The 57,671-nt window shown below is 45.2% G+C and carries 42 protein-coding genes, 1 pseudogene and 1 riboswitch (1 of these 44 cut by a window edge); of the genes and pseudogenes, 19 read left to right on the top strand and 24 right to left on the bottom strand.

Annotated features, from left to right (window positions below; all coding sequences use genetic code 11):
• Positions 1–237: 237 nt before the first annotated feature.
• Positions 238–338: riboswitch (cyclic di-GMP riboswitch) on the top strand.
• Between the two features lie 98 nt (positions 339–436).
• Positions 437–1,900, top strand: a pseudogene (gene gbpA, locus R7F64_RS01260) (N-acetylglucosamine-binding protein GbpA).
• 52 nt (positions 1,901–1,952) lie between these two features.
• Here the strand turns inward: gbpA and R7F64_RS01255 are convergent.
• Positions 1,953–2,825 carry a patatin family protein gene (locus R7F64_RS01255; RefSeq protein ID WP_047102402.1) on the bottom strand — a complete coding sequence of 291 codons (873 nt, stop codon included), beginning with the start codon at positions 2,823–2,825 and terminating at the stop codon, positions 1,953–1,955.
• A 190-nt stretch (positions 2,826–3,015) separates the two neighbouring features.
• Positions 3,016–3,657, bottom strand: a complete 642-nt coding sequence (locus R7F64_RS01250) for a MarC family protein (RefSeq protein ID WP_005374889.1) — start codon at positions 3,655–3,657, stop codon at positions 3,016–3,018.
• Between the two features lie 195 nt (positions 3,658–3,852).
• On the opposite strand from R7F64_RS01250, the gene nfsA reads away from it, so the two are divergent.
• On the top strand, positions 3,853–4,575 hold the full coding sequence (gene nfsA, locus R7F64_RS01245) for an oxygen-insensitive NADPH nitroreductase (protein ID WP_170893944.1): 723 nt from the start codon (positions 3,853–3,855) through the stop codon (positions 4,573–4,575).
• A 69-nt stretch (positions 4,576–4,644) separates the two neighbouring features.
• On the opposite strand, the gene R7F64_RS01240 is transcribed toward nfsA, so the two are convergent.
• The gene (locus R7F64_RS01240) at positions 4,645–5,538 is read right to left on the bottom strand and encodes a hypothetical protein (protein WP_047102404.1); all 894 of its coding nucleotides are present in this window, start codon (positions 5,536–5,538) and stop codon (positions 4,645–4,647) included.
• A gap of 459 nt (positions 5,539–5,997) precedes the next feature.
• Between R7F64_RS01240 and R7F64_RS01235 the strand changes: the two genes are divergently transcribed.
• The 3 genes from R7F64_RS01235 to R7F64_RS01225 all read left to right on the top strand — a co-directional run bounded on the left by R7F64_RS01235 (position 5,998) and on the right by R7F64_RS01225 (position 9,906).
• Positions 5,998–7,116: a polysaccharide export protein gene (locus R7F64_RS01235; protein ID WP_017820139.1), complete on the top strand. Its 1,119-nt coding sequence runs from the start codon at positions 5,998–6,000 to the stop codon at positions 7,114–7,116.
• Positions 7,117–7,245: 129 nt separating this feature from the next.
• Positions 7,246–7,686 carry a low molecular weight phosphotyrosine protein phosphatase gene (locus tag R7F64_RS01230; protein WP_262631413.1) on the top strand — a complete coding sequence of 147 codons (441 nt, stop codon included), beginning with the start codon at positions 7,246–7,248 and terminating at the stop codon, positions 7,684–7,686.
• Positions 7,687–7,737: 51 nt separating this feature from the next.
• Complete coding sequence (locus tag R7F64_RS01225) at positions 7,738–9,906, top strand: polysaccharide biosynthesis tyrosine autokinase (protein ID WP_262631412.1); 2,169 nt, start codon at positions 7,738–7,740, stop codon at positions 9,904–9,906.
• A gap of 65 nt (positions 9,907–9,971) precedes the next feature.
• On the opposite strand, the gene R7F64_RS01220 is transcribed toward R7F64_RS01225, so the two are convergent.
• Positions 9,972–10,343 carry a hypothetical protein gene (locus tag R7F64_RS01220; RefSeq protein WP_262631422.1) on the bottom strand — a complete coding sequence of 124 codons (372 nt, stop codon included), beginning with the start codon at positions 10,341–10,343 and terminating at the stop codon, positions 9,972–9,974.
• Positions 10,344–10,350: 7 nt separating this feature from the next.
• Positions 10,351–10,659 (bottom strand): monooxygenase, encoded by a 309-nt coding sequence (locus tag R7F64_RS01215; protein ID WP_130545726.1) that lies wholly within the window; start codon positions 10,657–10,659, stop codon positions 10,351–10,353.
• A gap of 109 nt (positions 10,660–10,768) precedes the next feature.
• Here R7F64_RS01215 and R7F64_RS01210 point away from each other — a divergent pair, with 109 nt between their 5' ends.
• The 3 genes from R7F64_RS01210 (at position 10,769) to R7F64_RS01200 (ending at position 14,899) form a co-directional block, all read left to right on the top strand.
• A complete protein-coding gene (locus R7F64_RS01210) occupies positions 10,769–11,659 on the top strand; it encodes a LysR family transcriptional regulator (RefSeq protein ID WP_017820135.1) in 891 nt (296 codons plus the stop codon).
• 280 nt (positions 11,660–11,939) lie between these two features.
• Positions 11,940–13,205: a DUF1835 domain-containing protein gene (locus R7F64_RS01205; protein ID WP_017820134.1), complete on the top strand. Its 1,266-nt coding sequence runs from the start codon at positions 11,940–11,942 to the stop codon at positions 13,203–13,205.
• Positions 13,206–13,594: 389 nt separating this feature from the next.
• A complete protein-coding gene (locus tag R7F64_RS01200) occupies positions 13,595–14,899 on the top strand; it encodes a dicarboxylate/amino acid:cation symporter (protein ID WP_017820133.1) in 1,305 nt (434 codons plus the stop codon).
• A 103-nt stretch (positions 14,900–15,002) separates the two neighbouring features.
• Here the strand turns inward: R7F64_RS01200 and R7F64_RS01195 are convergent, their stop codons facing one another.
• The 4 genes from R7F64_RS01195 to R7F64_RS01180 form a co-directional block, all read right to left on the bottom strand.
• Positions 15,003–15,377, bottom strand: a complete 375-nt coding sequence (locus R7F64_RS01195; RefSeq protein ID WP_017820132.1) for a YkvA family protein — start codon at positions 15,375–15,377, stop codon at positions 15,003–15,005.
• Positions 15,378–15,614: 237 nt separating this feature from the next.
• Positions 15,615–16,739 (bottom strand): M20 family metallopeptidase, encoded by a 1,125-nt coding sequence (locus tag R7F64_RS01190; protein WP_017820131.1) that lies wholly within the window; start codon positions 16,737–16,739, stop codon positions 15,615–15,617.
• A 9-nt stretch (positions 16,740–16,748) separates the two neighbouring features.
• Complete coding sequence (locus R7F64_RS01185; RefSeq protein ID WP_005458317.1) at positions 16,749–17,216, bottom strand: YjiG family protein; 468 nt, start codon at positions 17,214–17,216, stop codon at positions 16,749–16,751.
• Positions 17,216–17,953, bottom strand: coding sequence for a nucleoside recognition domain-containing protein (locus R7F64_RS01180; RefSeq protein WP_025612621.1), 738 nt, complete (start codon positions 17,951–17,953; stop codon positions 17,216–17,218). Before R7F64_RS01180 ends, R7F64_RS01185 begins: the two co-directional genes overlap by 1 nt.
• 448 nt (positions 17,954–18,401) lie before the next feature.
• On the opposite strand from R7F64_RS01180, the gene R7F64_RS01175 reads away from it, so the two are divergent.
• On the top strand, positions 18,402–18,689 hold the full coding sequence (locus R7F64_RS01175) for a hypothetical protein (protein ID WP_050549672.1): 288 nt from the start codon (positions 18,402–18,404) through the stop codon (positions 18,687–18,689).
• 96 nt (positions 18,690–18,785) lie between these two features.
• Positions 18,786–19,502, top strand: coding sequence for a DsbA family protein (locus R7F64_RS01170; protein ID WP_025768635.1), 717 nt, complete (start codon positions 18,786–18,788; stop codon positions 19,500–19,502).
• A 69-nt stretch (positions 19,503–19,571) separates the two neighbouring features.
• On the opposite strand, the gene R7F64_RS01165 is transcribed toward R7F64_RS01170, so the two are convergent.
• From R7F64_RS01165 to R7F64_RS01145, 5 genes are all read right to left on the bottom strand, one after another.
• Positions 19,572–21,632 carry an alpha-amylase gene (locus tag R7F64_RS01165; RefSeq protein WP_318071385.1) on the bottom strand — a complete coding sequence of 687 codons (2,061 nt, stop codon included), beginning with the start codon at positions 21,630–21,632 and terminating at the stop codon, positions 19,572–19,574.
• 180 nt (positions 21,633–21,812) lie between these two features.
• Positions 21,813–22,487 (bottom strand): monofunctional biosynthetic peptidoglycan transglycosylase, encoded by a 675-nt coding sequence (gene mtgA, locus R7F64_RS01160; protein ID WP_053303908.1) that lies wholly within the window; start codon positions 22,485–22,487, stop codon positions 21,813–21,815.
• Positions 22,488–22,623: 136 nt separating this feature from the next.
• Positions 22,624–24,816, bottom strand: a complete 2,193-nt coding sequence (glgB, locus tag R7F64_RS01155) for a 1,4-alpha-glucan branching protein GlgB (RefSeq protein WP_249371685.1) — start codon at positions 24,814–24,816, stop codon at positions 22,624–22,626.
• 283 nt (positions 24,817–25,099) lie between these two features.
• A complete protein-coding gene (malQ, locus tag R7F64_RS01150) occupies positions 25,100–27,280 on the bottom strand; it encodes a 4-alpha-glucanotransferase (RefSeq protein WP_318071384.1) in 2,181 nt (726 codons plus the stop codon).
• Between the two features lie 117 nt (positions 27,281–27,397).
• The gene (locus tag R7F64_RS01145; protein ID WP_053307964.1) at positions 27,398–29,851 is read right to left on the bottom strand and encodes a glycogen/starch/alpha-glucan phosphorylase; all 2,454 of its coding nucleotides are present in this window, start codon (positions 29,849–29,851) and stop codon (positions 27,398–27,400) included.
• 734 nt (positions 29,852–30,585) lie between these two features.
• On the opposite strand from R7F64_RS01145, the gene malT reads away from it, so the two are divergent.
• From malT to sstT, 7 genes are all read left to right on the top strand, one after another.
• Positions 30,586–33,294, top strand: a complete 2,709-nt coding sequence (malT, locus tag R7F64_RS01140) for an HTH-type transcriptional regulator MalT (protein WP_005374834.1) — start codon at positions 30,586–30,588, stop codon at positions 33,292–33,294.
• A 578-nt stretch (positions 33,295–33,872) separates the two neighbouring features.
• Positions 33,873–34,790 carry a DUF368 domain-containing protein gene (locus tag R7F64_RS01135; RefSeq protein ID WP_025998607.1) on the top strand — a complete coding sequence of 306 codons (918 nt, stop codon included), beginning with the start codon at positions 33,873–33,875 and terminating at the stop codon, positions 34,788–34,790.
• A gap of 244 nt (positions 34,791–35,034) precedes the next feature.
• Positions 35,035–35,460, top strand: coding sequence for a hypothetical protein (locus R7F64_RS01130; protein WP_025768641.1), 426 nt, complete (start codon positions 35,035–35,037; stop codon positions 35,458–35,460).
• Positions 35,461–35,469: 9 nt separating this feature from the next.
• Positions 35,470–36,084, top strand: a complete 615-nt coding sequence (locus R7F64_RS01125) for an SCO family protein (protein WP_042522188.1) — start codon at positions 35,470–35,472, stop codon at positions 36,082–36,084.
• Positions 36,074–36,382, top strand: a complete 309-nt coding sequence (locus tag R7F64_RS01120) for a PTS transporter subunit EIIB (protein WP_005384641.1) — start codon at positions 36,074–36,076, stop codon at positions 36,380–36,382. The genes R7F64_RS01125 and R7F64_RS01120 overlap by 11 nt, the downstream gene beginning before the upstream one ends.
• Positions 36,383–36,657: 275 nt before the next feature.
• Positions 36,658–37,734 (top strand): ribosome small subunit-dependent GTPase A, encoded by a 1,077-nt coding sequence (rsgA, locus tag R7F64_RS01115; RefSeq protein ID WP_053303911.1) that lies wholly within the window; start codon positions 36,658–36,660, stop codon positions 37,732–37,734.
• A gap of 356 nt (positions 37,735–38,090) precedes the next feature.
• A complete protein-coding gene (sstT, locus tag R7F64_RS01110; RefSeq protein WP_005374821.1) occupies positions 38,091–39,308 on the top strand; it encodes a serine/threonine transporter SstT in 1,218 nt (405 codons plus the stop codon).
• A gap of 65 nt (positions 39,309–39,373) precedes the next feature.
• On the opposite strand, the gene pdxY is transcribed toward sstT, so the two are convergent.
• From pdxY to R7F64_RS01095, 3 genes are all read right to left on the bottom strand, one after another.
• A complete protein-coding gene (pdxY, locus tag R7F64_RS01105; RefSeq protein WP_042522192.1) occupies positions 39,374–40,243 on the bottom strand; it encodes a pyridoxal kinase PdxY in 870 nt (289 codons plus the stop codon).
• A gap of 101 nt (positions 40,244–40,344) precedes the next feature.
• Positions 40,345–40,533, bottom strand: a complete 189-nt coding sequence (locus tag R7F64_RS01100; protein ID WP_042522194.1) for an AbrB/MazE/SpoVT family DNA-binding domain-containing protein — start codon at positions 40,531–40,533, stop codon at positions 40,345–40,347.
• Between the two features lie 140 nt (positions 40,534–40,673).
• Positions 40,674–41,870 carry a tetratricopeptide repeat protein gene (locus R7F64_RS01095; protein ID WP_258497934.1) on the bottom strand — a complete coding sequence of 399 codons (1,197 nt, stop codon included), beginning with the start codon at positions 41,868–41,870 and terminating at the stop codon, positions 40,674–40,676.
• Between the two features lie 546 nt (positions 41,871–42,416).
• On the opposite strand from R7F64_RS01095, the gene pulA reads away from it, so the two are divergent.
• A complete protein-coding gene (gene pulA, locus R7F64_RS01090; protein WP_318071383.1) occupies positions 42,417–46,406 on the top strand; it encodes a pullulanase-type alpha-1,6-glucosidase in 3,990 nt (1,329 codons plus the stop codon).
• Between the two features lie 99 nt (positions 46,407–46,505).
• Here the strand turns inward: pulA and R7F64_RS01085 are convergent, their stop codons facing one another.
• The 5 genes from R7F64_RS01085 to R7F64_RS01065 form a co-directional block, all read right to left on the bottom strand.
• Entirely contained in the window at positions 46,506–48,122 is a 1,617-nt protein-coding gene (locus R7F64_RS01085; RefSeq protein ID WP_318071382.1) for an endonuclease, read from the bottom strand.
• A 331-nt stretch (positions 48,123–48,453) separates the two neighbouring features.
• On the bottom strand, positions 48,454–50,067 hold the full coding sequence (locus R7F64_RS01080) for an alpha-amylase family glycosyl hydrolase (protein ID WP_017820115.1): 1,614 nt from the start codon (positions 50,065–50,067) through the stop codon (positions 48,454–48,456).
• A gap of 120 nt (positions 50,068–50,187) precedes the next feature.
• Positions 50,188–50,694 (bottom strand): hypothetical protein, encoded by a 507-nt coding sequence (locus R7F64_RS01075; RefSeq protein WP_017634473.1) that lies wholly within the window; start codon positions 50,692–50,694, stop codon positions 50,188–50,190.
• A 316-nt stretch (positions 50,695–51,010) separates the two neighbouring features.
• A complete protein-coding gene (locus tag R7F64_RS01070) occupies positions 51,011–51,820 on the bottom strand; it encodes a MalM family protein (RefSeq protein WP_005374786.1) in 810 nt (269 codons plus the stop codon).
• A 100-nt stretch (positions 51,821–51,920) separates the two neighbouring features.
• A complete protein-coding gene (locus R7F64_RS01065; RefSeq protein WP_005374784.1) occupies positions 51,921–53,192 on the bottom strand; it encodes a maltoporin in 1,272 nt (423 codons plus the stop codon).
• 446 nt (positions 53,193–53,638) lie between these two features.
• Here R7F64_RS01065 and glgX point away from each other — a divergent pair, with 446 nt between their 5' ends.
• Positions 53,639–55,630: a glycogen debranching protein GlgX gene (gene glgX / locus R7F64_RS01060; protein WP_213966403.1), complete on the top strand. Its 1,992-nt coding sequence runs from the start codon at positions 53,639–53,641 to the stop codon at positions 55,628–55,630.
• 78 nt (positions 55,631–55,708) lie between these two features.
• Here the strand turns inward: glgX and R7F64_RS01055 are convergent, their stop codons facing one another.
• Both R7F64_RS01055 and R7F64_RS01050 read right to left on the bottom strand, forming a co-directional pair.
• Positions 55,709–57,079, bottom strand: coding sequence for an L-serine ammonia-lyase (locus R7F64_RS01055; RefSeq protein ID WP_252043211.1), 1,371 nt, complete (start codon positions 57,077–57,079; stop codon positions 55,709–55,711).
• An 11-nt stretch (positions 57,080–57,090) separates the two neighbouring features.
• Positions 57,091–57,671 carry the 3' end of a sodium:solute symporter gene (locus R7F64_RS01050; protein ID WP_017634478.1) on the bottom strand. The gene runs 961 nt beyond the window's last position, so only the last 581 of its 1,542 coding nucleotides appear in the window; the start codon falls outside the window, past its right edge — the gene reads right to left on this strand; its stop codon occupies positions 57,091–57,093.

The raw sequence follows: 57,671 nt of genomic DNA, 5'->3' as shown, positions 1-57,671 counted from the left end.
CAGAACTTCTTCCACCCTTAGCACGATTCCTCTCCATTTATCCCCAACAAACCTCCACTCATTCTCCATGATTATTAATAAGATAAAAACAAAATTAAAATCAATATCTTGCAATACGATACTGCATAATATTGACGAGGTTAAGATATCGTTATCTTTCAATTTGAGAACAGGATTCCATGTCAGTGACGTTTACTTTTCCACATGTAAATTCTTAAGCTAAATTTTGGCTGCTCAATCACATTTCGGCAAACCATTCGAAAGGGTGGGACGCAAAGCTTCCGGTCTGTCAGCATTTAAAAATCTAAAAGAATGCTCATGATAGCGGGGTTACCATGACTCAGTGTTACAGAAGTCCAATTTCTGTAGCGTTGCTTTATGCTCAGCATGCGCCGGGGTGTGACATTAGTTTGTCAGCCATAACAGAGGACATGTGATGAAATCATTTCCAACCAAATCCGTACTCGCGTTAGCACTTGCAAGCATTAGCTCAGGTGCTGCGGCTCACGGTTATGTATCAGAAACCAATGGTGGTGTCGCTGCAAGTCGCTCGGCACTATGTAAGTATCCATCGCCAGATACTAACGAAAAAAATAATAACTGCGGTGCGATTCAATATGAACCGCAAAGCGTTGAAGGCCCTGATGGCTTTCCCGAAACAGGGCCTCGCGATGGTAAAATAGCGAGTGCCGAAACCGCTTTAGCAGCTGCCCTTGATGAGCAAACTGCCGACCGTTGGGTAAAACGCCCTATTCAAGCAGGTACACAACCTTTTGAATGGACATTTACCGCTAACCACGTGACGCGCGACTGGAAATATTACATCACCAAGCCTGATTGGAACCCAAACGCTTCACTATCACGAGACTCTTTTGATCTAACTCCTTTCTGTGTCGTCGACGGCAATATGGTTCAACCCCCGAAACAGGTAAGCCATCAATGTAATGTGCCTACTCGCGAGGGATACCATGTCATCCTGGCAGTATGAGATGTTGGCGACACTGCAGCCTCATTTTATAACGTGATCGATGTGAAATTTGATGGTGACAGTCCCGTTATTCCAGATTGGAAGCAAGGCGGTCAAATTATTCCTACAATGGATTTAAATATTGGGGATTCGGTTTATACACGCGTATTTGATCAAGCAGGTGAAAACGTGGCGTATAGAACTGAACTAGAAATTACCGATGCAGCAATGGGCCAAGCGAAAAACTGGTCTTACGCACTCGCGACTAAGCTAAACCAAGAACAAGCAAAACTGCAAGCCGGGCAGTATGCAGAGGATAAATTCACTCCTGTTTATGGTACTAATCCGGTGTATCTGCAAGCAAATAGCGGCCTTGAGCGAGTAGAGATCGGCTATAACATTGAAACTCCTGTCCCAGAATACTCACTCACAGTAGATGGCTTAGCAGACGAGTATATCATTGAGTCAACACCGACAACGTTGGATCTGACACTAACTGCTGAAGGCGATTTAAATGCAGAACTCACCGTTTACAATCACCATCGCGAACCACTTGCAAGTTGGGCAAACGAAATGAAAGACGGCTCGGTAGAGGCGATATCGCTCGCTTTAAGTAAATCGGAGCCGGGTCACCATATGCTCGTAACACGTATTAAGGATAAAGATGGCAACTTGGTGGATCAGCAAACACTCGACTTTCACTTAAAAGAAGAGTCAGTTACTCCACCACCATCTGATGAGTACGATTTTGTCTTCCCTGAAGGACTATCTAGCTACACGGCGGGCACAAAAGTGCTTGCCAGCGACGGGGGCATTTATCAATGTAAACCTTTCCCATACTCTGGTTACTGTATGCAGTGGAAAGAAAGCGCAAACCATTACGAGCCTGGAATAGGTTCACACTGGGAGATGGCTTGGGATAAAGTCAACTAAATCACCCTTTGAACGTTATGCAAAAGAGTCTCACTATGAGGCTCTTTTATAATCAAACGCAAAAATGACAATTTTCCCGGTCTAAACCATGAACACCAGATAAACTAGTGAGATGCGCTCGCCCCTCAATCAGCCCCATTTCATACCCTTCTAGTAAAACGGATTGTCGCATTGATAAGCGCTGAACATGAAAATTATCTGGTGGGGCAATTACCCTAACATGTGTTCCTGGTGGAGGGTTACGAATAAACTCTAATGATTGATTATAGTTATCTGCACGTCTTAACATCGCACCCGCCATTTTGGGGTGCTCCGCAAACAGTTTCTTCATCAGCCATGTGGTCTTAACTGGCTTTTTGGCATAATTCAGCGGGTGAGAGAGTACTACGGTTATGTCGCGAGCCCCTCGACGATAAGCCTCACGCACTGGTATAGAGTCAGCGACCCCACCATCGGTATAACAACCGCCAGAAAAACAAGGGGTATGCTTGTAGGCAATCGGTAATGCTGTTGTCGCTTCAATCGCATGGTGAAAATTATCACGTGTCACGCGATAGTAATCTGCCTGCCCTGTATCTACATTTGTTGTCGCTGCGAGAAAAGGAACGCCATTAAACAGTTTATTTTCATCGACGGGATACAAGCGATTAGATTCTTCAAACAACCACTTCACATCGATGAGGTCCCCACCTTTAACGAAGCGAGTCGGGTCAAAAAAGCGTTTACTTGTGGCCAGCTTAGTAATGACGTTAATACTGCGATGCGGGTAGTCGGTCAAATACCCAATCAAATTTGATGCACCAGCAGATACACCGATTGCAAAATCAAACGGTTTATAACTCTGCTCTAAAAACGCATCTAACACTCCGCTTGCGAAGACGCCTCGCATCGCGCCACCTTCTACTACAATTGCTTTTGTTGCCATATTTCCCCCATTCTCCTTGCCAAAAGAGTAATGAAATTCGTGCAATCACAACAATTGAATATTCTTATTATTGAAATAGGTGAAGTCTATTTATTTCTCTCTTAGAAAATGAAAACTAAAGTTCAAAAAATCCGTACCCGTTAGAAATGTAATTGCGGGCTTAACCAAGGTGGCAAGGTCTAAGAGAAATCTAGGAGAAAACCGTTTTATAGGCTTCGCCCGCGCCATCAATGAACATTTGAGTACCAATAACCGCTAGAATTAAGCCCATCATTTTAGTCACAACATTTAGAGCACTTGGTCCAACCGCTTTGACCAATTTGTCTCCAAATAAAAACAGTACATAGGTGATCACACAGAGGACAGCGAAAGAAACGATAGTAATAATGGTTTGATCGAAACCACCCGCTGTCGCAAAGTTCATCGCGGTAGCAATCGTTCCAGGCCCAGCTAATATTGGCATCGCCAGTGGAGACACTGCAATACTCAATGCCGCCCGTTGCTGAGCTGGTGAATACGCCTTCTCTTTGGTTTTCTGATGCGTCGAATCACCTTGAAGCATGTTAAAACCTATCAAAAACACCAAAATACCGCCTGTTATTCGCAATGCATAAAGCGTGATACCAAACAAATCAAAAATTAACTTACCGGCAATAGAAAATATCGCGATGATAATAAATGCAATAAAAACCGAGCGAAGCGCAATGGAACGGATGGTTTCTTTATCTTCATCAGCAGTTAAACTCAAAAAGATGGGAATATTGGCGATAGGGTTCATGATGGCAAAGAAGCCCATAAACACCGTAACTGTATGAACAATGAGTTCTTTCATATTTTCCACTGCATTTAAATTATTGATTCTAAAAACAGTATATACGCTCTCAAACAGAACGAGTGATGTATTCTCGATTCGCCTTCACACTTATGCGCCAAGCATTGTTTTTCTTTTGAGATAGTTTACCGACTCATCAAATGTCGCTAAGGTGAGTCTTCAGCCTTTACACGTAACAGGGGATGTTAAGTCACCATGAACAGCACGATTCAAACAATTCTCAATCACCGCTCAATTCGAAAATTCACCTCACAACCGATTGAGAGCGAACAATTAGATGCCATTCTTCAAGCCGGCCTTGCGGCGTCCTCATCAAGCATGTTGCAAGTCGTTTCAATTATCCGCGTGACCGACAAAGAAAAACGTACGCTATTAGCTCAATATGCCGGAAATCAAGGGTACGTTGAAAGCGCGGCTGAGTTTTTGGTGTTTTGTATTGATTACCAGCGCCACGCCAGTATCAACCCAGATGTTCAAGCTGATTTTACCGAGTTAACGCTAATAGGCGCTGTAGACTCGGGCATCATGGCACAAAATTGCTTGCTTGCGGCGGAGTCGATGGGACTAGGAGGTGTGTATATTGGTGGTTTACGAAACAATGCCCAAAAAGTAGACGAATTATTAGGTTTACCTAAAAATACCGCCATTTTATTTGGTATGTGTCTTGGTCATCCAGATCAAGCCCCTGAAGTAAAACCTCGCCTACCTAAGCATGTCGTGGTGCATGAAAATCAGTATCAAGACCTAAGCTTGGATGATATTCAGACGTATGACCAAACTATGCAAAACTACTATGCAAACCGTTCGAGCAATCAAAAACAGAGTACTTGGTCACAAGAAGTCACCAGTAAACTGGCTGGCGAATCACGTCCGCACATCCTGCCTTACTTAAACAGAAAAGGGCTCACTAAAAGGTGATGACTACAATACGATAGGATCAAAAAAGGCCTCTGAAGAGGCCTTTAGAATTTATCAGCAAAAACTTGCTTAGTTACCGCCTGAACCGCCTGATGGTGGAGCAACCGGATCAACTGGCTTACCAGGCTTCGCATCTGGAACTGGTGGAACGGTAGGTTTGATTTGGTCTACAGGCTTACCTGCAGCAATGTCTTTTTCAACCTGCTCAACAACGTTCTTCGTATCTTCTTCAGAGATTTCTACGTAAATCACTTCTTCAGAATCCGCGCCTGCTTTAGGGTAATGCGGGTATTTCGCAATCACTTCTTCTGCCATTGATTTTGCAGCTACAGCCACGGCTTCAGGTGCAGCTGTTGGGTTCGCTTTAATGATATCAGACACGATATTTGCCGTAGCAACTAGCTTCGTAGCAAGTTCACTATTGCCGCCTTCACTTTGAAGGTTAGCAACTACAGACTCTGTATCACGAAGGATTTCGTCAACTGTTTTACCACTTGCATTGATATCGATACCTAAATTGGCAAATACTTTTTCAGCAGTATCTGATGAGTATACCTCTCCGTCATCTAGAGAGTTAGCTACCAACGTTGTAAATGGAGAACCTGTAACTAAAGAGTCAGCTTGGGCAAGACCTTTAGGAATCTTGTAATCAGACGTAATAGGTTTTCCGTTAGATGCATCTACACTCTTATCAGTATGCTTCAATGTGAAAGTACATTCACCTGGTGCACTCACTACGTCGATATGGCTAATGCGAGCTTTACCAACCATGCCTTCATAGTTTGTTGTTAGCTCATCAGCCTGACCTTTTAAGTCTCCACCACAGTCATAAGATACTTCCATGCCGATAACAGCTGGGTCATAAGCCTGTACTGAGTATGTTTTTACCTCAGGATCGCTGTCACTACCACAACCTGCTAGTAGAACAGCAGCCACACTTGCCGTTAAAAGTTTGATTTTCAAAATTAGCTCCAATATTTGTTGTTATATCCGACCGCAACACGAAGCATAACGGCAGTTGCATAATAGTGTAAATAGGATGCATACAACTTTGGCATGAGTTTTTTCACATTACTGCCTGTTTGCTTGTGCAAAATCATGCATTCATCTCAATAACGCTAAATAGACACAATTTTGTCATGTATTCGTCAGTATTTTTTCGAGTAACTTGTTGCCTTTATTGCAACCAGATGGATAATAGTTGACTATTTTTTGTGGGTCGGATTTTCACACCTTCATTAATAAAACTAAGAGCTCTAAGTCGCTAGCAGCCATTTGGAGTGTTTATTACACAAATAATTCTGAATGGACTCGCTTTCTAAAGGCTTAAAACTGCAGTAAATCGTCAATATTGATGAAACTCAGTTCAATTAGAATGAATCAATTTCAGTCGGCAAACTTTCTTTCGGTAGTTATAAACCAATGAACACATTTAATAAATTTTTGGGGATATCAGTACTTCCAATCCTTCTTACAGGGTGTACTTTGCCTGGTAGCCACCTTTCGGTCAGTGACAAAACAGTCATGAGCACTGAATCGAGTGATATAGAGTCTCAGGTTACCGTTTATCCCTTAACTTTGGAGCGCGTAACGTCTTTAAATTCAGTGGACCCTTTTTCAAAACCAAACCCAGAGTTAGATATTGAAATCGCAAAATATGAATACGAAGTAGGACCTGGCGATATCCTAAATATCACTATTTGGGATCACCCAGAGCTAACGATCCCAGCGGGCTCATACCGAAGCTCAGCCGAAGCGGGTAACTGGGTGCATTCGGATGGCACGATCTTCTACCCTTACATAGGTGTCGTACATGTTGAAGGCAAAAACGTACGTCAGATTCGTGCAGACATTGCAAGCCGCCTTGCAAAATACATTGAGAGCCCACAGGTCGATGTAAGCGTTGCGGCATTTCGCTCTAAAAAGACTTATGTAACTGGCGAAGTTAACAAGCCAGGACAACAACCAATTACAAACATCCCCCTTACACTTCTAGATGCTGTGAATAGAGCTGGCGGACTGGCTGCCGAGGCTGATTGGCGTAATGCGACACTGACACGCAATGGCGTTGTTGAAAACGTCTCTTTGTATGCTCTGATGCAACAAGGCGATTTAACTCAAAACCGCCTTCTAAAGCCTGGTGATATTGTTCATATTCCTCGAAACGATGCGCAAAAAGTATTTGTTATGGGCGAGGTTAACGATCCGAAATTACTCAAAATTGATCGTAGCGGCATGAGCCTTACTGAGGCTCTTAGCAGCGTTGGTGGTATCAGTGAAATCTCCGCAGATGCTACCGGTGTGTTTGTCATCAGACGTTCAAAAGAAGAAGCTAAAATGGCGGACATTTATCAGCTAGATGTTTCTGACGCTTCTGCTTTGGTGATTGGTACTGAGTTTGATCTCAACCCTTACGACATAGTCTATGTGACGGCTGCACCTGTTAGTCGTTGGAATCGTGTGATTGCTCAGCTCGTTCCAACCATTTCCGGCTTTAATGAACTAACTGAAGGTGTACTACGAGTACGCACTTGGCCGTAAAACAACGTGCCGCAAGAAAATTATCTCTTGCGGCACGTAATCGATAGCTACTCAGCTCAATTGCGCAATATAAAGAAGCCAGCAATTTAGTTGAGATCATAAGCATACAACTTAAAGTAGGGTAAGCATTTGTTTTCTAATATTCTTGTCGTCTGTGTCGGTAATATTTGCCGCTCTCCAACAGGAGAGCGGCTTTTGCAGTCTTTACTACCAAACAAACATGTCGCATCAGCAGGAATCGCAGTAGATAAGAGCCGTCTAACGGGAAAAGCAGCTGACGAGATGGCAACCACTATCGCGAACGAACGTGGCGTAAGCTTAGATGGACACGAAGCACGACAATTAACACCTGAGCTTTGCGCTCAATACGATCTGATATTGGTTATGGAAAAAGGTCATTTAGAAGCCTTAACCAAAATCGCTCCTGAGGCACGAGGTAAAACGATGCTGTTTGGACAATGGATAAATGAACAAAACATCCCTGATCCATACAGACAAAGTAGAGAAGCTTTCGAACATGCATATACGCTTATAGAAAAAGCAGCAAAAGCGTGGTCTCAAAAACTATAAGCCGCAAGGCTAAACAAACGCCAATGGCAAGGTATTTAAGAAGTTAAAGTAATGACAACACAAACTATTAAGCAATCACGTCAAACCGACGATGAGATCGATTTGGGAAAGTTATTTGGGATCATTCTCGATGCCAAGTGGCTCATTCTATGTACCGTAGTCCTATTTTCAATTATAGGCGTCGGCGTTGCCATTCTATCAACACCTATCTATAAAGCTGACGCTCTTATCCAAATCGAAAGTAAGAGTTCAGGTGGTATTTCAGCGATGGTTGGTGATATGGGAGAGCTGTTTTCAGCAGAATCATCAGCGACAACAGAAATAGAGATCATCAAATCTCGTATGATCTTGGGCGGTACTGTTGATAAGTTCAACTTAACGACTGTCGTTTCTCCAAACTACATGCCAATTATTGGTAAAGGCCTGGCTCGACTACAAGGTGAGCAAATCAGTCTGAGCGTTTCACGATTTAATGCTCCTTCTTACGCAGTTGGCGTTCCTTTAACTCTTGAAGTTATTGATTCTGAAAAACAGACGTTCAGGCTCTTAGAAGATGACAATAACGTCATTTTAGAAGGTAAAGTTGGTGAACTGCTTGAGAAGAATGGATACCAATTTTTGGCGACTGAACTTGTGGCTCAAACTGGTGACTCATTCACGGTTAGCAAAATCAGTAAATTAGATGCAATTAATAAACTTCAAGAAAACTTATCGATTAGCGAACGTGGTAAGCAAACCGGGATTATATCTTTAAGCTTCTCTGGTGAAGACCGCGCTAAGATTCAAGATATCTTGAACGACATTAGCCAAAACTACTTCTTACAAAACGTTCAAAGAAATTCTGCGGAGGCAGAGCAAAGCCTCGAGTTCTTGAAAGGTCACCTCCCAGACATCAAAACAAAACTGACCGCTTCTGAAGACGTTTTAAATCGATTCCGTCAAGAAAATGAATCTATCGACTTGGGCCTTGAAGCTCAGTCAACGCTGAAAGTAATGGTTGAGTTAGAAGCACAGCTAAATGAGCTTACATTCAAAGAAAGTGAGATCAGCCAACGCTTCACACAGGATCACCCAGCTTATAAGTCGCTACTTGATAAACGTGAAACACTACTAAAAGAGAAAGAACGTCTTAATAAACAAGTTCAAAAGTTACCGAAAACACAGCGTGAAGTTCTACGTATGACACGCGATGTAGAAGTAAACCAACAAATCTACATCCAACTATTGAACAAGGTTCAAGAGCTCAACATTATTAAAGCCGGAACAGTTGGCAACGTTCGAATCTTAGATAACGCTCAATCTTTCTCTAAGCCAATCAAGCCGAAAAAAGCGCTTATTGTTGTGCTAGCAACACTGCTTGGCGGTATGGCAGGCGTGGCTTTCGTATTAATTCGTGCAGCATTCCACCGTGGTGTGGAAACACCAGATCAAATTGAACAGATTGGCATGCCAGTTTACGCAAGCGTTCCAAAATCTATTCAACAACTGGAATTTGCAAACAAGCTTAAGCGCAACAAAGGCAGCAACAATGAGCTAGTCCTTCTAGCGGAAGCTAACCCAGCCGATCTTTCCATTGAGGCTCTACGTAGTCTTCGCACTAGCTTGCACTTTGCAATGATGGAAGCGAAGAATAACGTTCTTATGATTTCAGGTCCTGCACCATCTATCGGCAAAACATTTGTATCGACCAACTTTGCGGCCGTCGCTGCGAAAACCGGTCAGAAAGTGCTGCTTATTGATGCGGATATGCGTAAAGGTTATTTGCAGCAATGCTTCGGTCTACGTTGGGACAACGGTCTTTCTGATTACTTGAGCGGTAAGACATCCCTTAGCAACATCATTAAATCTACATCCATTGATAATTTAGATGTTGTGACTCGCGGCCAAGTACCACCAAATCCGTCAGAACTTCTTATGCACCCTCGCTTCAAGAGCTTTGTTGACGAGATGTCTGCACAATACGATCTAGTCATCATCGATACGCCGCCTGTACTCGCAGTTACCGACCCAAGCATTGTTGGCGCGCTTGCAGGAACAACTCTGATGGTCGCTCGTTTTGATCAAACGACTTTGAAGGAGATTGAAGTCGCGCAAGGTCGCTTCGAGCAATCAGGCGTTGAAGTTAAAGGGGTGATTCTCAATGCAGTTGAGAAAAAAGCATCTAACTCATACGGCTATGGATACGGCTACTATAACTACGCGTACAAAAGCGAATCATAAGTTGAATTTAGATCGCTAATTAAACCAAATATGACAAAGCCCTGCTAGAAACAGCAGGGCTTTTTCTATTGCACTCTTAATTGCTTGTACGTAATCAAACTAAGCAAGACAAAGAATATTGGGTCACTCCAACCGAAACCGACAAATACTCCTGTAATGCCGGCATAGGTAGTAATCACTGCCCCTAACCCATTAGTAATCAATAATGCCTTAAACAGCTGTTTCGCAGTCTTACCAGATTCCACATCACGTAACATCAAACTCACCGCAGCGATTCCACCTAAAAAGATCGACGTATGTTGCGATAAAAACAGCGCGTATTGGTCGTTAATTTGTACGCCATACATCGGCCACATCATGGTTGGTACAAAAAACAACGCAAAAGCGAATACCGTATATATGACACCATGAACGGTTAGAAAAGTGCGGTTGGTCATCATCTCCTTATCCTCCAATAGGCCCTTGATTGATCGTCGTTAACGGCACATTGATATCGAAGATTTGACCTCGTACTTCGACTACGCCCATTTTTCGTAAGCGTGCGGCATGCATTTCGAGATAAGCTTGCGCCGTGGCTTCATCTTCAAAAAGATAGATACCACCACCGAGTTTGTCTTTTTCGCTTTCCGTCCAGATTTTCCAAATCATGCCCGGCTCTTGGTTAATCGACTTAGCTAAGTCGACCAGAGCATTCGACATCTCGTCACCAAACGGACCATGAAATTCAAAATCAACTTGCAATAATTTCGCCATCTTGAGTCTCCTCTTCTTATTGACTCGTTTTCGATGACAAGATTATTACCTTTATAAAACTGACAGAAAAGTTCATAATTTCGCCATTAACTGTCTAAAAAATTGACTCATGAGACTAAAAACGACCTTAGAACAATGGCAAACGCTACAAGCGATTAATCAAGAAGGCAGCATTCAATCCGCAGCTTTACTGCTCAACAAGAGCCATACCACATTGATCTACTCGGTGAGGAAGTTAGAAGACCAACTTGGTATTCAACTTATCGAAGTACGAGGGCGCAAAGCGGGTTTGACAGAGCACGGCAAAACCATACTGCGTCGTGCACAATCCATGCTTGAACAAGCGCGGGAACTAGAAGTCATCAGCGAGCAGTTAAAAAGTGGGGTGGAATCTCAAATCACGGTCGCAATAGATCATCTTTGTGACCCTTGTTGGCTTTATGCACCACTCAGTCAATTTTTGGAGGACAACAACACGACCTCCGTTCAAGTGGTTGAAACGTCACTGAGCAAAACAACCGAAATGGTTGTAAATGAGCTCGCTGACATCGCAATCATCAACTTACCGATAACTAACTACCCTGCCGAAGCATTTGGCGTAACAACCATGCTGCCTGTAATCGCAGCACACCATCCACTCGCTAAAAAGCCGCATGTTTCCATCGACGATTTTGCAACCACCAGCCAAATTGTCATCCGTGACTTAGGTGATTCAGACAAAACGAAAAGAGATGTGGGTTGGTTACGCGCACGTCAGCGTATTACCGTCGATAACTTCGACCACGCTTTTCACGCCGTAGAGCAAGGCGCTGGATTTTGTCGGCTACCAGCGCACTTAGTCGCAGCCCGCAAGAGCGATAAAATTAAAGTATTGGAGATCGAACACTCCCATCAATATCAAGTTGCGCTGCACCTCACTTTACCCAAAGGAGCCAAAAGTGGTCCTGCTACTCAAGCGCTTTATCGTACTTTACTCAAAAGTGTAGAAACTCGAGCCTAGCGACAGTGGTATTGAGTTGAATCGCTAGTGTTATCGCCTATTGATTCTCCCTAAATATAGAGAAACGGCCATTTTGTGACGCTACACTCTCACAAAAGGTTGCACGAAGGATAGCGACCACCTACTATCACTCTGCTCATGCCTAAAGCACCCAACACTCGCGGAAAGAACTCGGTTCACGGCAATATCCTCACCTGCTTGGTTTAGCAGGCAAAATCTGTTTTTACCTTCTTTTTAGCTTCTATTTAGGCGAGTGTGGAAGAAATAAGAAAGGTGAAATATGAACTCTACAAATAGCTTCTCGATCAATATCAATCAGCAAAAATCCATTGCTAAAAAAAGGCTCAAAGCTATCCGCCTATACGATGACGCTACGTTGGAGTTAGTTAAGCGATGTCACTCCAAACCAGAGTCATTGACTCCCAATACAATTCAATTGGCTGACGTTCAACATGCACTCGCAAGAGAACTGGGCTTATCCAGTTGGAGTAAACTAAAAGCTCATGTCGAAGAGCTAGAAGCGCACAAACGAGCCATCAAAGAACAAAAAACGCCCCTAGATGCGAAAGTAAAAACGCTACACGTTCGTTGTGGCCACGACATTCAACAACAACTTAAAGCCAGCGGATTTGAAGGGACATTTTTAGCCCTGATCGATCCGCTTTGTATTGGCCCCATACCAGCAACACCACAGAACTTCCTTGCCATTCGTGCCCAATATGTCGTAGAGACTCTGCTGCCTGTGATGAAGCGTGAAGACTCGGTTCAAGATATAGTCACATTGGAACAATCAAACCTCGATCTGTTGCAAAGTGATGTATTTGAACGAATCGTCTTTTGGGTCGAACATGACAGCTATGATCAATTGATGCTAATTCGTGCTCTAACACTGTTAGAGAATGTAGAGAACAAAGTGATAGAGATCATTGAGTTGAACCAGTTTCCGGGTACTGAGCGATTCATCGGCTTTGGGCAGTTGCCTGAAGAAGCTATTCGTTCTTGTTGGCGATATCGTAAACCCGTATCTGCTAAGTTATTGAGCCAAGCAAAGCAGTGTTGGAAAGCAGTGTCATGTTCCTCACCAAAAGCTATCGTCAGTTTGATAGAGCAACATCAACTGGATTGCTTACCCAATATACTCGACGTGCTTAAACGCCATTTGCAAGAGTTACCTAATTCACAAACTGGATTGAGCTTGACACAACACCTCGCACTAAAGGTTTTGAACTCGCAAAATCGTTCAATTCCCATCAAAGATTGGTTTGAGCAATATCAACAACTAGAACCTCTTCCTTACCTAGGAGACGTGATGTTTTACGCGTTACTCCTCCCTCTAGCACAGTGTCAAACACCTTTGATCACGATTGAGTCACGTGAAAGGCACTGGTGGGAACAAAGCGTCCGTATCACTGAGGCTGGCAAGCAGTGTTTGGAGGGTTTAATACGAGCGAAACAATGCTATTGGGTTGGAGGGATTAAAAATACCAGTCAAAGTTATTGGAGCTGGGATCACCTCCAACTAACTACACTTGCCAACCATCATTGAGTTGACAAATATGAAAGCATAAAAGGTTCGTTGGCTCTGATGAACACTCAATACTAAAGTATCGCTAAAGAAGCGACCGCTAGTCTGAATACAACTTAAATAGTTATGCAGAAATGCATCCACTCAAAGAGAGTATGCACTCTATCTCTTATTAAAATTTATTGTAAATCCTCTTTGTTATCGGTTGTATATTCGATAAAAGTGTTAAAATACAAACTTTTCACCCGGCCAATTCGTTAATATTTGGTTAAAATCCCATTTTTATTAGTGATAAAGTTCACATCTATTAACCATTTAGAGGATTATTCTTTCGTATTTTCTCACTCCGCTGCTAATCTGCTCGCCGCTTTGAAGTGAACTCAAGGTGCATAACTATAAGGAGTGTTCTCATGAATACCAAGAAACCGATGTCGCTTACCAGCCGCGTAATTTTAGGTATGGTTGCGGGTATCTTGACAGGATTTGCAATTCGCACACTTTTTGCCGACAACGGATTTGTCGACGCATACATTGTTAATGGATTATTCGAAGTTGGTGGACAGATCTTCGTTGCCAGCTTAAAAATGCTTGTTGTACCGCTAGTATTTGTTTCGTTAGTTTGTGGTACTAGCTCTCTCAAAGACCTCTCTACACTGGGTCGCATGGGCGGTAAAACCCTCGCTTTCTACGTTACGACAACGGCTATCGCGATTACGCTTGCTCTAACTATGGGTACTCTATTCCAGCCAGGGGCAGGGGCAGATCTAACGGCAGCAAGTTCATTCAAATCAGCCGAAGCGCCATCTTTAGGTCAGGTGATCATCGATATGTTCCCGACCAACCCAATCAGCGCAATGGCAGAAGGTAAAACTCTGCAAGTTATCGTGTTCGCCGTGCTATTCGGTATCGCGATCAGTGCAGCGGGTAAACCAGGCGAACGCATCGCAGCATTCTTCTCTGATCTGAATGAAGTGATCATGAAACTGGTCGCGATTTTGATGAACTTGGCGCCTTATGGAGTGTTCTTCTTAATGGCGAAGCTATTTACTGGTCTTGGTCTGGGCGCGATCGTCAATCTGGCAGAGTACTTCTTAGTACTGGCTGGTACGCTTGTCCTACACGGTCTAGTTACTTACAGCTTAATGTTAAAAGGTTTCACAGGTCTAAACCCAATTACATTCCTACGTAAGATGGAAGACGCGATCATGTTTGCTTTTTCTACAGCATCATCGAACGCGACGATTCCAGTGACAATGGAAACAGCAAAGCACCGCATGGGTGTTGAGAACCGTGTATCATCGTTCACAGTACCACTTGGTGCAACCGTGAACATGGACGGTACGGCGATCATGCAGGGCGTAGCAACTGCGTTTATTGCTCAAGCTTTCAATATTGATTTAACTATGGGCGATTACCTAATGGTTATCATGACGGCAACTCTGGCGTCTATCGGTACCGCAGGTGTTCCTGGTGTGGGTCTTGTCATGCTTGCTATGGTATTGAACCAAGTTGGTCTGCCGCTTGAAGGTATCGCGCTCATCATGGGTGTTGACCGTCTTCTTGATATGATTCGTACCGCGGTAAATATCACTGGTGACAGTGCTGTAACCGTCATCGTTGCAAAATCAGAGGGTGCATTGGATGAGGCTCGCTTCAACGACCCAATGGCAGGCGTAGCCGAAGAAGAAGTGCATCTTAAACGCGCTGACGCCTAAATCGTTCTACGATTACCATTCTGAAATTATATAGTCCTGTCTAAAAGAAAGCCCCGATGGAAACATCGGGCTTTTGTTTTCTCCGCGTCTAGAAATATTCTTTTTAATCCACCATCGAATTCAGTTTTTCTCTAGCTTGTGCTTCGTGTTCTTTAGTGATGGCATTACCGACTGAGTTCGCGGCTAAGGTAAGTGCCGCCATATCATCGGTAAAACCGACGCCAGCTAGTACGTCTGGCACCATATCTGTTGGTAGGACGAAGTAAGCCAGCGCGCCACCTAAAATAGCCTTGTGGCGAACAGAGGTGTTGGAATCTGCCATCGCGAGCCATGATTTTATGCCCATTACGGCAATTTCTTCACCCGCTTTCTTAACCGACCCTTTCATTTTTCGCCAGAATGTTTTCTCATCTGGCGCTTGCATCGTTTGGTCTAAGACGTCATCGGACGCCGAATTTACAGACATGCTTGTGGTCATCGTGCCTCCTAAATTTATGACTGTGGCAAAGATATTAAGACGATGAACCTGAACGTAGGATTAATAGCGAGTAATGATAATGAAGAAAGGAAACAAAATGGCTAGATAAAAAATCCCCAAACCGAAGTCCGGGGATTATTGCCTTGGAAACAAAAAGTTTTGGAAATCAAATGTCTTGGAAGCCAAATGGTTTTGAAACCAAAAACTTTGGGAACCAAGCTTTAGAAGCAGAATGCCTTATTGAGCAATCTTCTCCAATACACGCATAAGCATTTTGATACGTGGTTCGATAGACTCAAGCAACAAGTACTCTTGGTCACTGTGGAAACCTGCACCGATAGGTCCTAGACCATCCAAAGTTGGAACTCCAAGAATTGCCGTATTGTTTGCATCAGAGCCGCCACCCACTTCTTTCCAGTTGATGTCGATAGCCAGTTCACTTGCTGCTTCTTCAACTAATGCCATCAAGCTTTCAGTTTGCGTGCTTGGCACCATAGAGGGTTTGTAAGCTTCACGAACCAACTCGATGCTAACGCCATCAACGAATGGTGTTTCCAGCATGCCGTTTAGCTTGCTATCGACATCATCGTATTCTTCATTACTCCAGAAACGCACATCCACGATCGCTTCAGCGTGCTCAGGGACGATGTTTGCGCCGTTACCGCCAGACACAATACCCACGTTTAATGTGGTGCCAGATTCGAAGTTCGTCATGGCATTGATTGCGAGAATCCAGTTCGCCATCTCGGTAATTGCACTGCGGCCATTTTCTGGCTCGTTGCCAGCGTGGGCTGCAATGCCATTAAACGTGATTTTGTAACGCGCCATGCCTTTGCGCGCTTTGACTAAACCTCCGTCTGCGCGTGCTGCTTCTGCCACCAATACGTTTTTCGCGTTTTTTGCAACAGATTGAATCCAGTCGACCGAATCTAACGATCCGGTTTCTTCGTCTGGGTTCATGCAGATACAAATCGACAGTTTATCCAACACCGCTTGGTCGAGGTTACGCATCGCGTACACAATATTCAGCAAGCCAGATTTCATGTCCGAGACACCCGGACCGTACGCTTTGTCAGCGTCTTGAGACATAGGACGTAATCCAGCGGTGCCGACAGGGAACACTGTATCCATGTGACCAATCAGCATCACGTCAACTTGCTCAGCCTCAGGCTTGTTTCGAACTTCAAGACCGATGCCCGCTCTGCCACAGTCGATGCGTTTTACGCTCCAACCTGACATCGCTTGGTACTTCTCTTCAAATTGAGAAGCGATAAACTCAATGCCATCAGTGGTGTACGTGCCACAATCGACATTGATGAGAGGACGAAGTTCTTCGAGATATTCATTGAGAGAAAACTGCATGATTGCCCCCTAAACAAACAAGTTCATGACTAGCATTGCGCCAAATGCGTTCAATACGGAAATCGCAATCATAATTGGGATGTAACGACCTTCAGTACCGATAGGTCCCATAATTCGACCCATGTACTGAACCTGTGAGCCCATTAGGTAAATTGCAGGTGCAAGAATCGCGATGTGCGTACCGTTCAAGATGCCTTGGTCAAACAATGTGATAACCACGCCAACTGCCCCGCCCATCGACATCCAAGCACCAATCAGCACCGCAGCCGCTTCACCTGGCAAACCAAAAACCGCCATTACTGGAGAAAATACCGAGCCCATCAAATCCAACGCGCCAGTAATCTGCAACGCCTTAATGATGACAAACGCCATAAGAACGTTAGGCACGGTTGATGTTGTCGCAATAACCCAGCCTTTTTTAGCGCCTTCAACGAAAATATCCGTCACCATCGGCTTACTTACTTTTACGTCACTCATTACGCCGTCTCCTCTTTTAAGTTCTCAGATTTGCTTTGCTCTTGCTTGTCTTCTTTACCTTCTGTGATGTTTAGGTAGATACGGAATAAGTTCGCACCCACGATTTTAAACAAGAACATCACCACAACCGCCAAACCAATAGAAGACGTTACGGCAAGCGAGCCATCCGCCATCGTCAACGTAAACAGCACCGCCCCTGAGGAGAAAAAGTTAACAATGGTGGCACCAGCGGTGAACTGGAACATAGTGAACACATCGGTTTCGCGTTTGGTAAGATGGCCTTCATCTTTAAGCTGACGAGTCATCGCAGCGCCCGCGTCGGTACTTTGCAGCGAAGCGATAAGAGCCAAACCAGAGTTACCCGGAATACCCATAATTGGACGAAGAAGCGGCGTTAACAGTTTGCGTGCCGCTTCTAGTGCGCCATAGTGCTCAAGTACATTGATCATACCCAGTGCGAACATAACGGTAGGAATCAAAGTAAGTGCAAAAATGAAACCGTCACGTGCACCGCTACCACCAGTACCACGAAGCGACGTTGTTGCAACTTGCACACCGTCAGCCGTTTCGGTGACACCATAAGCCACCTTGCCAAAAGAGCCATTCAACGTGGTGAAATCAAATACGCCATACCATTCGTTCGATTGCATGAGACCAGAAAAGAAGACGACCGCAAACGCCAGTGCAAAGTAGCACCCCAGCGTAACCTTGCGCTCGGTTTGAACAGGATTTTTCATAACATTACCTACACATGTGGGACAGGACACATATGCTCACCCGAATAATGTGCTAGAGAGATGATCAAAATCAATCCGCCTGCCGAACATTCTGGCGACTCAGTTATGAAGTTTTGTTTTATGATTTTAATCACATTTGAAAGATAATAAAAATTTGTGCTAACAATTAGGTATATTAATCTATATCGATACCTCAGGACTTCTTCATTAATCCGACCAATGATTCCAACGAATATTGCTTTCTACAACATTCATGACGTACTTCATACTTTGGCATTGAGGCGATATCGATTAACTCGAAAGTAACATTCCATAATGAAATTTAGGTTAGGATTGTCCGGTCATATGCAAACGGATTAAACCAGAATCAACAGGACTAGGCAGCCCATTGTTACGCTCACAACCTAAAATAGCCAAGTGGACACTCGCCCTCGTGTTTTGGGTGGTGATGGTATGTTTAAGCCAAAACTCCGGCTTCTCGAAAAGCTGCCCTAAGGCTCACCAAATACAGAGTCAGCAAAATGAAAGCGTGAATTTATCACCATCTTGCGACCTTTCAGAGAAGCTGGTTCAAGCGTACCAACACCAGTTTGATCATATTCTTATTCCATTTTTTCTGTTTGCTTTGATTGTGGCGCTGCCGATGGCATCCACAGCAATTCGTTATCTGGAATACACAGAACCGATACCGGAAAAGTATCGGGTTCACCTAAAACTTTGCGTGTTTAGAGAATAAAGCCAGCAAGGCGAGAGACCTTTCTGCCTGACTTTTGTACATATTTTATTCACTTCACATAACAAACAACGAAATTTAAAAGTTTTAGGAAATATTATGACATTCACTCGTACACTTTTGGCGTTAACGATGGCTATCGTATCTGCCGTATCTTTCGCATCAGAAAAGACCGCAGAACAAAAGCTAGAGGAAGTTACTCAGATACTAAAAGAAAACCCTCAAATTCTTGATTCATTGCACCAAAACCTTCAAGAGTACATTGCGTATCAACAGTCATTTGGCGACACCTTGAAGGAGGTTCGTCAATATCTAAGTGATGGCAAACATTCCTCTTTTGGTGCTGAAAACCCTGAGTTAACCATTATTAACGTAACAGACTACAGCTGCCCTTTTTGTAAACGTTTAGAAGGAGAGCTGGTCAAAGTTGGTAAGGAATATCCGCAGGTAAAAGTGCTTAACCTCAATGTCTCTTTTAAAGAACAATACGAGAAAAACGGCTACAACTCGGCAAGTTACGCATTAAATGTTTGGCAAAACCAGCGAGATAAGTACGAACAAGTGCATGAGTTATTGGTGAAAAAACCGGGCGCACATGACGCACGTTCCTTAAATCAAATCGCGAAAAAAACGGGGACAGAAGCGCAGCTTGTCGACGACAAAGAGACCAAGGCGTTGCTTGATAAAAACTATCAGTATTTCACGCAACTTGGTTTACGCGGCACGCCTGCGTTGATCATTAATGATCAAGTCATTCCTGGCTATGTGCCGTTTGACGAGCTAGAAAAAGTCATCGACCAAGAACTGGCGAACTAAAACAACAAAGCCCTTCCCTGATAACTCAAGGAAGGGCTTTTTCTATCTAGGCTTAAAACGAAGTTCTAACTACTTTTCGCGACCCACAAACGCCACAATGACTTTGTCATTGCCAAGCGAGCGAGAGAACACGTACGCGCCTTCTTGTTCAATCACGTGATGCTGACCCGCACCAATCGCTGGGTGCGCTTTACGGAACTGACCAAGAGTTTGCCAGTGTTTGAGCAGCGCTTGCTTCTCATCAGATAGCTTCCATACCATGTCAGAACGAGTGCCTTGGTGGAAATCGTCCGCGTAAGGACCAATGTTACGACCAACTTCATCACCATAGTAAACCTGAACAGCACCAGGGCTCAGAAGCAGTGCATTCGCGGCGTTACGCTGCATGCCGTAATCTTTGAAGCGAGAGAAGAACAGCTCGGTATCGTGAGAAGACATGTAGCTCACTGGGTTGAAGTCTTTTTCATTGGCGATAGTATCTGCGTAACTTTGGTAGGTGTCTGCCATTTGGCTGAAACACGCCGCGCCTTTGTCTAACTTCTTCTGCATGTCGAAGTTAATCAACGCATCAAAGCCATCGTCAAAGTAAGGACTGCGATATGCGGTATGTCCCCATACTTCACCCATCATCCAGAATGGCTGACCTGACTTACCATTCTCTTTGCGCCACTGCTCAAGACTGCTTGAAGCCTCTTCTTTCAAGCGTTTCCACACATCGCCTTCAACGTGCTTCACCGTATCGACACGGTAACCATCAATGCCAAAGCGTTTCACCCAATCAGTTTGCCACTCAATTAGGTAGTCCGAGACGGTGTAATTGTCGCGCGCCTCTACGCGAGTACCAGGGTTATCCAATAGCCACTGCGCTGGCTTCACAGCTTTGTCTGATTCGGTGATAAAGTCAGGTAACCCCGCCAATGACATAGTGATATCACTGCTGCCCGGAGCTGGGTATCCCGGTAGACCTGTTCTTACCCAGTCACCGCCCCACCATTTCGACCAGTTTGGACTCTGGTAATCAATATTCTGGTGATAGCTATGCCAATTTTCACCCGCTTTTGGTTGCCAGTCACCCCACTTATTCGGTAAATCAGCGTTTGGTTTTAACACCTCAATACCGTCAAATTGCAAATCGGCTAGCGTTGAGTAACCGGTGTGGTTGATTACTGCGTCCATCAAGACTTTAAGGCCACGTTTGTGTGCCTCTTCCACCAGCTTTTTCAGATCATCTTCGTTACCGAAGTTCTCATCAATCTTGGTGAAATCACGCGTCCAGTAACCGTGGTAAGCGTAGAATGGGAATGAGCCGCTATCACCGCCGCCAACAAAACCATGCACTTGCTCAACGATTGGCGACAACCAAATCGCATCTGTACCTAGGCTCTTTATGTAATCTAGCTTTTCGATCACACCTTTTAGGTCACCACCGTGAAAGGTACCAATCTCTTCTTTACCGTCTTTCTTGCGACCATAGCTGTTGTCATTGCTCGTATCAGCATTATTGAAACGGTCGACCATCACGAAGTAAATGTTGGCATTGCGGTAATCAAACGGCACTGCTTCTTTGGTTTTCTTCACTGGCTCTAGTAGCACCAAACCGCCTGAATCTTTGCTTGGTGTCAGCGATACTTGCTGATCTTTTACTTCGACCATCTGACCAGAATAGGCATCACGCAACTTGGTGCCATCGGGGAAACTGTCACCCAGCGCGATGGTGACTTCGCCGCCTTGGTAAACCTCACATTGCACTTGTGGGATTGGGCGTTTAAATTCTGTCTTGGCAGCTTTCTTAGGCTCTCGCTTGAAGCGTAGAGTTTTGGCTTCCGCATCAAAAGCAAAAGAGTAATCGCCAGTAAAACGGATTTTTAAAGGCAGTTCTGTTGGCTTTCCACAGTTCAGCGCGATAGGTTTGTTGAATTTGACCTTCTGACCATCAGGCGCGACACAGTCGCCTTCAATACCCGTGATTTTGAGCGTGTATCCGTCTTTGGTTAAGGGCACAACCAAAGGCTGCTCTGCACTTAACGGAAAGTCACGGCTGTTGGTCGTGGTAGCAATGGTGATGTTTGGCTCGGCGATGGCACTTGCCGATGCAAGCAATAAGGTAGTCGTAATCAGATTCAGTTTCATCGTTCAGTCCATTGGTTGCGCATAGGCGCAGTATTCGTGTTGTAGTTTTATTCACACTAATAGTAAATGGATGAAAAACTGAGCACATCATTCTGAAAAGCTACGCCCTAAAGCTTGTGACGCTTCACATTTTGCTTTTATGGGGGCGTAGTTCTACTTATGAGCAGGGTAAAAAGGAGTTTAAAGCTGAACGCTACCAAGGTTACGCATTTGTCTCATCGCCCAATTGACGCGGCTGATGGTGTAAGAAGTCTGAGGGTAAACTTTGATGCGATACGGATTTGGCAGCACCACCGCAAGCCTTGCTGCTTGGCGTGTTGAAAGTTGTTTAGCAGGAATACCAAAGTAGTTTTGCGCAGCGGCTTCCGCGCCATAAATACCTGGACCAAACTCCACCACATTCAAATACACTTCAAGAATGCGTTTTTTACTCCACATTGCTTCCATCAGCAGAGCAAAATAAAGCTCATACGCTTTGCGCACATAAGAGTGTGAAGGAAACAGAAACACGTTCTTTGCAGTTTGCTGAGTAATCGTGCTCGCACCGCGAGAGGGACCGTTCTCGCCAGACTCTGAGATCACTTTAAACAAGGAATCAAAATCCACTCCGTAATGGGTCGGGAACTTTTGATCTTCTGTCGCAATCACGGCCAGTTGAATGTGTTTAGAAATATCACTCAAAGGCACCCATTCATTTTGACTCTCTTCAGGAAATCCTTCAGGAGGAGAAATTATGCGGCTGATCTTCCATCCCCAAATTGGTGGATCGATGTATTTCACTATGCCAACGAGCATCACTGGTAAAAGCAAAAGCACCAATAAGATATTGAACAGAAGGGATTTAATCTTTCTCAAAGTCCGACCTAGCCTGATTTCATAAAACAATATGATGCAAGTATAGAGTATGCAGTCTGTTTATCGTTAGTGAAAACTTGGTTAAAAAAAGCCCGATTTACAATGTAAAACGGGCTTAGAATTTGATTAGACTAAATTATTTGTGCAGCTTGTAGAACACGGTTGAAAGTGGAGGCAAACGAAGCTCAAGTGATTGAGGCAGTGATTCACTTTCGACTTGTTCCGTTTTCACACTGGTCAGCACTTTAAAATCGCTTCCGCCGTATTTGCTGTCGTCCGTGTTCAGCAGCAGTTCGTATTGACCTGCATTTGGAACACCTAAACGGAAACGCTCGTGTGGTACGGGCGTAAAGTTGGTGATGATGAGAATACGCTCACCCTCTTTACTGATACGCTCGTGCGCTAGGATGCTTGCATCTGCCTCGTCTTGTAGACGCCACTCAAAACCAGCAGGAACACAATCTTGATCGTGCATCGCCGCTTCATTTCGGTACAAGTGGTTCAAATCGCGCATCAGCTTTTGAACGCCTTGATGACGTTCGTATTCCAGCAAGAACCATTGCAACTGATCATCGTGGTTCCACTCCGCCGTTTGGCCGATTTCCGCGCCCATGAAGTTCAGCTTTTTGCCCGGTTGACCATACATATAACCGTAGTATGCACGTAGGTTTGCGGTTTGCTGCCATTCATCGCCCGGCATCTTGTTATGGATAGAGCCTTTTCCGTACACCACCTCGTCGTGAGAGAGAGACAAGACGTAGTTTTCGCTGTGCGCATAAACCAGCGGGAAGGTGATGGTATTGTGGTGGTATTTGCGGTGAACAGGATCTTCTTTGATGTATGAAAGACTGTCGTGCATCCACCCCATATTCCACTTGAAGCCAAAGCCTAAACCACCCATAAAGGTTGGCGCAGACACACCCGGAAACGCCGTTGACTCTTCCGCAATCGTCATCGCATTCGGGAAGTGCTTGTACACTTCTTCGTTCATCCATTTTAAGGTTGCGATTGCGTCGTAGTTTTCGTTGCCACCATCAACGTTCGGGACCCACTGATCGTGGCTACGTGAATAATCGAGATAGAGCATCGACGCGACGGCGTCCACGCGAATACCATCAATATGGAATTGTTCAAACCAGTACAGCGCATTCGACACAAGGAAGCGACGCACATGTTCACGGCCTAAATCGTAAATGTAGGAGTTCCAGTCTTGGTGCCAACCGCGACGCGGATCTGGATCATGGAACAGAGGCGTACCATCAAAGTTCGCTAAACCATGATCATCCGATGGGAAGTGCGCCGGTACCCAATCCAGCACAACACCGATACCTGCTTGGTGACACGCATCCACGAAGAATTTGAAATCATCAGGGGAGCCAAAGCGGCTAGTTGGTGCAAACAAGCCAACGGGTTGATAGCCCCATGAACCATAGAATGGATGCTCAGACACAGGCATCAGCTCAACGTGGGTGTAGCCCATATCCACAAGGTATGGCACCAACTGCTCTGCGAGTTCTCGGTAGTTGAGGAAATCACCTTTCTCGTCGCGCTTCCATGATCCAGCATGTAGCTCGTAAAACGATAACGCTTCATCACGCTTTTGCGTCACTGCACGGTTTTGCCATTTCGCATCTTGCCATTGGTAACGCTTGTGATCGTAAGTAATGGACGCGAACGATGGGTATTGCTCAGAGTAGAAGCCCCAAGGGTCTTGTTTATGAGGAAGCCCTTCCCCATTTGGCCCTTTTAGCTCAAATTTGTACTGAACGCCTTCTTCTAAGCCAGGAATAAATAGGCCCCAGATACCGTAGTCTAGGCGTTGCATTGGATGACGACGGCCATCCCATTGGTTGAAGCAACCCACAAGGCTAACAGCAGATGCATGTGGTGCATAAACAAGGAAACGCACACCAGAGATGTTTTCACCGCCACGTTCTAGCGTGACAAAGTGTGCGCCCATGTAGTGATACATGTCTTTTGGCGTATGCAGATGCTCGTACTCTTGGTAGATATTGTGGTACTGGTACGGGTCATCAATAATTTGTTCAACACCATTCCAATCGACCGCTAAACGGTAGTGGGTCAGGTGTAAATCGCGTTGCTCTTTTAAGATGAAACCGCTGTCGCCATCACGCTCAAGCGCCACGCGAGGTTCACCATTAACAAGCAGTTCAACCTTGTTTGCGCCCGGCATCCAAACTCTCAGCGAAGCTTCGTCGTCAATGAAAGGACCCAGCGCCGCAAATGGATCTGAGTAAGCCGCCTCAGCAAGCAGTTCGTATGCGCGTTCGTGTTGTTTCTTTATTTTCTTGGTTTTGGTGGTTTTCAAATCTTTCTCCCTAGAGCCAACATCCTTTTCAAGACCAGAGATCTGAATCAAACATCGGTTTCTCCACAGCCAACGTTGTGAACTCACAAAAAGACTCCGCTTCTCACATTCGTTGCGTAAACGGCGTCAAAATACAAAAATGCCCGCTATTGTCGCGGGCATAATAACGGTACTTCATCCTAACGGATTGTGTTTTAGGAATGAGTGACCTAGACGGAACTTTCGTACCTCTGAGCTAACAAAATTGGTAATCAGCTCGTCCATCTACGCCACTCTAGGCATCTTACTTACTCGCCTGTGCACGAACTTCAGTAAGGCGTTTAGAAATACGATTCACATCTTCACGGCTGAAGATTTCATCTAGGTTCATCGACAATTTACGACGCCAGTTTGGATACTCATCCACCGTACCAGGAATATTGACCGGTTGATCCATTTCTAGCCAGTCTTCAAGCTGAACGCTAAGCAGTGCAGAGTCACCCGCGGCTACGTGCAGTTGCAGCGCTTCGCTTAGGTATGAATCCATTGGCACGTACTGAGCATCATGACCAATGCCTTCTGGCAAATAGCCATGCCAGCGAACGCTGTCTAGAATGCCTTGTTTGCACTTCAAGCGGTCAGCGAATAGGCCTTCCAATTGCTGTTCATCAGGGTACAGACCAATCTCACGCCCCATCTTCAAGTCATCACAGTGCCAGAAACCGCGTAGTGTTGGCATATCGTGCGTACACAGCGCAGCCATAGATTGCTCAGCGTAGTGCTTCGGAGAAATAAAGCCACCATCGTCTTTTGATGTTTCGAAGAAGAAGACTTTGTACGAGTGAACACCGGCGTCACGAAGGATATCAACGATTTCATCAGGTACAGTACCCAAGTCTTCACCGATTACAGAACACTGATGACGGTGAGATTCCAACGCTAGGATTGCTAGCATGTCTTCAACTGGGTAGTACAGGTATGCGCCTTCTGTCGCTTTCTCGCCTTTTGGAATCCACCAAAGGCGAAGCAGGCCAAGTACGTGGTCGATACGCAATGCTCCACAATGCTTCATGTTAGCACGTAGCAATTTGATGTAAGCGTCGTAGCCAGTCGCTTCTAAAACCTGAGGGTTAAGCGGAGGCAGACCCCAGTTTTGGCCTAGTGGACCAAGTACATCTGGTGGTGCACCGATGCTTGCATCCAATACTAGCGCGCCTTCATCAGCCCATGTTTCACTACCAGAATCAGCAACACCAACCGCAAGGTCACGGTATAAACCCACAGCCATGCCTTTTTCTTCGGCTAGCGCTTGCGCTTCTTTGATTTGATCGTCTGCGATCCATTGCAGGTACATGTACAAGTGAACACGATCTTGGTTGTCCTTAATGTACTTCTGAGTACCAGCTGCGTCGAATGTGCGGTATTTCTCAGGGAATACAGGCCAACCCCACATGTTTGCATCTTCTACATGTAAATCAGCATGAAGTGCATCGAATGCAGCTTGATGTAGCAAGCTGTCGCCGCCTTTTTCAACAAAGTCCAAGAAGGCACGAGCGCGATCAGTGTTCTTGTCTAAATGGCGAGCTTTAAACTCACTGAATAGTAGCGGAAGAACGCTCATTTTTAGTTGCGAAACTTCGGTGTAATTCACCCAATGAGAGTCTCGCGCTTTTTGTAAACGTTGTTGGAACTCTGCGCTACCAACACGCTGTTGTGCTTCTGCACTTAGCGCGAATTCAGGTACAGAGCTTACGTCGATGTACATGATGTTCAACCAACGACGAGAAGACGGGCTGTATGGGCTTGCCCCTTCTGGATTCGCAGGGAACAGCGAGTGAATAGGGTTCAAGCCAATGAAGTCACCGCCACGAGAGGCAATATCACTCACCAGTTGTTTTAGGTCACCAAAATCACCGATGCCCCAGTTATGCTGAGTACGCAGTGTGTAAAGCTGGATACTAGGACCCCATAGCTTTTTGTGTTGGTTTAGATCGTCTTGTTTGAAACAAGCTTTCGGCGTAATGATCAATGACATCTCGTAAGGTGTTTTACGACGCTTACGACTGATGATCAGTTTGTGATAACCCCAAGCCAAGTTCTTTGGCAATGCAAACACTAGAGGGCCACCCTCAGCACGCTCATCACGAACAATTTGGGACTGAAGATAGCCTTCAAGTACCTCTCCTTGTTCTGTTTCTAAACGCCAGCTGAATTCACTCTCACGAGCACTCGTACCTAGGTTTAGTTCCACTTCGACTGGTTCGCCGTCGCGTAAAACAAGAACAGGGGCTAGTACGTCTTTTTTATGTTTCTTTTCAGCAGAAGCCAGTAGTTTTTCATCACTGCTAGTATCGTAGCCAAGCGAAGCGAGCAAGCGGCGTAGCGTCTCCTCAGACACTTTAGCCTCATCTCCCCAAGCACTGACATAGCTATCAGCCAATCTCGCCATTTCCGCGACTTTCTTTAATGCTGTTTGTTCTTTCATCGCTTTCTCCGAAGGTAATACCAACACCTTCCATGTAGGGTTTTATTGTTATCAATAACTTCTTTTGGAAAATGACCAAAGGTAGCGCTTGGCTACCTTGGTCTTAACTAGGTTCTATTAGCGTTTCACCGCTTCAAGTTTCCAGATATTGTTCACGTAGTCGCGGATTGAGCGGTCTGACGTGAACTTGCCAACAAGGGCGGTATTAAGAATGGCCTTCTTCGCCCAGCCAGCTTGATCTTTATATTGTTCGCTCATGTCTTCGTGTGCTTTCACGTAAGAGGCGAAATCCGCGAGACATAAGTATGGGTCACCACCGTCTAGTAGGCTGTCGTATGTGGCACGCAGTAAGCCTGGTTGGCCTGGTGTGAACTCTTCACCCAATAGCAAGTCCATTGACGCTTTGAGTAAGTGATCCGCATTGTAGTAATCAAATGGGTTGTAACCTTGAGCTTTCAGCGCTTTCACACCTTCAACATCTAGACCGAAGATATAGATGTTCTCATCGCCTACTTCCTCACGAATCTCAACGTTTGCACCATCCATTGTACCGATAGTTAGCGCACCGTTTAGCGCCATCTTCATGTTACCTGTACCTGATGCTTCTTTACCCGCTAGCGAGATTTGTTGAGAAACATCAGCCGCAGGGATAATGATTTCAGCCATGCTCACGCGGTAGTCAGGGATGAATACCACTTTCAGCTTGTTACCGATGCGAGGATCGTTGTTCACCTTGTCTGCAATCTTGTTGATTGCGAAGATGATTTCTTTCGCTAGGTGGTAACCCGGTGCTGCTTTTGCTGCGAAGAACACAACGCGTGGCGTACACTCAAAACCTGGTTCATTAAGAATACGGTGGTACAGAGACAGTACGTGTAGCAAGTCTAGATGCTGACGTTTGTACTCGTGCAGACGCTTGATTTGAACATCGAAGATTGCATTAGTATCGAGCTCGATACCCATGTTCTCTTTCACCCAAGTTGCTAGGCGTTCTTTGTTCTCTTTCTTCACTGCCATGAATTCTTTTTGGAATGTCGCGTCAGTAGCGTACTTCGCAATACCTTCAAGTTGCTCTAGTTTCGCTGGCCATTCTGGGCCGACTTTCTCAGTGATAAGCTGAGACAGACCTGGGTTACAGAACTTCAACCAGCGACGTGGCGTAATACCGTTCGTTACGTTGTGTAGACGTGTCGGGTACATTTCGTGGAACTCTGGGAATAGGTCTTTCTTAACCAATTCAGAGTGAAGTGCTGCTACACCGTTTACTGCGTAAGAGCCGATTACACATAGGTTTGCCATGCGAACCATGCGGTGGAAACCTTCTTCGATGATAGAAAGCTTCTGTTGCTTCGCGACATCACCCGGCCACATTGCACGTACGTCTTGTAGGAAGCGGTGGTTGATCTCGTAAATGATCTCCATGTGACGTGGTAGCAGGTGCTGGATTAGCGACTCTGGCCATGTCTCTAGTGCTTCTGGAAGTAGCGTGTGGTTGGTGTACGCAAATGTCTTAGAGCTGATTTCCCAAGCCGCTTCCCAAGTTAAACCTTTTTCATCCATCAGGATGCGCATTAGTTCAGGAATCGCAATCGTTGGGTGTGTATCGTTAAGCTGGATAGTCTCTTGCTTAGGTAGATCCGCTAGCGAGTAGCCCGCAGCTTCGTGGCGACGTAGGATGTCACGTACAGACGCTGCTGAGTGGAAGTACTGCTGCATTAGACGCAGTGTTTTACCTTTCTCGTGGTTGTCGTTCGGGTAAAGCACTTTAGTGATGTTACCTGCGTCGATCAGTGCGTGCTGAGCTTCGAAGTAATCACCATTGTTAAAGCTTGCTAGTGAGAATGGTGCAATCGCCTGACATTCCCAAAGACGTAGCGGGTAAACCGTGTCTGATTCGTAACCCACAATTGGAAGATCCCAAGGCATTGCTCTTACTGTCATGCCTGGTACCCATTTGCGAACTTCTTTACCGTTCTCGTTAATCACTTCAACGTGACCGTAGAAACCGATCTCTTGCGCAAGTTCTGGACGCGCAATTTCCCAAGGGTAGCCTTCTACACCGCGCCAAGCGTCAGGTGCTTCTTGCTGGCGACCATCTTTGAATGACTGTTTAAATAGACCGTATTCGTAATGTAAACCATAGCCGACAGTTGGGAATTCTTGTGCCGCACATGAATCCATGAAACACGCAGCCAGACGACCAAGGCCACCGTTACCCAATGATGGGTCGCGCTCTTCTTCTAGCAGATCAGTTAGGTTGTAACCCAGTTCAGCCATTGCTTCTGTTACTTGTTCATACAGACCCATGCTGATTAGGTTGTTACCCGTCAAACGACCGATAAGGAATTCTAGCGAAAGGTAGTTAACGCTCTTCGCACTTTTAATGCGTGGATCTTCTTCTGTCGCAAGCAAATCTAGAGTAGTAAATTCAGCCAGAGCATGCCCCATTGCTAGGTACCATGCGCGGCTGTCTGCGTTTTCAATCGTATGAGCGTAAGTTACAGATAGGTGTTTCTTTACGCTTTCTTGGAACGACTTCTTGTCAAATTGTTTTTGTTGAGTAGGTTTCATTACGAAATTCTCACGTCTTTTGGTAATTCATCTGCCATACATCGTGCATTTACCTCTGTGAATAAACATCCTCCTAATTCTCATCCTTTGAAGGAGGAGGGCTGAGGGCGTAGAGGGGGTACCATTGCTAGGTTAGTGATCCAAATCTCAACAAAGTGAACTTTGCACCAGTTCTTAGTGATTTTGATCACAATGGAATGTGAGAAAGGTTAAAACCCGTTCATGACGCTTTTTATAGTCCACTCATCTGATGATGTGAAAATTGTAATATCGGTCACATTAACTCGGTCAGCGTAGAAGAACTTTTCGTAATCTATGTGCAACGTGATCTTAACGCTAACGAAACAAACGATATTTAAGTGACGACAATCACAAATAAAGGGCGTAGTTGATGGTAAATCCATCAACCCTTGAGAATTAGGAAGTGGATCAAAGTAACGAACATTTCTGATGTCGTAACATCCCTCTCAGCTCACAGGATTGTACGCTTTTTATACAAACTAGAATTAGCCGATGTGAGTTATTTCTAGTTTTCGCTAGCTTTTATATTTAAGTGACCGTATGGAATGGTTTTTCAGACGGACGCAAGCCCCAATAGTAGCGACATTATCCGGTATTCAAACAGTGTTTTTGATGCTGATGGCATCATTCAGTAAGACGGCTTTCAAGGGGGCTTTACTAGAATGATCACGTTGCTGTCATTTGGGTATACATAAATAAGGACATAACTACTAATGTGGATTCCATCTAAGCTTACTCGACCAGGACGCCTGCACAATGCCATCGTGCGCCCACGAGTGTTGGACTTACTACAGCAAGCGCCTTACTACAAATTGGTTTTATTCCGATCCCCAGCAGGTTACGGAAAAACAACAATGGCAGCGCAGTGGCTATCCGATAAGCCAAACGTCGGTTGGTACAGCATTGATGACAGCGATAACGACGGCTTTCGCTTTGTAAACTATCTGCTTCAAGCATTAAACAAAGCCACCAACTTCAGTTGCGCTAACGCACAAAAACTGGCGGAAAAACGTCAGATCTCGTCTTTACGCTCCCTATTTAGCGAAGTATTCGCAGAAATGGCTGACTTTCATCAAGAGTGCTACGTGGTGCTTGATGACTACCATTTAATCACGAATGATGAAATCCATGAATCCATGCGTTTCTTTTTAAAGCACATGCCAGACAACCTCACCGTTGTGGTAACCAGTCGTGCAGCGCCGCCTCTAGGCACTGCAAACTTACGTGTTCGTGATTTAATGATCGAAATTGGCAACGAGATGTTGGCGTTTGATACCGAAGAAACCACTCGCTTCTTTAACCAGCGTATCGCCGATGGTATTGATGAAGACATGGCGAACAGCCTAAGAACCTATGTTGAAGGTTGGCCATCGGCGATGCAGTTGATCGCATTACAAGCCCAACATCAAAACCGCACATTGGCGCAAACTGTAGAGTCGGTATCGCAGTTCAATCACGCGCATTTGTGGGATTACTTGGTCGAAGAAGTGTTTGACTTACTCGATCACGAAACTCGTCACTTTTTAATGCAAGTATCCGTGCTTGACCACTTCAATGATGAGCTAGTGTTTGCCCTTACCCAACGCGAAGATGCACTGGGAATGATTGAATCGCTTAACCGTTACGGCTTATTCATTTATCCGCTCGAAGGGGAACAGAACTGGTTCCGGTTCCATAACTTATTTGGCGAGTTTTTATCGCATGAGCGCCAAGCTCGTATTCCTCAGCAAGAAAAAGATCTCCACCGCAATGCTGCTATCGCTTGGTTACAACAAAAAGCACCACACCAAGCGATTCATCATGCACAAAAATCGAATGATAAGGACTTAGTGGTAGAGATCCTAAACGAATTCGGCTGGAAGATGTTTAACCAAGGCGAACTCAGCACACTGGAAAGCTCAATTAACAAGTTGGACGATGATCTGTTGTTCAGCCACCCAAAACTTACGATGCTCCGAGCATGGTTGGCTCAAAGTCAGCATCGTTATAACCAAGTGGGCCACCTGCTTGAAGAAGCGGAAGAGGAACACAAAAAGCGTAACATTGCGTTAGATATTCATTATCAAGGTCAAGCAAACGCGTTGCTTGCTCAAGTGGCTATCAACAGTAACCAACCAGAAAAAGCTCTCGAATTAGCGGAGCTAGCGCTTAGCCAACTTGATAACACAATTTACCGTAGCCGAATTGTGGCGACTTCGGTTGTTGGTGAAGTTAACCACGTGCTAGGTAAACTAGACCGTGCTTTGCCGATGATGCAACAAACTGAAAAGCTAGCTCGTCAGTATCAGGTATATCACCAAGCGTTATGGGCAATATTGCAGCAAAGCGAGATTTTAATTGCACAAGGTTACGTGCAAGCTGCCTTTGAACTACAAGATTCCGCATTTCGTCTGATTGAAGATCAGCAGCTTCAGCATGTTCCTCTTCATGAATTTTTGCTGCGTATTCGCGCGCAAGTACTTTGGTGCTGGAACCGACTTGATGAAGCGGAAGAATGCGCGTACAAAGGTCTGCAAATTCTCGAAAACCATTCACCAAGCAAGCACTTACATAGCTATTCGATGTTGGCGCGTATTGCGATTGGACGCGGTGAATTAGACAAAGCAGGTAAATTCATTGAGCATATACAGCACTTGATGAAACAGTCGACTTATCACGTAGATTGGACTGCAAACGCTTCACTATCGTTGATTCTATTTTGGCAAGCGCGCGGGAATACCGATGCAATGCAAGAATGGCTCAACACTGCGGTTCGTCCTGAATCGGCATGCAACCACTTTTCTCAATTGCAATGGCGTAACATTGCTCGCGCCCACATTAATTTAGGCCAATATACCGACGCTCGTGCTGCGTTAGATTTTCTCCAAGGTGAAGCTCGTCGCACTAACCTAATCACAGATACTAATCGCAACTTAGTGGTTGAAGCGGTCCTTTCTGCTCGCCAAAAAGATGAGGAGCAAGCCAAGGCTCTGTTAAAAGAAGCATTAGTAATGACGAACCAAACTGGCATGGTCGGAAACTTCCTGATTGATGGTGCAACCATTGGCGGTCTGCTGGAGAAGTTGAGCCTCCGCCATGAACTGGGCGATCTTGAGCGTCACCGTGCTCAACAGTTAATGAAGGACATTTCATCGAATCAACGTAGCCGGTCGATTCACTTTGATGAAGACTTTATTGAAAAGTTGGTGAATCACCCTAATGTGCCAGAGCTAGTACGTACCAGCCCATTAACACAACGCGAATGGCAGGTTCTGGGACTGATTTATTCAGGCTTTAGTAACGAGCAAATCGCACAAGAGCTGGATGTGGCAGGTACGACAATTAAAACCCACATTCGCAACCTGTACCAAAAGCTTAATATTGCTAATCGTAAAGAAGCCATTGTGACAGCTGAAAATTTGCTACAGTTAATGGGATACTGAACTGCTAGATAAACGGGTTAAAACGTAAAGTAAAACACAAGGGTTGGCGTAACACGTCAGCCCTTTTTTATGACTGACAGTAAGAGAAGTGCAATTTGCAAAGCACGTAAGTAACGTTGTTCATATAAAAAAATAGCCAACCGCAATAATCGCGATTGGCTTATATTTAGTGTGAACAAATTGTATTCACTAACAACGTCAGTTGGCTAGGTGACCCTCGGCTTAAGAAGGGTCGAGCAGTATTATGCATTAATCATGCCAAAATGCAAAGACTTATTTTTGGGCACAAGATCTCATATAAGCTAGATTTATTCACGCGCAAATTATCAAAATGCAACTTTGTAATGCAAATTGCAATTGCATAATGCAACCAAGACTGATAATTGATAGTAGAGTTAATCATCTCAAAAATGTAAACCAAGCATTAAAAGCTCGTTACGGCGACATTGTCTCTTGGCGGGTAATAAAGATAGGCAATAGATTGGATATAAAACCAAGTAGTTACAGCACTATTTCATACTTTTTTCATCGCAATGTTTGTATACTCTCTGCCATCGAAACGACTTAGCATTAGAGCAATGAACTACTTAATTACTTTCTTCAAGGGAATCGCCATGGGTGCAGCAGATGTTGTACCTGGTGTATCTGGCGGCACCATCGCGTTTATCACTGGTATTTACGATACGCTGCTTGAAAGCATTCGACGCATTAACCCCTCACTTTTCTCTATCTGGCGAAAAGAAGGGGTTAAAGCCGTGTTTAATCACATCAACGGATTCTTCCTTATCGCTCTGTTTGCCGGCATTTTCACCAGTATTGCAACGCTAGCAAAGTTGATTACTTGGCTTCTTGACACACACCCGATCCCACTTTGGTCATTTTTCTTTGGTCTAATTTTGGTCTCTGTGTATCACATTATTCGTCAGGTTGAGCAACGCGATCTTGTCCGCTTTGTCATTCTGCTCGTTGGTGTCGGGTTTGCTTATAGTATTACTGTGCTCAAACCTTTACACATGGAACCAACGGCCATTAACACCTTATTCGCTGGAGCTATCGCGATTTGTGCAATGATCTTGCCGGGTATCTCTGGCAGTTTTATTTTGCTGCTGATTGGCATGTATGCTCCTGTATTAGCCGCAGTGAAAGGTTTTCAAGTCGATACATTAGCGCTATTTTTGTCTGGCTGCGTGCTCGGTTTACTGTCCTTCTCTCACTTATTGTCGTGGTTACTACGCAAGTTCCGTGATTTCACCCTGATGTTTTTGACTGGATTAATGATTGGTACGTTGCCAAAGATTTGGCCATGGAAAGAAACCATCACTTGGCGCACCAATTCGAAGGGCGAACAAGTGCCATTGCTACAGCACAACCTATCACCATTTGAATTTGAACACGTGACATCACAACCTTCTCAGTTAGTACTTGCTGTCGTAATGATGCTTGCAGCCATTGCTCTGGTTTTGGGTCTAGAGAAATTCGCAGATTCAGATAAATAACTTTGGTATCAAACACATACTGAACCAAATAAAAACGGAGCCAATTGGCTCCGTTTTTATCTATTGGCTAAGGGCAAAAACATCTCAATTGAAAACTCTGCTGTATTTGATGCAATAAAGTCCGTCGCATTACTAAGAAGCTGGTCACCGAGGTATAACGCACAATTTACCGAGGTCACGAGTTGGCGAGCGGCGCATCTGTGCTACGATGCTCGTAATGTTAAGTGATAAATGCTGAACCTTAATGAAACTGTTACAAATCGCCGCTGTTTCAGCCGCATTAGTTGCGGGATTTTATGCCCCGACTCTAATAAAAAGCTTTTCTTCTTCCACTCAAAGCAAGTCAATAGATGAATACTGCTTTCTCTCTACAACCTCTTGCGTCCAAGAAAATGTTACGATGACGCTAAACTCAGAAACTGCTCAACCCTTGGTTCCTACCACTCTAAATGTTGAGTGGCATACAAGCGATGCTAAGCAACTCATCCTAAGTCTTTCGGGAAGAGAAATGGAGATGGGTGAGCCTAAGTTTTTGCTGAAGCAAATCGCTCCTGGCCAATATCAAGGTGACATCATTCTCCCGGTTTGCACGGAGGATGCAATGACTTGGGTTGGTGAACTCAGTGATGGAGAGAATACCGTTTACCCTGCTATAAAAATGCAAAGATAAGGAATCGTTATGAGCCGCAATTGGTCCCTATTTCTCGTAGCTGCTTTCGCACTCGGGTTTGGCGTAAAGAGCTATTTAGATAACCAGAAAACGAAGCCAGAGCAAGTGGACAGTTCCACCTCTCAACAAACGGTATTGTTTGGGGAAAATAACCAAGCCGTCAATATCTTCGATGTGAATGACCCTCGCATCCGAGTCGTCTATTTTGGCTTTACTCGCTGCCCAGACGTTTGCCCAACTTCTCTTGCAATGCTGGCAGGAGCACTGAATCAAATTGACGACGCGCAAAAAGCACAACTACGCCCGATGTTCATTTCTTTAGACCCAGAGCGTGATGAGGCCGATGCATCAGCAAAATATGCCCATTACTTCCATCCAATGATTGAAGGCCTATCGGCACCACTTGATGTAACGACACCTTTGGCACACAACTATGGTGTCATTTTCCGCAAGACAGAATTGGAAGGCTCGGAACTAAAGTACACGCTGGATCATAGCTCTTACTTTTACTTCTTGAAGCCGGATGGCACGTTAATCACTAAAGTACCGCATACGCTCTCGCCGGCACCGATTGTTGAAGCCATTTCAAAACTAACGACCGAAGGCTCTTCAAATGACGGTTAAGTCAGTGCTGAAGCAATTTTTCAATTTCCTAACTCATACCAACCCCAATGTCGAACAAGACGTCGATACGATCATTGACGCCATTGGGGGCATAGAGAACCTGCTAGAAACTGGTGCATGTGCGACTCGGCTGCGTCTTACCCTCAGAGCGACGTCCGTCATCGATAAGAACGCACTCAAAAATCATGGCGCGCATGGCGTCGTGATATTGGATGATCGTCATGTCCAAATCATATACGGCTTAAAAGCCAACACGTATTCGCAGATTATGGAAGAGCGCATCACAAAACAAAGTTAATATTTTTGCAGTATAGCTACCCTCTTTAAAAAAGGGCAGCTATACTCTTTTGGCTTAATTAACTCACTTATTTATTAACCAACGAAGAGGACACAAGATGATTGTATTGAATAACACTAACTGGGCATCGCAAGGGTAACCCTAACAGCACCAACTCTGTGGCATAGCCACAACTCCCTTTCTCTGCCCGGTCTTCACCGGGGTCAACTCTATCCGAATTAGACCCTAATGCGATTTGTATTAAGGCGCTTTGTTGCGTCTGGGATAATTCAATAATGAATCAAACACATACTTTTTGTGACACATTAGTTTCAACTTCAAACCCTCTAAAACAATTGGGTTGGAAACCATTTTTTCAGCAACAACTGACATTAGACGATTACGACAACACTATCTTTGCTCGTGTAATTGCACATCACCGAAGTGGTTATTTATTGGCAACAGAAACTGGGCAAGTTCATCTTAATGCCCACCATTCTTTACCCAATATGACCGTCGGAGACTGGGTAATCTTAAATGAAGATCAGCAATTTGTTCGCTTACTGGATCGCTTGAGCCTCTTTAGCCGCAAAGCCGCTGGCAGCAAAGTGGCAGAGCAACTTATCGCAGCCAATGTGGATACAGTGTTTATCGTCTGTTCCCTTAACGACGACTTCAATTTAAGTCGTATTGAACGCTATCTTGCCTTGGCTCATGAAGCCGAAGTCGAACCCGTCATCGTGCTTTCCAAAGCCGATTTGTGTGACAATACTGATGAACTAAAAAGCCAAGTACAGAAGCTCGACCCTCTATTAGCTATAGAGACAGTCAACGGCTTAGAAATAGAGAGTGCTTCTAAACTCATGACCTGGTGCAAAGAAGGACAAACCCTCGCTTTTATCGGTTCTTCAGGCGTTGGCAAATCAACTCTTGTTAATGCATTACTCGGGCAACAAGAACAGGCAACTGGGCATATTCGTGAAGACGATAGCAAAGGGCGACATACAACTACATCGCGCTCTATCCATCTATTACCTGATGGCGGCATCTTGATTGATACTCCGGGAATGCGCGAGCTTCAACTAGCAGATTGTGAATCGGGGGTCAGTGAGGCATTTTCTGACATTGAGGCGCTCGCTCAGCGTTGTCGCTTTGGCAATTGTAAGCACCAAACTGAGCCAGGCTGCGCAGTTCAAACTGCGATTGCAAATGGCAAACTGGAGGTTCGTCGTTTCAATAACTATCAAAAACTATTGCGAGAACAAGCCTTTAACGGCGCGACTTTGGCAGAGCAACGAGCACAAAGTCGACGATTCGGTAAACTTGCTCGCAATGCCATGAGTGATAAGCGCAGGCGCCAACAAAGTTATTAATTTGTTGCGTTTGAGTTGTCAATAAAATCAAAGGAGACGAAAGTCTCCTTTTTAACAACTTTATTAAAAACCATTACTCATAACTAATGATAATTTTCAACATAAAAATCTTATTTAAATAACATTGAGCAAACATTTAATCCAAAAACAAACTAAAACTAGACACAAAATATTACCAAGCTAAGATATGTGATATTCAGCAAGAAAATGGCTGAATTTATAAAAACAGGATAATTGATAATCATGTGTCTTAGTGACCAGAAGCAATGCTCACCCCTTGTAATATAAGGGCATTATCGCCGTGTAATGATGGACTATTGCCCTGCCACTCTGGCATAAAATTGCAGGAATGATGTATGCAACACAACAGCCTCGTTGCCCGATATGCTCGTGGTAACCTCGTCGTCCAGATCCTTGTCGGTATCGTCTTTGGTATTTTGCTCGCGACAATTTCTCCAAGCCATGCCGAAAGCGCGGGATTAATTGGTAGCCTTTTTGTCGGCGCGCTTAAAGCGATCGCGCCAATTCTTGTGTTTATTTTGGTTGCCGCTTCAATTGCAAACCAAAAGAAAAACCAACACACTTACATGCGCCCAATCGTTGTACTGTACCTGATGGGTACATTCTTCGCGGCGCTATCAGCAGTGGTTCTAAGCTTCCTTTTCCCGACCAATTTAACGCTTGTCACCGGCGCTGAAGGTGCAACGCCTCCTCAAGGTATTGCTGAAATTCTACGCACATTGTTGTTTAAACTGGTCGACAACCCAGTAAATGCACTAGTAGAAGCAAACTACATCGGCATTCTTGCTTGGGGTGTGGGTCTGGGTCTTGCACTACACCACGCATCGGCAACAACGAAGGCCGTATTTGAAGATCTAAGCCACAGCGTGTCTCACATTGTGCGCTTTATCATTCGTCTTGCACCATTTGGTATCTTTGGCTTGGTTGCTTCAACGTTTGCGACAACGGGCTTTAGCGCGCTAGCAAGCTACGCACACCTTCTGGCGGTTCTTCTTGGCGCAATGATGATCATCGCACTCGTTGTAAACCCGGCGATCGTGTTCGTTAAAACCAAACAAAACCCTTACCCACTTGTATTCCGTTGTCTACGTGAAAGTGGTGTAACAGCGTTCTTCACTCGTTCAAGTGCGGCGAATATTCCAGTAAACATGGCACTATGTGAGAAGCTAAAACTGGACGAGGATACATACTCAGTATCTATCCCTCTAGGTGCGACCATCAACATGGCTGGTGCTGCAATCACTATCACAACGCTAACGCTTGCAGCTGTGCACACTATGGGTATCGAAGTTGATCTACTGACTGCGCTACTTCTAAGTATTGTAGCTGCGGTTTCTGCATGCGGCGCATCAGGTGTTGCAGGCGGCTCTCTACTACTTATCCCACTTGCGTGTGGCCTGTTTGGTATCTCAAACGACGTAGCAATGCAGGTTGTAGCGGTTGGCTTCATTATCGGTGTGATTCAAGACTCTGCAGAAACTGCGCTAAACAGCTCAACAGACGTTGTCTTTACGGCAGCAGTTTGTAAATCAGAGCAGCAAAAAGCTCAGTAAGACTGACAGAACAAATAGAAAGGGGAGCCGATGATGGCTCCCCTTTTTTGTTTAATTGCGCTCAATTATGCGGTGACCAGAGCCACTTCTTCAATCGGGAAGTGTTTGCTTGGTTCAACAAACTCTTGCTGCGCCGCGATAGTTTGCAGCTCCCATTCGCCTGCATGATACGTTGCACTTAACACCCCGTAGCACGCGTCATGACAATGTTGGAAAGCTTGTTTAGGAGACCAGCCTTTTAAGAGTCCCGCGGTAAAAATAGCTGAAATAAGATCGCCCACGCCAACAGGTTGTTTAGCAAACTCAAATTGAGGACGCTTCGCAAGGTAAATACCTTCTTGCGTAGCCAATAGCATGTTAAAGCTGCCATTTTCTAGGCAGTAAAGGTGCTTAACTAGCACCACTTTTGGACCTTTCTCTAGCGCACGTTGGCATGCGGTGATCGCATCGTCTAGTGAGTGGATTTCCATCTCAGCAAATTGACTTAGCTCGAATTGGTTCGGAACGATCACGTCCGCCATTGGCATCAAACGCGTTAGAAGATTTTCAGCAATGCCCGGAGCCACAATGCAGCCTTTGTCTGGCGCGCCCATCACAGGGTCGCAAACGTAAAGTGCGTTCGGGTTCGCTTGCTTCACTTTCGTCACGGTATCTTCAACAGCAAGGCACTGCTCTGCGCTACCTTGGTAGCCCGTCAATACCGCTTGGCACTTTTCCAGCGCGCCGATGTTACCAAGTCCACGAACTAACTCGCTGATGTCTTCAGCCGCAAACGCTCGCCCAGTCCAGCCTTCTTGATACTGCGTGTGGTTAGAAAATTGAACGGTATGAATCGGCCATACTTCGAAGCCCATGCGTTGCATTGGGAAAACAGCACTGCTGTTACCAGCATGACCAAAAGAAACATGAGATTGTATAGAGAGGATACCTTGCATAGTACCTTACCTCTTATTGTAGTTATCGATAGTTCAAAGACAGCGGCAAGCGCCAGTTTTGCGAAACCAGTAGTGTATCCGACAAACCAAGATTCTCTAACTCAATTCTCCTCGATATCTTCAGAGTAAGTTGGAGCGTTGGTTTTCAACACCATCTTCTTAATTTCCATTTTGTCTTTATTCAGTGCGATTTCTAGGGTATCTCCTTCCCTTATCCTAAGCTGAGCCAGGATTACGCTTGGAATGACTACGGCGGTGTCGTCACCGATTTTAACAGGTTGACTTATCATCTTTCGTCCTCCAAATGTCGAAAATGAGTTTTCACGTCATTGGATGTCTAGCCTCAAATACGTTGAGCTGACTTGGGTTTGGCGTAACATTTTAAAGACAAAAGAAAAGCCTCAATCTTGAGGCTTTTGGATAAGATAGGTTATGGTTGAAGGAAGTTTTGAGTGAAATCGAGCGCCTCTTTAGAAAGTTTTTTTTCGTTGGGCGATGTGCTTGCCTGACCTTCTGCTGTTACCGTTGTCATGTTAGGCTGAAAATCTAGTGTTGATGCCTCCTCCCAAGCCTCGGAGGCTTCTTTACTCTCGTCATTCAACACCGCATTGAGCTCCTCTTCCGCAGGAAAATACGCTTCGCGTTTGTACACTTTGTTAAGGGCTCGAATAATAGAGTGCTTTCTCACCATTCCTGAGGCCAGCTTTCTTTGCAACGGCTTCGCTATGGACTGCAATCCAACGACAACATCAACACCAATATTGGTCGCCACTTCATCACGCAACGTACGCGCAGGTTGGTAGCCCATATTGGCAGAAAGAAACAGCCAAACGTAAGCAATTGCATTACCCGTTTTACCTTTATCCTTCCACGCTTCGCCAGCATGATACATCGCTTTAGCACTGCCACCTTCCGCGGCCCGTTCCAGCCAGTAGCAACCTTTAACCATGCTTTTTTCTGTACCAATGCCATTTAGGTAACATAAGCCGACTTGGATCTTGCCATCTGCACTGTCTTTTTCCGCCGCTTTCATAAACCAGTAAAGCGCATCTGCACTGCGTCCTGCACTATTGTCTGGTGAAAGCTGCCATTCCCCCATATAAATCATGGCATCAATGCAGCCTTCTTCGGCGGCAGTTTCAATCAGTTGGTTACCTTTTGGGATATTTTTTTCAGTTCCTCGACCAAAGACCAAGGCCTTGCCCGTCGAAAATTTCGCTTCGGTATCCCCTTCCATTCCCGCAATTGCGGTACGCCAGAAGTTTGCCTGCTCTTTTAAAATCACATCTTCGCGCATGCGTTCACTTAAGCGAACAATGCCGTACATCCCCGTCACATTGTCCAATTTAGCGGCTTTATCATACCAATACAGCGCTTGACGAATGTTGTCCTTTTCGGCTTCTTTCGCTAGAAATAAAATGGTGGGGATATGCCCGGTTTCTGCTTTGAACTCTCGCTCTTTACGCTCTTGCTCTCGCGCTTTATGCATCGCCTTTCGATAAGCGGCTTCGCGAGCTTTCCTCTCTGCCTCGAGTCTCTGTTTCCGCATCGACAACGAGATCATCCACACAAATATCAGGACGAGTGAAAGGCCAGTTGCCGCAATGGCAATGCCCATACTACTCATAAATAGCCTCTTTTGGTTTCAGGGCCCAATTCAACTCCCTTTCAGGGAAATCTTATGATTACGCGCCGACGTAACGCCGACTACCTTCATTATATAACGACCACTTAGCGAAAATCTGAAGCTTGCGAAGACTTAATGGCGGTATTTTATTCAACATCACTGCAACTTATTTTTAAAAGAAAAATATAGCCCTCATTTTTATAGAACTTAATCACGGTTTTGGGGCTGAGACATTCTCATCCCCTATCATCCCCCCTTACTCCTCCCATAAAAATTCACATTTTAATGATGTGCAGAACCTCTCACTATGCGCCTGTTTTATTATTTAATTTGTGAACAAAATCGACTGTGACAGAAAATTTGCACCTGTAAAAAACTTAACAGCCTGCTCTCACATTTTGCTGATGATTCAGTGTATTAGCATCTAATTGAACATTTCCTTTTTTGGCATCTGCCTTTCTAGCGTGTGCAAAACCTTCTTGATGATTGAGTCAGCGAAGGCAGCGCGCAGCTCAATATCAATTCAATAACAATGGATTTGTAAACGTGGACAATAAGACATTTAAATTATCAACAATTGCCAAAACCGTACTGCCTTTGATTTCCGTCGCGGTAATCAGCGGTTGTGGTAGTGATAGCACGAACGAAGATACGACGAACCCTGGCTCAGGCTTGTACCCTGCGGGAGAGAACGAAGTCGTCATTTATTACAAACGTGATGTAGCATCAGCTTCAACAGCAAGCGACTACGAAGGTTGGGGCTTGCACCTATGGAACGGTGAGGGCTGTACCAGCACAGATTTAGACGCAATGGGCATTCCGGGAACAGGAACGGATTGGTCTGCGCCACACCCATTCGATGGCATCAACGACACCTACGGTGCTTACTACGTACTGAAAATAAACCCTGACGCCTCTGACCCACACGAATGCATGAACTTCATTCTGCACAAAGGTGATGAGAAAGCGTTCGGCAGCGCAAACTCAAAAGTAGAGTTGACGAAAATCGGCGAATCGAAAGGGTTGTTTGGCTTCCACGGCAGCAGTGAACTTTACTACGAGCCAATAGAAGAGCGCCCTGTTGATATTGATGGTCAAAAAGCCCATTGGTTAGACGCCAACACCATCGCATGGGAAGCGGCGACCAGTGCGGATTCCATGAAGCTGTTCTACAGCCTTAGCAATGACATCAAAATGGATGAAGATAAGCAAATCTCTGGCGGTACAGCGGTTGAGCTGACAAAGGCTGGTGAGTTGTCTGATGGTCTGAAATCACGCTTCCGTCACCTTGCTAGCCTTCAAGCTGCGGGTATCGATGTCGATGACGCGACCTTGCGTACGATCCTGAAGTCACAAATCGTTATGGTGGCTTACAACGCAAATGGTGACGTCATTTCTGCAACTGAAGTGCAAAAACCGGGCGTTTTGGATGCGGTGTTTGCCGATTCCAAGGCAGGTAACGCGATCGGTCAAGAACTCGGTGCGATTGTGGAAGGCGGTGCCGCAACCTTCAAACTATGGGCACCAACTGCCCAAGATGTTGATCTGATAATCTACGATGAAAACTTAGCTGAAGAAGCGACCGTTGCCATGACGGAAGACCCAGAAACAGGTATCTGGGTTTCTGAGGCACAAAGCAACGTTGTCAACAAATACTATCGCTACCAAGTTAAGGTATACCACCCAACAACTGGCGTCGTTGAAACGCGTTTGGTAACAGACCCATATTCAATGAGCTTGTCTAAGAACTCACGATACTCGCAAGTGGTTGATTTAGATGATCCAAGCTTAATGCCTCAAGATTGGAAAAACTACGCACGCCCAACGGTTAAAAAAGACGAAGACCACGTCCTTTACGAGTCACACATTCGTGATTTCAGCTTTAACGACAGCAAAGGCACACCAAGTCTTGATGGCAAATATCTGGCGCTTACAGAACCTGAGCGCGAGTCTGTATCTCACTTACAAACCCTGAAAGATGCTGGCCTAACAACGCTACATATCCTGCCTGCGTTTGATATTGCAACCGTGGATGAAGACGCTGACCAGCGAGTCGATATCACCGACACCGTGGGTAAACTTTGTGGCATCAAGCCAGAAGCCTCCATTTGTGAGACCGAAGATGACGGCAAAGTGATTGAAGAGGTATTAAATAGCTACGACCCAACAACGGGCAAAGCACAAGCGTTGATGAACGATCTTCGCATGCTAGACAGCTTCAACTGGGGTTACGACCCTTACCACTACACCGTGCCAGAAGGCAGTTATGCGACCGATCCTAACGGGTCTAAGCGTATTCTTGAGTTCCGCGAAATGGTTCAAGCGACGCATAAAATGGATCTGAAACTGGTCATGGACGTCGTGTACAACCACACAAATGCATCTGGTGTGAACGAAAAATCAGTACTGGATAAGATTGTCCCTGGGTACTACCACCGCCTAAACGTCAACACTGGCGGCGTCGAAAACTCAACCTGTTGTGATAACACCGCAACCGAGAACTTGATGATGGGTAAACTAATGGTTGACTCATTGATGGTATGGGCGGATGACTATAAAGTCGATGGTTTCCGTTTTGACCTTATGGGCCACCAGCCGAAAGATGTGATGGTTTACGCACTTGAAAAAGTCCGTGAAATTGATCCGAATACTCTGTTCTACGGCGAAGGTTGGGACTTTGGTGAAGTCGCGCAAAATGCTCGTTTCGATCAGGCGACACAAGTCAACATGGCGGGGACAGAAATCGGTACTTTCTCTGATCGTCTGCGTGACGCAGTTCGTGGCGGAAGCCCGTTTGATGGCGGTGTAGATTCTGAAGGTAAGCACCCACTTCGCTTTAACCAAGGCTTTGGTAATGCTGCTTATCCTAACGAAGAAACCAAAACTGACGCAGAATCGGTGAATGGTCGTTTACACAACCAAGATCTGGTTCGTCTAGGTATGGCTGGTAACTTGGCTGACTACATCCTTCTTGATTACAAAGGCGAAACCAAACTGGGTAAGAACGTTGATTACAATGGTGCGCCTGCAGGCTACACAAAAGTGCCATCAGAGAACATCTCTTACGTATCTAAGCACGACAACCAAACATTGTGGGATAACAACGCCTACAAGATTGCGACAGGCACTTCATCTGCCGAGCGTGCACGTATGCAGTCTGTGTCCCTATCAACGGTGATGCTTGGTCAAGGCATTCCATTCATCCACATGGGTTCTGAGCTATTGCGCTCTAAATCTATGCAGCGCGACTCGTACGATTCTGGTGACTGGTTCAACCGTGTATTCTTCGACGGAAGCGACAATAACTGGAACGTTGGTCTACCACGTGAAGACAAAGACGGTGCAAACTGGGAGCTGATCAAAACCATCGTTGGTGACAGCACGGCGAAACCAGATTCAACCGACATCGAGCTGACTAAGCAACAATTCCTAGAGCTACTAAAAATCCGTAGCACAAGCGAACTATTCCGCCTAGATACCGCGCAAGAAGTGATGAACCGTGTTGACTTCCGCAACGTAGGGAAAGACCAAATGGAAGGCTTGATTGTGATGTCTATCGACGATGGTACATCAGCAGGTGCCGATTTGGATTCGAACTACGATGCTATCGTGGCGGTTGTGAACTCAACATCAACTGAGAAATCTTTCAAAGTTGCTGGCGCAACTGGTTTCGAGTTACATGAAGTTCAACAAAACTCTGCGGATGACATCGTGAAAGGTGCAAGCTTCACCAATGAAACGTTCAAAGTACCAGCACTGACAACAGCGGTATTCGTGCAGCCACAAAACGGCGCGCAAGGTGCTGGCCTACCAGTAAACACGGATAACAAAGACGTATCGAGTATTCCTCCTTACGGCGAAACCGTTGTTTACGTGAAAGGCACGATGAACGAGTGGTCTGATAGCAGTGATTGGGCGATGACCTTTATTGGCAACGGTATGTACTCTGTAACTGGCGTTCTTGAAGCTGGTGAACACGAGTTCAAATTCGCGGACTCTGGTTGGGCAAATCCAAACATCGGTTGTGATGCTGCGAATATAGCTTCTGGTTCACTAGAATTAGGTTCAGAAGGTAACTGTAAGCTGTCTGTTGCTGAAACAGGTAAGTACAACTTCACTCTGAACGCGCTGCATGTTCAAGATGAAAGCGTAGAAAAACCGGTCGTGTCAGTGACCAAGTCAGCAGATGCACCAACATTCGGTGAAACAGCACTTTACTTACGTGGCACTATTACTACATGGGATGCTCCAGCACAAGACTCAACAGCGAAGTTCAGCTATGTTGCAAATGACGTTTATTCGCTAGACATTGACCTAGCGGCGGGCAACTACGAGATGAAAGTTGCGAGCGCAGACTGGGCAGCAGACACCAACTTCGGTGGCGAAGGCAGTGTTGAGCTTGGTAAAGCGCTAACGATGGAAGTCGGTGGCGGTAGTGCAAACCTGAAAATTGCGATTGCAGAAGCAGGAAATTACAACTTCCACTTCAACGCGGCTGACAAGTCGGCGCCAATCGTGACGGTAACGAAAAACTAGTTTCATTTAAAAACATCCGTAATGAAAAAGGGGAAGCATCACGCTTCCCCTTTGTTTTGTTGGCGTCACTAAATGGTGGATACCAAAATCAAAAAGGTGTTAGTTTCCCCAAATCTGTTCAACAAACTCAGGATGATCAATGAATGGATTACGATTGCCCTGAAAATCAGACACTTGTTGATTGCGGTTTCGTTCTTTTTCACTAACGGGATCATTTTTGTGCCAACGTTTCAGCATGTTTAACACCCAGGGTTCAAAAACCGTCGAACTTGAACCATCAAGGACAGCATCCGCATTGCTTGAATTACCTTCCCAATTACCTACAACATTTTCATAACGGGTCGCCATGTAGAAATAAGCACGGGCGAAGTCGCCCTTAAACTCATCAATCGGCTCAAACACCATACCGGAGTAGCCCAGACTAGTGCTTGCTTGGCCAAGTTTAGAGCCATTACTAGACACGTAGGTCGCGGTGCCCACTTCACCAAATGGCCAATTACTGCGCTTCGCGTTTACATAACCATCGGTTGCAAACAAGTGATGACCGTCTGAGTTCATCGGCTCAACCTTACCGCCAAACCAGCTTTTCGGGAAAGAGTGCTCACGGTTGTAGCAATCCCCTTCCGTTTTGTATTGGCCACATTGGTCTGTGACTTTGGTAAAGCTTACTGTATCGCTACCAGATGGCTTTTCAGAATACATATCGAGAATAGAGCCATCATTTTCGTAATAACGATCAATATCGGCATCTTTTACCAAGGTCCACACCGCAGAATAACCTCGGCTGGAGTGATTATTGATAATGTTAAACAGCGCCGTTTTTAGAGCGTAGCCCGTCTTACCAGATGCCGCTTGATAGTAACCATCAACCACTGGTGGGGTCGTGGTTGAGTCACCTAACGTAAAATCGGTGGTTTCACTTTTCGAGAATTCAGCGCCAGAAGCAAGAGTCTTATCTCCCTCAGTCAGAATGTACGACCCCGCGCCACTGCCACAACAAATGCCGTCACCATACTCGTCTTGAATCGTGAATTGGTAGTTACCGTCAGCTAAGCACATGCTCTTTTCAATGGTGATTGCTGACTCATATCCCTGACCAGAAAACAGTACTTCGGCTTGGTTATTTTTTAACATCCAGCTAGTTTCTGAACCATAATTATCTGTTGTGAGAGTCAAGACCACTTGGTGATCACTACAACTTTCTACAGGAGGTTGTGTACTCGTCTCAGTCGGTTGAAAATTATCGACGTAGACAACTTCTGAGCCATCAAAACTGGCTTCATCGTAAAAACGCAAACCGACGTTGATGGTCTTGTTCGAGCTCGCTGTGTAGTTGTGCGCCAGCTCTTGCCACTGGTTTACCTGCTGCGGATCTGAGTAATTGTGATAACCATCAACCACCAGACGTGCTTTTACATTTCCTTCGGTGTGATAAACCGAGACAGAAAACGGATAGGTTTTCCCTTGCTCCACATTAATGGTTTGCAAAAGGTCAGTGTTGCTTTGGGTACCTGTATTCACGACGACTTGAGCAGCCAGGCCGCCCGATTTGATTTGTTCGCTGCTTGGCGACACCGCGATGCCAGCGTCAATCACTGACCACTGCGTAGGTACATTGCCATTCCACTGTTCAAAGTCACCGTTGATAATTTGGCTATATGCAAACGGAGAGCTAACAGCAGCAAGGAGACAGAGGGAGTTCGTTATGGATTTCATTATACTTTTCCATTAGTTATATAAATCCCAAACACGATAAACATATTAGTGGGGCATAAGTAATCCTTCAGTCACATTTTTACGTTGCACAAGTGTTAATTTACTTTTTAATGTGCAGCTTATCTCACAAATATCCATCTGCTGAAAACAAACGCCAATACAAAAAGCGAAGCAACTTGTTGGCTACATCGTCGTAAAACCATTAAGGGAAAAGTAAAACAGACAGAAAAAAGCCAAGTGTGCGCCTATGGGGGTCAGCAACAACACTTGGCTTGTTTATAAGAAAGCTTGTGGTCAGCTCAACTGGTGAGCATCAATTCTGGATAATTCCTTAAGGTTTTACCGCAAAGAATCGTCCTTGTAGTGGCGACATCAGAATCTGATATTGACCATTGCTCGGAGTAATTTTTTCATTCGTGAGCAAATCCACCAACTCACCAGTACCAACACTCTCCTGAGTAAGAGTGACGCTTCTAGCGCTCTCTAAGGTATTTAGCGCAAACAAGACTTTGTCCGAACCAGATTGTTTCAAGTCCACATAACTGCCGTTACTCGCAACTAAATTCGTGCGTGACCCTTGATAAAGTGCAGGATGCGCATCGCGCATTGTCATCAGCGATGTCACATAAGATTTGAGATCGGCTTGGTTTGCATCAAGCGTCGCCGTCACGCCTTCAATTTTCGCACTGCTGCGCGCAACGTGATCATCGCACAAACCTTGAATGGCACAGGTGCTGTTGTCTTCTTTTGCGGCAAAACCATCCACTTGATCCCCGATTTCATCACCGTAGTACAACGTGATTGGCCCGGTGTACGCCGCTTGGAAAGCAAACGCGGCTTTATGGCGTAACCAATATTCTGCATCATTCACATCCGCCAAGTTTCCGCGCTGTAACAAGTCACCAAAGCGCACTAAATCATGGTTGCCGATCATCAAATTCGGCTGCGCATGTGTTGGATATTGGTTGTGTGTGCTGTAGCCGTTGTCTAACCAATCCACACCGCGACCACCCACGCCGCTCTCATTCACGGCCAAAGTTTCAACGATGCGATATCGCATAGGGAAGTCAAACGCAGAGCACAATGCTGGATCGCTGTTCGATCCATACGCCTCATTCGCAATCTCAGACTCCCCTTTCCAAATCTCTGCCACCATGTAACCCAACGGATTCACTTGATCGCCTTTGCTATTGGTGTACGTCACACTTTGTGAGGCTTCATCGACGGCTTTACGAAGTTGTGTCCAAGCGTCTGTCGGAACTTGATAGGCTTGATCTAAACGCCAGCCGTCAATCTTGAGTTCTTTGATCCAATACGTCGCCACCTCTTTGTAGAAATCGAGACTGGCTGGGTAATCCACGGGATTGCTTGAGCCTGAAGGCAACAAGCCGGAAGGCGAGGGTTTGATCAAACCATTCTTATGGTGGCCAAATACGCCATCAAAAAATACGTACAGACCGCGTTTGTGTGCTTCTTCGACTAAAGTTTTCGCGGTCGCTAAGTCACCAAATTTGGGGTCGATTTTAAAGTAATCTGTCGCAAAATAGCCGGTGGCGTCCAAACGATCCGCCCAATGATCTTGTCCTGCTATCTCTTCTGACTCAAAAACTGGCGTCAACCAAATCGCATTCATCCCTAAGTCTTGGATGTAATCGAGTGAATCAATCACTCCTTGCAAATCGCCGTTATGATGGCTGGTGCCATAACCTGTACCGTGACCAATGCTCGCATCACCATCCACAAAACTCTCTACCATGATTTGATAAGTACGAAGTTGGTTACTTTGCGCCATGACATTGGCTTGGCAAGCATAACTGGTATCCGGTAGCGGAGTGCTGCTATTAGTGTCGCCACCACCAGAAGAATTACACGCAGATAAAGCACCAATCACACTTAACGCAAGCAACGATCGAGACAGGCGATGGTTACGTAGGATATTACGCATTTTATTCTCCCTAACTTACTCAAATAAACTACGGAAATTTGAGTAATAAAATTAACCCCGACATGTGTTTCATGCAGGGGTTAATAAATAAAAATAGATTTTAAATAATTGAATTGAATATTATTGGCACTTATTTACCATGACATGAACAGGTTTGCCTTTTCCTTCAAACTGAAGACTCCATACATATTTACCATCTTCTTTAATATCAACCGAAGTATCCGTACCGTAACCACCAAATGTTAATGGTGTTAATTCACCAACGTTCATTCTATTACCTTTTGCGGTAAATTGTGGGAACCACAACTCGGTCGCATACTGCATTTTGTAGGAGCCTACTTTTTCTTGAACCACGGCTTGGTAGAAATTATTCCCTTTGTAGGTGTATTGACGCTGAGGCACGTGTTTCCAATCGGAATCCGCAAAAGTACCCACCACAAATAGTGGTTTAGAAATAGGTCCTTTCGCTGTGCTGTCTGGGTTGTCACACGCTTTCATGAAAGCAACCACTTCGTCTTGAGACATATTAACAACTGGCTCTGTGGCCGCTTCAGGTTCTGCCGTCGATTGACAACCTACTAAGGCAACAAGTAGGGCAGCAGCAAGAGAGGTCTTCATCATGTTCATTTCACGTAATTCCTTTTTAGTATATCCAAAGCAAAATAAACTCAACGGTTAAAAGAAATATTAATCGTTATTAAAATGGAAATATCAAACGCCAAATAAATATCGTCAGATTGCGAATTTAAATCACTTCGAGAAGTTTGTTTATTTCCTAAGTACAAAAAATAAGTTAGGAACTGCCATTAATTATTGATCCAACCTATATAAAAAACAAAGTAATAAAAATAATTATGTGAATAAGGTAACTCTATGTAGGGGTATTTTTATTGGTTTATTTTCTATGAAAAAGGTCAGCATTTCGCTGACCTTTTTTATCTGATTATTTTCTATTTACGGCTTTCACAAACACTTGTTGTGCACCTTCGATACCCAGCTCTTTTGCTTCATCAAGCAAAGTGAGCGCTTTCGGAATATCATTCGCTGCGACTGCTGCTTCAATGGAGCTGTAGTAGTAGCTAGTAAGGTCCGTACCTTGGGGAATGTTATCGTTTTTCGCAACAATCTTAGTATTCACGATATCATTCGCGGATACCGAAAAGCGGAACTGACCAAGTGGGCTATGTTTCGCTAGAGGGTCTGCAATATCTGGCGGCTGAGTGTGGCGCGCCATGGCGAAGGCTTTTGCAGGGTGTAAAACTTGTGTACTTCCTTTTAGATCGGCGGAAGTCGTGTAAACCAACACATGCAGATCGTTACCTGTCATGTCTGGAATCACATTGAGATCAAGTACGAATTTATCGTTGTCCAACAGTTTTGCTGGTTCATACTTAAACTTTGAAAAATCTGCTTGGTAAATGGTTTCTCCTGCCGAGTTCATCACTGCGACATTAGGAGCATAAAATTGAAGTTCTTTACTTACGAATGTCTCTAATTTGATATCGAGACTGCCACGGTTACCTGGAAGAGCAAACGCTGCAATAGCGCCAGCACTGTTACCATCCAACAACATTTGGCTTTTATCAGTCAAAGCGAATTCAGTAACCACAGGCACGTTAAGCGGTACCCATTGAATATCACCCGATTGCGTGATCACTTGTTGCTGACCTTTTGGACTCATCTCTACTTGTTCTACAGACGCACAACCAGTAGCCAACATGCCCAGCAGTACGGGAGCAAGCCATTTTTTCATTACTGTCTACCTCGACTCTTTATTGTTTTTTAAATAAATACAGCCAGATAAGTTCTGGCTGTATCATTCTAGGACAATTTAGGACTTAGTGGTTAGATGATTACCACCAAGCTTCAGCTTGTACACCGAACTGGAACGTATCGTCTGAACGACCGTTGTCAAATGTGTTTGAGTTGTCTTCTTTGTCAGCCGTTAGGTAAGAAGCGTAAACACGGATTTCAGGACGAGCCCAGAAGCTAGAGCCAGCAGACCATGCTTGAGCAACAGTTAGCTTACCGTATTTGTTTTCTTCGCCGTCGTTATCGTCGATAGCGTAACCAGCTTCGAAAATAGTTTTGTGGTTGTCATCCCATTTGTACATTGGACGAACAACAACAGACATTGTTTCCCACTTGTCTTGGCCAGCCCACATGTCTTCACCAACACCGTACACTAACTGGTGACCCATTTCCCAGCTGTCGCCCATGCCGATTACACCCCAGTTGATTAGGCGGTAACCAGATGCACCGTTGTCAGCTTCTGCGCCGTACCAGCTACCGTCGCCGTAGAATGCCATTGTTTTAGAGTAACCTTCAGTACCGTACTGAAGCACTGTTTTGTTGAAACCAGCGTCTAGACCTTGAGTCAATTCTGCTGTGAACATTACGCCGTTTTTCGCATCTTTAGTGCCGTTTGGCGCAGCGTCAGTTTCGTTAAGAATTGCGTAGTTCAAGCCCATTTCTAGAGAGCCGTTGTCCCATAGAGGAAGACCTGCGTAACGTACGTCTAGAGTGTTTACGTTTGTTGCGCCACCATCGTTGCCTGGGTCTGCGATATCGCCGCGGTCGTTACGAACCCAAGCGAAAGAAACTTTACCAGGACCAGCTTCGATACCTTCAACACCAGCGCCCGCGCCAGAGATGTTCCAGTAGTAGAAGTCAGAGATATGAATGTCGTGACGTTGGTAGTAGCGTTTACCTGCCCAAAGCGTTGCTTCAGGAGCAAAGTTTAGTAGGCCTTTAGCTTGAACGTTGAACTGACGTAGTGCGAATTGTGCATCGTCTACACATTTCACTTCGCCGTTATCCAAACCACAGTTAGCAGAAGTGCTTTCCCAGTCGTTTGAACCATTAGAAGTCATTGCAACCATAGAGTCTACGTAGAACGTTTTGCCGTTGTTGTTGTAAACTTCTTTACCTAGTTGAATCTCGCCGTAGATATCGCTTTCATTACCTAGACGACCGATCTTGTTCTTTTCGAATGTTAATTGTTGACCACCGTCAGCGTTCACGCCAACGCCAGCACGCATGTAACCGTGGAAATCCACTGCGAATGCAGAACCAGCAGCTAAAGTTGCAGCTACAGCAGCAGCAATTGCACTTACTTTTTTCATTCTTAACTCCATTAAGGGTATTTATAATTCTGTCTTCCCTGCTCACTCTTTTAGGTGAATATAGGCAGTAAAAACACACCTAAAGAAAGAGAGGTAAGATGGGAACGAATCCCCGTTTGTTTCAACAGTTGTGAGATTACCCGAGGCGTACAAGGATGACTTCCTCCGCCCTAAACTAATTTAAGGGGGATGAGAAGGGAGTAGAAAATTTACCGAATGGTGTTTTTTCGAGTCAGATCACCAATCTAGGGAGGAATTAGTAAGTTTGTTCGGTTTTGAGCCGCTACAAAGTGATAGCCATTTCATATTTTTGACTCTAAGCCGTCACATAAAGTAATTAAATTACACGAATATTTTTATATTTAGGGTGGTTGACCTTAGTAAGACAAAGTTTTTAACTTATAGTTTCCTAAAGGTAGCAATAAATATTAAATAAAGTATCTCCGATGACACGACTTCTCTCTCGCCCCTACCCCCTGGGCGCAACATTGAATAAAGAAGGCTGTAACTTCTCTATTCATGCTCCAGGCGTAAAAGACATTCAACTGGCATTGTTTGCAGACAATGGCAGCTACGAGCTTCACGGTTTACCGAATGAATACGCTGGCATACGTCATACTTTTATTCCAGATATTAAGCCGGGGCAAAAATACGGTTATCTTGTCTCCCACAAGGACGAGCCACTGTTAATTTCTGATCCGTACGCAAAATCAATAGATAAAGCCCTCCACTATCACCCTCCCTACTCTCCAGCCAAAAGTTTCGATATGCCGAAGTGCGTCGTTATCGAAGATGATTTTGACTGGCAAAACACGGATCACCCGCGTATACCCAGAGAAGAGATGGTGTTGTTTGAGACGCACGTCAAAGGGATTACCCAACGCCACCCAGAGGTTGAGGACAAGCTGAGGGGGCGCTATTTAGGTCTTGCATCACCTGAAATGCTGGCCTTTTACGAACAACAAAACATCAACACGCTGCAATTGCTACCTGTCGCAGCATGCATGCATGAGCCTCACCTACTAGAGATGGAAAAGGTCAATTATTGGGGATACAACCCTTATCTCTTTATGGTGCCCGATCCGCGCTACGCAGAACAAGACGCCGTTACGGAATTAAAAACAACAATTCGCGAATTGCATAAAAACGGCATCGAAGTGATTCTCGACGTGGTTTACAACCACACTGCTGAAGGTGGTGAAGGGCCTACAATTTTCAACCTGAAAGCCCTCGACTCCTGTTTTTACATCAAACATGGCAACCACTTCGCCAATTACACTGGCTGCGGAAATACAGTGGATCTCACCTACCAACCAGCCTTAAACCTTGTGATGGATACATTGCGCTACTGGGTTAGCGAATTTAAAGTCGATGGCTTCCGTTTTGACTTGGCTGCAACGTTAGGTCGACAGGGCGATGATTACAACCCAGAAGCAGCTTTCTTTAAAGCCGTTGCGCAAGACCCAATTTTGCGTGAAACCAAATTGATTGCCGAGCCTTGGGATATTGGTCCAAATGGCTACCAAGTGGGTAACTTTCCATTTGGTTGGAACGAATGTAATGACAAACTGCGTGATATTTCCCGCAGTTTTTGGCGCGGTGATCAAGGCTATTTAAAAGAGTTTGCCACTCGATTAATGGGCTCTCGTGACATTTATAGTGCAGCGAACTGGCCATACAAACTCACCGTAAATTACATCACGTATCACGATGGCTTCACACTGCAAGATTTAGTGTCTTACAAGCACAAACACAATGAAGCTAATGGCGAAGAAAATCGCGACGGCCACGGTGACAACCGCTCAGAAAACTACGGTGTCGAAGGCGAGACAGAAAATCTGATGATCATCGCCACGCGTGAGAAGCAAAAACGCAACCTTATTGCTAGCTTGCTGTTTGCCTTCGGTATCCCACACATTCTCACTGCTGATGTTCTGTCTCACACCCAAGGCGGTAACAATAATGCCTATTGCCAAGACAACGAAACCAGTTGGCTGAACTGGGAAGAGACAGAACGTAAGCAACATTTCAAAGCATGGATGTCACAAATGGTCGCCAACCGAAATCAATACATGGTGCCATTTATCCGAGCTTTCAGTGGCGAGAATCGCAATAACAACCGTATTTTCTGGCGCCGTACAGACGGTCGCTTAATGGAGCACGATGATTGGAACCGTTTAAGCTCTGTCGCACTTCACCTTGGTATCGGTAAAGAAGGGCAAGAGCTGGTTTACCTCATCAACCAAACTAACGCCACAGCGCGCTTTAAACTCCCCAATGAGCGAAAGCAAGAATGGGTGACGATCTGTGATACAAACGTACGTAACCTCAACCCAGGACATGCTGAAGGCGAAGTCTTGCTGTCACCCACCTCAATGGTGATTTTGCACTATCAACCAAACCAAAGCACACCAAAAGGTGAGCAAACGCATAGCTAAGTTATAAACGCTCCAAAAAAAGGAAAGCCGATGCATCTCAGTGCTTCGGCTTTTTGTTGGTTAGATTTGCCTAACTCATTATTCGCAAGGCGGCGCTAGGTGAATCAAAGCTAACCCACCCAGTGACGTCTCGCGGTATTTCTTGTTCATGTCTTTGCCCGTTTGGTACATGGTTTCAATCACCTTATCCAACGAGATCAAACATTTACTATTACGCTTTAATGCCATACGAGAAGCATTGATCGCTTTCATTGCCCCCATCGCATTACGCTCAATACACGGTACTTGCACTAAGCCACCGATTGGGTCACAAGTCATGCCTAGTGAGTGCTCCATGGCGATCTCGGCCGCAATACAAATTTGCTCATTGCTGCCACCACGTAGCGCGGTCAAGCCAGCTGCCGCCATGGAAGAAGACACGCCAACTTCGCCCTGACAACCCACTTCGGCACCCGAGATAGACGCATTGGTTTTGTACAAGATGCCAATCGCACCGGATACAGCAAGGAAGTCTTTAAGCTGTTTAGTATCAAGCTCTTTGATGAAGCGATGGTAGTACATCAATACTGCCGGAATCACACCCGCCGCACCATTGGTTGGTGACGTTACGACTTGTCCACCAGCCGCGTTTTCTTCACTCACAGCAAAAGCAAACAGGTTAATCCAATCCATGATTTCCATTGGATCGTTTTCAATCGCTGCATTTGCTTCAAGCTTCTTCAGCAAGTTAGGCGCACGGCGGGTCACATTCAAACCGCCATCCAAGATACCTTCTGTCTCGAAACCACGCTCCATGCAACGCGTCATCACACGCCAGATCTGTTCTGCGCGTTGATTGATGGCTTCCATATCCTGAAACGCTTGTTCGTTTTTCAGAATCATGCCGCCGAGGCTCATGCCATTCTTCTCAGCCTGTGCCAACATTTCGTCTGCACTGGAGAATGGAAACTCAACTTCTACGGGTGAAGTCGCGCTGCCATTTTGCAGTTCATTCGCCGTTGCGATGAAACCACCACCGATAGAGTAGTAAGTTTCAAACCCAACCTGATTGCCGTGTGCATCTAAAGCAGTAATCGTCATGCCATTCTCATGTAGAGGAAGGTTCTCTTCATGGAACAACATGTCCGTTTTGTAGTTGAATTCGATTTCATGACGGCCATCGACAGACATCATGCCCTCTTCAATCGCCTTGCGCATCGCTTTGTTCGCAGAAGCGATTTTGATGGTATCTGGTTTGTTACCCAACAGACCCAAAATGGTTGCACGGTCAGTATGGTGACCAATCCCCGTTAACGAGAGTGAGCCGTATAAATCGACTTGAATACGAACCACTTTTGCCAAGTTCGATTCAATCAAACGAGTGAAATGGTAGCCCGCGATCATTGGACCATTGGTGTGAGAGCTAGAAGGGCCCACACCAATCTTGTAAATATCAAAGATGGACAGCATAAACTTACCTATTACGACAATGCAGCATAAAGCCAATCAGGGAGAACCATACAAGCAGCGATGGTCGCCACAGCGAACACCAACAGCCCGTAATGACTTGCGGTTGGCTTTGCAAAAAGATGTTTTTGATTATTGATAAAGATTTGTTGCTCGGCAGTCACAGCGCCCCAACGACGGCTCACTAACACACCAAACAAAAGGAAGACGAACGTACCAATTGGCGCGAACCACGGCCAAGCCACGTCGAGATACATTGCAGTAAACACCGCAATCACACTCATGATACTGCCAACGATCACGCCTTTCTCATTGGCTTTCGCCCAGAATAAGCCAAGCACGAATGACCCAAGACGGATACCAACAAAGATGGAAGTCAGGCTAGCGATGGTTTTGAGTACCGATTCATTCGATACCGCCAGAAGAGCTGGCACTACCACCATAGCCGCAGCGAGCAAACTCATCTTTCTTGCGACTTTTTCGTAGTGCTCATCATCGGCACTCTTGCGAACGAAACGCTTGTAGATATCGAACGTTGCGACGGTCGCCATTGAGTTGTAGGTAGAATCCAAGGTCGACATTGCGGCCGCCGCCA

Source organism: Vibrio sp. Vb1980, from assembly GCF_033338615.1.
In the GTDB taxonomy this organism is placed as follows: domain Bacteria; phylum Pseudomonadota; class Gammaproteobacteria; order Enterobacterales; family Vibrionaceae; genus Vibrio; species Vibrio alginolyticus.
Note: the sequence above shows the minus strand (reverse complement) of the source record. Positions and strands in the feature narration are given on the sequence as shown.

What these genes read in the sequence shown, in the direction of transcription:
- R7F64_RS01190 (WP_017820131.1), bottom strand. Translation starts at nt 16,739, where the DNA reads ATGCAGTTTTCTCTCAATGAATATCTCGAAGAACTTCGTCCTCTCATC.
- R7F64_RS01215 (WP_130545726.1), bottom strand. Translation starts at nt 10,659, where the DNA reads ATGGCGAAATTATTGCAAGTTGATTTTGAATTTCATGGTCCGTTTGGT.
- R7F64_RS01125 (WP_042522188.1), top strand. Translation starts at nt 35,470, where the DNA reads ATGAGCCGCAATTGGTCCCTATTTCTCGTAGCTGCTTTCGCACTCGGG.
- rsgA (WP_053303911.1), top strand. Translation starts at nt 36,658, where the DNA reads ATGAATCAAACACATACTTTTTGTGACACATTAGTTTCAACTTCAAAC.
- R7F64_RS01255 (WP_047102402.1), bottom strand. Translation starts at nt 2,825, where the DNA reads ATGGCAACAAAAGCAATTGTAGTAGAAGGTGGCGCGATGCGAGGCGTC.
- R7F64_RS01135 (WP_025998607.1), top strand. Translation starts at nt 33,873, where the DNA reads ATGAACTACTTAATTACTTTCTTCAAGGGAATCGCCATGGGTGCAGCA.
- R7F64_RS01205 (WP_017820134.1), top strand. Translation starts at nt 11,940, where the DNA reads ATGAACTCTACAAATAGCTTCTCGATCAATATCAATCAGCAAAAATCC.
- malQ (WP_318071384.1), bottom strand. Translation starts at nt 27,280, where the DNA reads ATGAAAGAACAAACAGCATTAAAGAAAGTCGCGGAAATGGCGAGATTG.
- R7F64_RS01100 (WP_042522194.1), bottom strand. Translation starts at nt 40,533, where the DNA reads ATGATAAGTCAACCTGTTAAAATCGGTGACGACACCGCCGTAGTCATT.
- R7F64_RS01120 (WP_005384641.1), top strand. Translation starts at nt 36,074, where the DNA reads ATGACGGTTAAGTCAGTGCTGAAGCAATTTTTCAATTTCCTAACTCAT.
- R7F64_RS01195 (WP_017820132.1), bottom strand. Translation starts at nt 15,377, where the DNA reads ATGACCACAAGCATGTCTGTAAATTCGGCGTCCGATGACGTCTTAGAC.
- R7F64_RS01200 (WP_017820133.1), top strand. Translation starts at nt 13,595, where the DNA reads ATGAATACCAAGAAACCGATGTCGCTTACCAGCCGCGTAATTTTAGGT.
- R7F64_RS01175 (WP_050549672.1), top strand. Translation starts at nt 18,402, where the DNA reads ATGGTATGTTTAAGCCAAAACTCCGGCTTCTCGAAAAGCTGCCCTAAG.
- R7F64_RS01095 (WP_258497934.1), bottom strand. Translation starts at nt 41,870, where the DNA reads ATGAGTAGTATGGGCATTGCCATTGCGGCAACTGGCCTTTCACTCGTC.
- R7F64_RS01145 (WP_053307964.1), bottom strand. Translation starts at nt 29,851, where the DNA reads ATGAAACCTACTCAACAAAAACAATTTGACAAGAAGTCGTTCCAAGAA.
- R7F64_RS01210 (WP_017820135.1), top strand. Translation starts at nt 10,769, where the DNA reads ATGAGACTAAAAACGACCTTAGAACAATGGCAAACGCTACAAGCGATT.
- R7F64_RS01220 (WP_262631422.1), bottom strand. Translation starts at nt 10,343, where the DNA reads ATGACCAACCGCACTTTTCTAACCGTTCATGGTGTCATATATACGGTA.
- R7F64_RS01075 (WP_017634473.1), bottom strand. Translation starts at nt 50,694, where the DNA reads ATGAACATGATGAAGACCTCTCTTGCTGCTGCCCTACTTGTTGCCTTA.
- malT (WP_005374834.1), top strand. Translation starts at nt 30,586, where the DNA reads ATGTGGATTCCATCTAAGCTTACTCGACCAGGACGCCTGCACAATGCC.
- R7F64_RS01185 (WP_005458317.1), bottom strand. Translation starts at nt 17,216, where the DNA reads ATGAGTGACGTAAAAGTAAGTAAGCCGATGGTGACGGATATTTTCGTT.
- R7F64_RS01235 (WP_017820139.1), top strand. Translation starts at nt 5,998, where the DNA reads ATGAACACATTTAATAAATTTTTGGGGATATCAGTACTTCCAATCCTT.
- sstT (WP_005374821.1), top strand. Translation starts at nt 38,091, where the DNA reads ATGCAACACAACAGCCTCGTTGCCCGATATGCTCGTGGTAACCTCGTC.
- R7F64_RS01180 (WP_025612621.1), bottom strand. Translation starts at nt 17,953, where the DNA reads ATGAAAAATCCTGTTCAAACCGAGCGCAAGGTTACGCTGGGGTGCTAC.
- R7F64_RS01165 (WP_318071385.1), bottom strand. Translation starts at nt 21,632, where the DNA reads ATGAAACTGAATCTGATTACGACTACCTTATTGCTTGCATCGGCAAGT.
- R7F64_RS01170 (WP_025768635.1), top strand. Translation starts at nt 18,786, where the DNA reads ATGACATTCACTCGTACACTTTTGGCGTTAACGATGGCTATCGTATCT.
- R7F64_RS01130 (WP_025768641.1), top strand. Translation starts at nt 35,035, where the DNA reads ATGAAACTGTTACAAATCGCCGCTGTTTCAGCCGCATTAGTTGCGGGA.
- glgX (WP_213966403.1), top strand. Translation starts at nt 53,639, where the DNA reads ATGACACGACTTCTCTCTCGCCCCTACCCCCTGGGCGCAACATTGAAT.
- nfsA (WP_170893944.1), top strand. Translation starts at nt 3,853, where the DNA reads ATGAACAGCACGATTCAAACAATTCTCAATCACCGCTCAATTCGAAAA.
- R7F64_RS01070 (WP_005374786.1), bottom strand. Translation starts at nt 51,820, where the DNA reads ATGAAAAAATGGCTTGCTCCCGTACTGCTGGGCATGTTGGCTACTGGT.
- R7F64_RS01225 (WP_262631412.1), top strand. Translation starts at nt 7,738, where the DNA reads ATGACAACACAAACTATTAAGCAATCACGTCAAACCGACGATGAGATC.
- R7F64_RS01085 (WP_318071382.1), bottom strand. Translation starts at nt 48,122, where the DNA reads ATGAAATCCATAACGAACTCCCTCTGTCTCCTTGCTGCTGTTAGCTCT.
- R7F64_RS01055 (WP_252043211.1), bottom strand. Translation starts at nt 57,079, where the DNA reads ATGCTGTCCATCTTTGATATTTACAAGATTGGTGTGGGCCCTTCTAGC.
- R7F64_RS01080 (WP_017820115.1), bottom strand. Translation starts at nt 50,067, where the DNA reads ATGCGTAATATCCTACGTAACCATCGCCTGTCTCGATCGTTGCTTGCG.
- R7F64_RS01250 (WP_005374889.1), bottom strand. Translation starts at nt 3,657, where the DNA reads ATGAAAGAACTCATTGTTCATACAGTTACGGTGTTTATGGGCTTCTTT.
- R7F64_RS01065 (WP_005374784.1), bottom strand. Translation starts at nt 53,192, where the DNA reads ATGAAAAAAGTAAGTGCAATTGCTGCTGCTGTAGCTGCAACTTTAGCT.
- pdxY (WP_042522192.1), bottom strand. Translation starts at nt 40,243, where the DNA reads ATGCAAGGTATCCTCTCTATACAATCTCATGTTTCTTTTGGTCATGCT.